A 55444-nucleotide genomic window follows, 5' to 3' on the forward strand; every position below is an offset into this window, starting at 1 on the left:
CGTCCTGTTCGCCATGCTCAAGAACCGGGAGCCCTACCGAGCACCCGCCCCGACGCCAGAACCCTCACCCATACCCCTCGCCGCTTGACGAGCAACATAGGGACACCCCCCCGGGCACTCAAGAGCCCGGGACGACTTCCTGGATCACTTGCCCTGCTTGAACTCCCGAACGGCCTCGACAGCCACGTCGGGCTGGTCGGAGAAGACGTGGTCCATGCCGGCAGCCAGGAAGGTCTTGATCTCGGCCTTCATGTCACCGATCTCGGCGGGATTGCTCGAGCTCTGGAAGTCCTTCGGCAGGAAGGAGTTCTCGGCGCGGAAGGTCCAACCGGTCACCTCGAGGCCCGCGGCGTGGGCGTTCTTGATGGCGTCCGACGGCTTGTCCAGCGATCCGTCCTTCTTCTTCGGGATCATCAGGTTCTTGCACAGTCCGACGCTGTCCGCGTACTTGGCCACCTTCTTCATGCCCGACGGGGTCAGCATGTCCTTGTAGGTGGTGGTGTTGCCCGAGGCGACGAAGTCTGCCGGAGCACCCGAGCAGTCCATCAGCTGCACCAGCTGCACCTTGGTCATCTGGTTGAGCTGCTGGAGGTTGCCCACCTCGAAGCTCTGGATGACCACCGGCGAGTTCTTCTTGCCGTAGCCATTGGCCTCCAGCACCTTGACGGTGCCCTCCTCCTGGCTCAGGCCGATCGAGTCGAAGTAGCTGCCGTGCTTGATCTCCGGGATCACGCCGACGGGCTTGCCGTCGCAGGTCTTCGAGCGACGAGCCAGGTCCACCACCTCGTCGAAGGTGGGCACCTGGTACAGACCGTCGAACTCGGCGCTGCCAGGACGCAGCTCACCCAGACGCTCCTTGGCGCGCAGGGTGCGCAGCTCGGCCAGCGTGAAGTCCTCGGTGAACCAGCCGGTGATCTCGCTGCCGTCGATGGTCTTGGTGGCCTTGCGGTCGGCGAACTCGGGGCGGTCGGCCACATCGGTCGTGCCGCTGATCTCGTTCTCGTGACGGTCCACCAGGACGCCGTCCTTGGTGCTCACCAGATCGGGCTCGATGTAGTCGGCGCACTGGTTGATGGCCACCTCATAGGCCGCCAGCGTGTGCTCGGGACGGTAGCCCGAGGCGCCACGGTGGGCGAAGACGATGTGGTTGGGATCCGAGGCCTCGACCTTCTTCTTGGCCAGGTCCAGGATCACCATCTCGGTGTCGTCGGGGGTGCCGGGCTTGCGCGCGTCATTGCCCGGGTAGTTGTTGTCATTGGCGATCAGCAGACGCCCATCCTTCAGACGAACGACGGTCTCGACGCTCTGGAAGGGGAAGGTGAAGGTTTTGACGACGCCGTGGCCGGGGAAGGTCTCCATGCCGATGCCATCGGGGTTGTCGATCTTCAGCAGGTCGACGACCAGCTCCTTGCGCAGGAAGCCGTCCTTCTCCACCTTGTTCAGGTTGATCTCGTAGACACGCTTGGTGACACTCTCGGCGCCCCAGAAGTCGTCGCGCTCGACGATGAGCATCTTCTTACCGTCGGTCATGAAGGCGTCGCCCACCAGGTTGTCATCGGTGTCGGCCTGGTACTTCCAGGTGCGGCCGGTGTAGCGGTTCGTGCGGGTGTCGAACTGGCTGATGATGCGAGTGCGCTTGTCATCGCCGTTCAGGTAGCCCTCGAGGATCGGGTAGAGGAAGCGACCGTTCTGGCTGGCGGCCAGGGCCTCGAAACCCTTCGAGTTGCGCAGGTTGGCCTCCTCACCCTTGGCCAGGTGCGGGTTGCTGGCGCTCTTGACCAGCTCGACGCCAGCAGCCGAAGCCTTGCCGGGAACCGGCATCGGGACGGGCTTGCGCAGCAGCACGCCGTCGGCGCTGAAGTGCAGCAGGAAGGGGCCGAACTCCTCGCCGATCCAGAAGCTGCCGTCCTTGTTCACCACCAGCGACTCGACGTCGAAGTCGGCACCCGTCAGCAGACGCTTCTTGGTGTGCTCATTCACGATCGGGAAGCCAGCCAGGTGGTTCGGGTCGCGCAGCTGCACGAACTTCTGCACCTTGATCTCGCCCTTGCCGCCGTCGGCGGTCTCCCACTGCGGCTTCACCTTGTAGACGCGCAGCAGGAAGTCATCGGAATTGGCCTTGGAGCCGAAGCCGTTGTCCGGCAGGCCCCAGAAGGAACCGTCGCCGATCTCGGCCATGGCAGAGAATCCGGGGATGACCTGGCCGGGGAAGGGGCCCTTGCGGCCATTCTTCTCGGTGACCTTGGCGCCCGACTCCGGGCCCTTGGCGATGTAGTCGGCGCTCAGCTGGGCGCGGGCCTCCAGGGTGGGGACGACGGTCTTCGTCGTCTTGGCCTTGGCCGCCTTCGGTGCGGGCTGGTCGGCCGGCGCGGCGTGGACGGGGGCAACAGCGGTCAGGGGCAGCACCAGGGCGGCCGAGCCAAGGGCGACGGCGGCGAGGCGCGAGATGTGTGGGGTACGCATGGGTACAGCCAACCGCGTTCAGCTGATGCTCAGGTTTCCCATGGATGTGACTTGGGTGAACACCCCGGGACGAGATCATGCCCGCCGTGCGACCAGCTGGTGGATGCCCCTGCACGTCGCATGAGTTTGGTTGCCCGGCGTGGGTTTGGTTGCCCACCCGGCCAGCCCCTCCCGCACCGCGTGGGTTTGATCGCCCACCCGGCCGGCTCACCCCGCGCCGCGTGGGTTTGATCGCCCCGCGACGGGTACAACGCACGCGACACGATGCAACCCACGCGAGCCATGGGTGCACTGCCCGGGGCACCGCACGTCGCGTGGGTTTGATTGCCCACCCGGAGTCGAGGGCAGATTCTGACGCTGCCCGGCTCAGAGCTCGCGGACCACCTTGGCCGGCTGCCCCAGCGCCAGAACATTGGCGGGAAGGTCCTTGCTGACAATCGCTCCGGCACCCACCACGGTGTTGTCCCCGATGGTCACACCGGGCAGCACGATCACCCCGCCACCCAGCCAGACATTGTCACCAATCGTGATGGGCTCGGCGGCCTCGAGCTTGTCGCGACGCATCTGCGCGTCGAGGGGATGCGTCGGGGTGAGCAGTTGAACATTGGGGCCGATCTGGCAGTCCTCGCCGATCGTGATCCTCGCCACGTCCAGCGCCGTGAAGTTGTAGTTGATGAAGGTGCGGGCCCCAATACTGATCTGGCCCCCGTAGTCCACGTGCAGCGGCGGCTTGACGAAGGCCCCCTCGCCCAGATCACCGATCAGCTCCTCCAGCAGGGCTCGGGCATTCTCGGGATCCTCGACGCAGGCCTGGAGATAGCGTTCCTGCAGCTCGACGGCGCGCTGGGCCAGGCGGCCGCTCTCGGGATCATCGGCGATGTAGAGGTCACCCGCAAGCATTCGCTCGCGATTCGTCCTGGGGTCTCCGGCAAAGTAGTCGGTCATGCCTCGACGCTACCGGCGCCCCGAAGCGTCGAGGCTGACAGGAGGGGCAATCTGGCTGGGTACCCCAGCCCGGGCGTGGCGTGGGTACCCCTGGACCCGGCGTGGCGCGGGCACCCCTGGACCCGGCGTGGCGCGGGCACCCGTGGACCGGGCGTCGCATGAGTCCCCAGGACCCGGCGTCGCGTGGGTTTGGTCGTCCCGCGCGGGATTGGACATCCCTGACTCCACGCCGCGTGGTTTCCATACATCTGCGACGGGTATTGCACACGCGAGAAGACCAAACCCACGCGTCCTGCAGGTTCCCACGCGAGAGGGTGGAACCCACGCGACGTGCGAGGGGCGGGGGCGACGCCCAAGGATCCGCGGCGCGACACCCCCCGGATTCAGGGCGCGACACCCCCCGGACCCAGGGCACGACGTGCGAGGCGGCTTCCTGCAGACGCCGACGGGTGCACCGCGGCCCAGATGATGGCCGGGGTGCACCCGTCGAACACAGAGCGCAGGTCAGCGGATGAAGATGGCGTCACCCACCGGGCGCTCGCCCGCGGCGTCGGAAGGGCTGGTCACAAGGGCACCGTCGAGCACCATGGCGGTGGAGCCACCACCGTCGAGGTTGATCGCGTCGACCATGCCAAGATCCTTGGCCACCTGCGCGGTCTCGGGGATGCTCAGGCCCAGGTCGGTCAGCTGGCGGCCGTCGACGGTCACCAGAAGCGTACGACCCTTGGCGTCGATGCCGGCGAAGGTGCGGGGATTGCGCTGCAGCACCCAGCCGTAGTCGAAGGACGGGTTGAGCGGCTGGTTCATGCCGTCGCGCTTCTGGGTGACGTGCAGGTCGCCGTGGCGCACCAGCTCGGGGCCTCCGTTGACGACGGTGGTGCGCGGCTTGTCGAGCCGGGCGCGGCCATCGGTCATGCCCTGGCTCCACGCGCCGCGCTCGCCGGTCTGCACGACGTCGAGCAGGCGTGCGGCGTGCTCGCCGGTGGCCTGGATCGAGGTCTGGCCGGCCTCCAGGGCAGTGCCGCGCTCCGTCTTCACGGCCACGACGCGAGTGCCCTCGAGCACCACCTCGGCACCCTCACCGGCAGGGGTGGTGGCAGCGAAATCGGGGGTGTAGGCGATGGTCTCGGCGTCGTCGGTGCAGGTGACGTCGTGCAGCGGCAGATGGGTGACCTTGTCGGTCAGGTCGCCACCACAGTCGCGGATGAGGCCGATGACCCGGTTCACACCGTCGAGCTCGAAGCGCTGCTTGTCGAGGATCGCGACGCCCTTCCACACGGGGGTGACGATGCGAGTGTGGCGGGCCTTCGGGTCGAGCACCAGGGCGGGGCGGCCGGTGATGGTCTCGCTGACCAGCTTGCCGTCGTAGATGCCCGCACCGGCGGGATCACCCTCGGCGCCGGCCTTCGGGTCCATCACGAAGAAGCCGGCATTGATGGTGGCGCTGGCGCGCGTGAAGGCGGCCAGTTCGGTGGTCTTCTCGCGGGTGGCGAGGTCGGGGCCGTAGGTGGCCCCGAGGGTTCCCGTGAAGGTCTTGGGGTCGATGGTGAGCACATTGATGCGCCACGGGCCCTTGGCGTCAGTGCCGCCGTCCCAGCCGGTGAACCAGGAGCGGGAGCTGAAGCCCTTGGCCTTCAGCTCGGACACCAGCGCGTCGGCCTCGGCCTTGGTGGCGGAAGTCTGGTCGAGGCGCAGGCGGTGGCCCAGGGTGCTGGCGGGCAGGTCGGCGACGGCGGGCTGCTCGACGGCGCTGATGGTGGCGGCGAAGCCGGCCTCGGCCAGCTTCGCGCGAGTGTCCTCGGCGGCCGCCTTGTCCTGGACGGAGCGGGCGGGGCCGCTCCGGTCGGGGCTCGTGGCCAGCGACGGCATGTTCACCTCGACCACCCAGCCGAGCGACGCGTCGGTGGCGCCGCGGGTGACCAGGGTGTGGGTGACGCCACGCTGCACCGTGGTGGTGGTGCGGGTCTCGTGCAGGTCGGGGGCGCCGAGGGTGAGCTGCCCGGCGACGGGGGCGGGCGCGGGGCCGGCTTCGCGACGGCGGTGGTGACCAAGGGCATGGTCAGGGCTGCGGCGCCGAGAGCGGCGACGGCGGCACGGGTGGGGTTGTGGGTATGCATGGAACGATCAAACTGACCCGGGCGGTCACCCGACAAGGGCTGCCGGATGACCGCTGGATGAATGCTTGACGACGCCCCCGTCGTCACCCCTCCAACGGGTCGGTGGGGTGACTGTCGGTGACGTAGACCAGGGCGTCCCAACTGGTGGCCGGAACCACCCCGATCTGGTGCATCGGCGGCAGCCACGCCTGCCAGGCGGCGAAGGGGCTTCCTGCCGAGGCCATCGGATGCTGCTCCTGCAGCACCGCCCGGTTGGCGGGCGCAACCTCGGCGAAGTCGACGAAGCCGATGCGCGTCCCGGCGAAGATCCCCCGCACCGGGGAACCGACGGTGAAGGAGTGCACGCTGCCGTCGTCCTGCAGACGGACCCGGTGCGCGTCGGCGCCAACCACGCTGTAGTCGTCGCCCCAGTGCTGGTGGTTGAGGACGCCGAGCTTGCTCCCGGGCGCCATCGTCGCAGCCCCCGACCTGTCCACGTGCCCGTTGTGGGCCAGCAGCAGCGTGTGCCTGCCACCGGCACCGGCACGCTGCTCCACCAGGAAACGCAGGTTCTGGTGCAGGGCCGCATCCCGGTCCCACGAGTCGATGCCCTCGCTGCCCCGCTCCATCCCCTGCACCAGGGTGCGGGCCGACAGACGGGCCCGCAGGCTCGCATCGTCGCCGGCACCCTGGGCGGCACGCTCGACGGCCGCGGCCAGCTGCCGGGCGGGCTCCAGCATGGCCCGGGCCTGGTCCTGTTCCCAGGCGGTGTCGCGCGTGATCGCGTCGAGCCTCGGAGCCAGTCTCGCAGCAGCCTTGGGATCCTTGCCCCGCAACCATTCCAGGGCGACCTCACGGTCGGGGACGGCGCGCTGCACGTCCAGCCCGTGCAGCCGCACCGGGTCCTCGGGATGGGCGGCATTCCACTTCCGCAGAGCGGTCAGGAAGTCGGCCATCTGGCGGGTGCGGTTGAGGGCGAAGCCAAAGCGTCCGGCCGCCTCCTCGGCACTGCCCGGGCCACCCTGCACCCAAGCGTCCACCTGGCTCACCGGGCCGGCACTCTCCTCCAACGCGATCGTCGTGAAGCCCTCCTCGGCCGCCTTCAGGGCGATGGTCGTCCAGGCCTCCCGGAACTCGGCGGTGCCATGGGTGGCCTCCCCCACGGCCAGCACGGTGGCCTCGGTGAGACGGCTGGGCAGCTGCACATCGGCCAGTTCGACCGCCTCCGCAACACCGGCCGGAGCCGTGACGTGGCGCCACAGACCGATTCCGGCACCACCCACCATGAGGGCGACGACGAGCACCACCACCGCAGTCCTCCTCATCACAGGTCACCCCTCACCAGTCGCACCAGGCCTGCCACCAGCGGCAGCACGGCCCACGCCAGCATCGACGTGCCCAGTCGGGCCCAGGAACCCGGCGACGGATCCGCCAACGCCCAGACGGCGTCGAGGCTGACCCAGGACAGCAGCCGCTCGGCCACCGCGGATGCCGACGCCAGCAGCAGCGCGATCGTCGGCCACAGCAGCAGCACCATGATGGGGGCGGGTGCGCTGCGGGTGAGCAGCGCCCAGCCCAGGGCGGCCACGCCGGTGAAGGCCAGGTGTCCGGCGGCCAGGGCGAGCCGGCCGACATCCCCGCGAAGGGGGATCGCGTCGCCGGTGATCCACGGGCCGATGACCGCGGCACCAACACCCATCACCACGGCCACCAGCAGCAGCACGAGTGCCGCCACCAGCACCGCCAGCAGCTTAGCCGTCACCAGCCGGCCGCGGCGCGGGTCCTGCAGCAGGCTCGGCTCGATGGTGCCCCGGGTGAACTCGCCGCTGGCCAGCAGCACCGCCAGGACGAGCAGCATCCAGCCCGCCGGCCCGCAGGCCATCGTCGCCAGCTGCCACATGTCGGTGCCGGTGGTGGGCCACAGGGCCCGACCGCCGGCGAAGGCCGCCATGCCCAGCAGTCCGCCGGCAATCACCGCACGCTGCCCGCGGGTGTCGACGAGCTTGTGCAGCTCCACGGCCACGGCGCGGGCCAGGGTCGTGCGGGCCAACGTGGTGCGGGCCAGACCCGCGCGGGTCGTCGTGTGCACGGCGGTCATCGCACACCCCCGAGCTGCACGCGCCCACGGTCGATGCCCTCGGTGAGCCCGAAGTAGAGCTCCTCCAGGTCGGCCACCTCGGCGACGGCCACGTCCTGGAGCACCCGGCCCCCGCCGATCATCACCACCCGATGCGCCAGGCGCGCCACGTCATGCAACTGGTGACTGCTCAACAGCACGGCACAGCCCCGCTCGGCACGCTCGTGCAGCAGCTGTGAGAGCCACCGCTGCCCCTGCGGGTCCAGCCCATTGGTCGGCTCGTCGAGCACCAGCGCCGACGGGTCGCCCAGCAAGGCCTGGGCCACCCCCAGTCGCTGCCTCATGCCGAGCGAGTACTCGCCCACCCGGCGACTCGCCTCTGCCCGTCCCAGGCCCACCTCGTCGAGCACCTCGTCGACGCGAGCGGCCGGAAGGCCCTGGGTGAGGGCCGCCAGCCGCAGGCACTCCCGCCCGGTGCGTCCCGGATGGAAGGACTCGGTGCCCAGCAGCACTCCCACGCTGCGGCCGGGCACCTCCAGCTCCCCATAGGGGCGGCCGTCGATGGTAGCGCTGCCGGCATCGGCCCGGACCAGTCCGGTGAGGATGCGCAGGCAGGTGGACTTCCCGGCGCCATTGGGGCCGAGGAAGCCGACGATGCGGCCGGCGGAGACGCCGACGGACACCCCCTGCAGGGCCTGTACCGCGCCGAAGCGCTTGGTGAGGTTCTCGATCTCGATCATGGTCACAGCCCACGCCAGCCGGCCGGGTGGCCGCCTCGGGCAGCAGGCCGCCGTCGCGGAATCCTTCGGGGACCAGCCGATGGCCCATCGGCTGGGCCGACTGGCCCATCGGCCATCTGGGCCGCCGCGCCCGCGGCTGTGAGACTGGACGGGTGCCCGAACTCCTTTCCTCCACCACAGCACCCCGGCGTCGACGACCGACCGGCCTGCAATGGCTGGTGGCACTGCTGGGCACTGGCTACTACCTGACTCCGCTGGTGGCCTACTGGCTGGCCCCGTGGCTGAACCCCAGGGGCCGGGGGCACCTGCCCGTGGCGGAGGTGTGGCTCCTGCTGGGCGGGGCCGTCGTCGCGCTGGCCCTCATCGCCCTGCTGCCACGACGTCGCATTGCTGCCCTGGCAGGAATCGCCCTGCTGTGGCCGTTGACTCCCCCACTCTTCGGCGCGGCGCTGGTGACCCAGGAGGAGGTGGCCCGATCCAGCCGTCGCACCTGGGGCCTGGCCAGCGCCGTGCTGCTCTGCGCCGCCAAGGCCGTGAACGTGCCACTGTGGGCGGCGCTGGGCCAGCCGACCACCCAGACGTCCTGGGTGGAGGTGACCATCTCGTGCATCGGGATTGCCCTGGCGACGATGGTCGGATGGCTGCGACAGGCCACCAGCCAGGCCGAGACCGCCCGCGCCGTCGCCAGCACCGCACGGCAGGAGAGCTTCGAGGCACGCCTGGAGCAGGCCCGTCTGGCCGAGCGCGAACGCATCGCTCGCGAGATGCACGACGTGGTCGCCCACCGCATCTCGCTCGTCGCCCTGCACTCCGGCGCGCTCTCCCACCGGCTGCGCGAGTCTGACGCCGAGAGCGCCGAACTGGCCGGCCTGATCCAGGCCAATGCCAAGGCCTCGCTGGTGGAGCTGCGCAGCATGCTCGCCACCCTGCGAGGCAGCCAGGACTCCCCCGAGCCACCCCAGCCCACCCTCACCGGGCTCTCGACCCTGGTCGCCGAGGCCACCGAGGCCGGGCAGCAGGTGCGCCTCGAGCTTGACGCCAGCCTCGAGACCATTCCCGAACCCGTCTCCCGCAACGCCTTTCGCATCGTCCAGGAGGGCGTCACCAATGCCTGCCGGCATGCTCCCGGTGCTCCCACCGTCGTGCAGGTGCAGCAGCGCGACGGCTGGTTGCGGCTGCGTGTGGCCAACCCGCTGGCCGACCTCGCAGCCCCCGACCGCTCCGGCTCCGGCCTGGGCCTAGTGGGGGTGGCCGAGCGCGTCGAACAGCTGGGTGGTGAGCTCGTCCACGGCAGCGACGGGGCACAATTCGTCCTGGACGCCACGCTGCCGCTGGCCCCGACACCCCGCCAGGAGGGCATTGCATGAGGATCGCGCTGGTCGACGACGACCCGATGGTCCGCACCGGGCTCGGCTACATCCTGCGCGGCGAGGCCGACATGGAGGTGGCCTGGCAGGCAGGAGACGGCGGCGAGGCACTACGGCTGCTGGCCGACGACCCCGTCGACGTCATCCTGCTCGACATCCGGATGGCCGGCACTGACGGTCTCGCGACGATGGAGGCGCTGGCCGCGCTCCCCGAGCGTCCCCGCGTGCTGATGCTCACCACCTTCAACACCGACGACTACGTGGTGCGCGCCCTGCGGCTGGGGGCCGACGGCTTCCTGCTCAAGGACGCCGACCCCACGGAGCTGCTGGAGGCAATCCGTCGCGTCCAGCAGGGCCAGACGGTGCTCTCGCCCGAGGTCACCCGCACTTTGGTGAGCGTGGCCACTGAGTCCAGCGGTCCGGGTGCCGCGACGGTGGCCGCCCAGCAGGCGATGGCCCGGCTCACCAGCCGTGAGCGCGAGGTGGCGGCGCTGGTGGCCCAGGGCCTGACCAACAGCCAGATCTCCACCCGAATGAACCTCAGCCTGGCCTCGGTGAAGTCGCACCTGACCAGCACCTTCACCAAGCTGGGCGTCGACAACCGGGTCTCGGTGGCGATGATCGTGCGCGACGCCGGGAGCTCCCGCTCGGGTTCCTGAGCCTCGCTCGGGTTGCAACCCGAGCGAGGCCAGGCAAGCCACGCGAGGCTGGTCGCGCCGTGGGCTCCGCCTCAGCGCAGCGGCTGGCAGCGCGGGCACCACCAGCTCAGTCGCTCCTGCGTGAGCGGGCCAAACTCCTCGCACTCGATGCGGGTGTGGCAGCGCGGGCAGGGCTTCCCGGCACGGTCGTAGACCCAGCGGCCGTCCCGGTTCGAGGCAGTGGGGACGCGGGTGACCTTGCTGGCCTCCAACAGGCGCTGGGCCGTGCGCACCACGCCCAGCAGGTCGGGCACCCGACCCACCGGGGTGCGCGGGTTCACCCGCTGGTGGAAGAGGCTCTCGGCCCGGTAGATGGTGCCGATGCCGGCCAGGTTGCGCTGGTCTAGCAGTGCCTCGCCGATGGTGCGGCCGGGCTCGCGCAGCAGGTTGGCGACGGCCACCTCCTCGTCCCAGTCGGGTCCGAGCAGGTCGGGGCCGAGGTGGCCCACCACCTCGTGCTCGTGGTCGCTGCGCACCAGCTCCACCAGCCCGAGCCGCAGGCCTACCGCTTGGTGGGTCTCGGTGACCAGCAGGGCACGCACCTGGTGGGCGGGGCCGGGGGTGCGCTCGTCGGCTCCCACGATGCGCCAGGTGCCGTCCATCTTGAGGTGGGTGTGGATGGTCCAGCCGCCCTCGATGCGAGTGAGCTGGTGCTTGCCGCGCGGCACCACCTCGAGCACGCTCCGGCCGGCGAGGTCGGCGGTGGCTGCGGCGGGCACGCGCAGCTCGGCGCGGGTCAGGACCTGGCCGGCCAGGGCTGCGTGCAGCTTGGCGCAGGAGCGGGCGACGGAATCACCTTCGGGCATGGGCCCATCCTGCCCGGCGCCGCGCTCCTGCTGCTGAAAATGCGGCCGTCACGGCGCACGACACGTTCAAATGTCATCCGTGGCCGTATGTGCTGCATTTTCAGTGCGCAGCGCCGAAGAAGGCCAGCATCCGATCCCGCGCCGCCTTCAGCGCCGGGTCCTCCGGCACCCCCTCGGCGAGCGTGAACTCCACCGCCACATGACGGTTGCCGGCACGGGACACCACCCGCCGGCGGAAGCTGCCGATGTCCAGCCCGTCACGGATCACCAGGCCCCAGCCGGCCTCTGCCGCACTCAGGTGCAGCTCGCCCAGCCGGTGCCCGGCCAGCCGGGGGAAGCGCGGGTGGTCATGGCAGAGCCAGGCCTCGTCGAAGGTGGGCAGCAGGTGCACCCCGTCCAGCCCTGCCACCGGGGCATCCGGCCGCCACCACAGCTCCACGCCGTCCACGGTGCCGGTCTCGAAGCCGCCGCTGGCCAGGCCCGCTCGGGCCTCGGTACGGGTGATGTTGCTCCAGCGCTGCAGGTCGCGGAGGCTCGTGGGTCCGTGGCCGGCGACGAAGCGGTGCACCAGGCGGGTGGCGGCCTCCTGGCGGGGCAGGGGTTCCGAGGGCGGAACCACGTCGTCGAGCAGGACATAGGTGTGCTCGTCCGCGGCCAGCGGGCCGGAGCAGACCAGCGCCGTGGCCTCGGCCATCATCAGCTGGTGGGCGACGGTCTGGTTCGGCTGCGGCGACGAGGCGGGCACCGGCAGCAGTGGTTAGAGCTGGCGTCTGGTCAGGGGTCCGTCGGCCAGCGCCCGGCGCAGCACCTGTTGCGTCTGGGCCCAGAGCTCCTCGTCGATGCCCAGCTGGCGCTGCCGTGCGCGGTTGCCGCTGATGATCCTGGGGCCGGTGAGTTCGAGCAGCCAGCGGATGTCGTTGCGGTGCACGTAGTGCCAGGTGGGGCGCAGCACGTGGGTGCGCAACACCTCGCCCGCATCGACGGCAGCGCAGACCGAGGCGTCGTCGGCACCGCTGCGCAGCCCCAGTGACCAACGGGCCAGCGGCGGGTCCTGGGCCTGCACCGCCAGGGAGTTGCGCACCGCCTCGGCCACCGACGGCGCCCGTGGACCCGTCAACTGCTGGGCAGCGAGCCGCAGCCCGACCACCTGCAGGACCGCCGCTGTCTCCACGGGTGGCCGCCTTCCGCTGGTCAGTCGCCGGTGCGTCCGGCGGCCCTGCGGTAACGGGCCGGGGAGAGCCGACGCCGACGCACCACCGCGAGCAGGCAGGCGATGGCCGCCAGCAGCCACAGTCCAATCAAGGTTCCGACCGGGCCGACGCCCAGGGACTCGCCGATCACGGCGCGACGCACCCCGTCGAGGGCAGGGGCCAGCGGACTGACCCCATGGATCGCGGTGAAGACGCCGGGCACGGCCGAGACGATGCCCACCGCCGCGGCGACGGCCCCCAGCAACACCGCCACGGCACGGCCGAGGCCGCCGAACCAGGCAGCCAGCGCGTGGTTGATCGCGGTGAAGCTCAGCGTGGTGAGCATCAGGAAGGCGGTGAGCACCACGCCGTTCGACAGGCCGAGGTCGAGCACCGTACTGCCCAGGATGCCCAGCAGCACGGCCTGCCCCACCGCGACGGTGGCGCCGGGCACCATGGTCGCCGCGGCCAGCTGCCAGCTGGGACGCGACGAGGTGAGCGTGCGGGAGGCGATCGGACGCATCAGCAGCCAGGTGGCCAGGGCACCCAACCAGGCACCCAGCACCAGCAGCAGCGAGGTGAGCTGGCTGAGCGGAGTGGCGAAGCGCTCGGCATCACCGGAGACGGGCGTGGCCACCACACCCGAGAGCTTCTCGCGTTCCTGCTTGCTGTAGCTGGGCACCTCCTTGGCCCCGTCGGAGACCTTCTCGGCAAAGGTGCGGGTGCCCTCGGACAGCTTGGTGCTGCCGGCGGCCAGGTCGGTCATGCCGGTGGCCAGCTCCTGCACGCCCTGGTTGGCCTGGTGCACCCCGTCGGTGTACTGGCCGACGCCCTTGGTGTACTCGTCCAGGCCGGTGCTGAGCTTGTTGGCCCCGTCGGTCAGTTGGGTGCCGCCGCTCTTGAGTTGCTGTGACTTGCTGGCCAGGGTGTCGGCGCCGTCGCTGAGCTCCTTGACGCCAGACTTCAGCTGCCCCAGTTGGGCCTCGATCTGCTTGGGCAGTTCATCGACGAGCTGGGTGACGCCGCCCGAGAGCTGGTTGGCGCCGGTGGCAAGACTCTTGGTTCCCGAGCGCAGGCTCTGCCCGGTCTGGGGATCCTTGTGGTCCAGGGCGGCCGCGGCGGTCCCGGCGCCGGCCCGGAAGCCGCCGGTGAAGGCGGGCTCGGCGAGCTTCTCCACCTCGGGGCAGACGGCCTCGGCCACCTGGGAGGTGCGCTTCGGATCGGTCAGCACCTCGCTGATCTGCTCCGCGGCGGGCAGCTGGATCCGCTTGAGCACCTCGGCCTTCTGCTCGGGGGTGAGCTCCATCTCTGCGGGCAGCTCGTCGAGCTGCGTCGCGACGGCCTGCTTCAGCTCTGCTTGGTACTGGGCGATCTGTTCTTCCCCCAGCTGGGTGCGCATCGCGTCGGCCACCTGGGTGGCGCAGCCCTCACCGAACTGTTCGGTGTAGGCCTCCATCACCTGCGGCGGGACGGGTGCCTTGCCGTCGCGCCAGGCCACCAGCTGCTGCTGGTAGGCGTCCACGCCCTGCGACACGCCCGAGGCACCGTCGGAGAGCTGCTGGGCTCCTTGCTTCAGCTGGCCCAGCTGGGCGAACTGGCCCGTGCCACTGGACTGCTCCAGGCCGGACTCCAGCTGGTTGATGCCACCGGCCAGTTGCCCGATGCCGTCGACCACCTGGCCGGTGCCCTTGGTGTACTCGGCCACGCCGGTGCCCAATTCCTGGGCCCCGCTGGCCAGTTGGCTTCCACCCTCGTCGAGCTTGGCGCCGTTGGCGTCCAGCTCGTTCATGCCCTTGCCCAGTTCACCGACGCCCTGGGCGGCCTTGACGGTGCCGTCACCCAGCCGTTCGGCACCGTCGGCCAGCTGGGAGGCCCCGTCGCCGATCGTGGTGATCTGCTTGCCCATGGTGTTGAAGCCCACGTAGATGTTGTCCAGGTAGTTGCCGGTGAGCATCGCGTTGGTGCTCTGGGCGGCCATCTCGGCCACCTCACGGGCAATCTGGGCGTCCTGCACCGCCGACGACGGGGAGGTCTGCACGTCGATGGTGGCCTGCTGGGCGGTCTTGGCGTCGGCGACGCTGGTGGCCGCCGCGGAGAAGTTCTTGGGGATGGTCACCACCACGGCGTACTCGCCGCTGGCCAGCCCGGCGGCGGCGTCGGAGGGGTCGCTGAGCTTCCAGGTGACGTTCTTGCTGGGCTTGGCGACGATCTCAGCGGCCAGCTGGCGGCCCATCGGCACCGTCTGTCCGTCCACCTTGACCGCCTCGTCGGTGTTCACCACGGCGGCGGTGATCTTGCCGAGCCGGTCGTCGCGGCCCCAGGCGGTACCCAGCAGGACGCCGGCCACCAGTAGGGGAACCAGCACCAGCGCCAGCAGGCTCCAGCGTCGCAACGGGACGTGGGAGTTGGCGCGCTCGGCGTGGAAGATGGGGATGTTCATGGTTGTCCTCACAGGCTCTCGACGAGCTGACGTTCGGTGGTGGCCTCGGGCGCCTCGGGGCGAGGCTGCGGCGTGGCGGGGTCGGGTGTGAGCAGCGCGATGGTGCGATCGGCCCGCCAACGGGCGATGGCCTCGCGGTCGTGCAGCCCCAGGACGAAGGCGGGCCCCTCGACAGGCTCGGGGACCGGGAGCCCCTCGACAGGCTCGGGGAGCGGGGGCCCCTCGACAGGCTCGGGGACCGGGGAAGCAAGCTCGGGGGACGGGGAGAGGGCGCGGGCGTCGGCGATGGCCTGGTCCAGGGCGGCCAGCTCGGGGCCGGCGAGGGCGTCGGCCCCGTCGACGAAGACCACGCGGGGAGCGCGGCCCAGGGCCGAGGCGAGGTCTCGCTCCAGACCCGACTTGCTGCCCGCTTCCAGGAAGGCGGTGGCCTGGCGCACCTCGGCGGCCCGTTCGGGCAGCAGCAGACCGGCCACTCGTGCCTTTCCGTCGGTGGCGTCCAGCCGTCCGGCCAGGGTGAGCAGCAGGGCACGGCGCGGGTACGAGTCGCCCTGCACGACGGCCACCTGCCCCGGGTCAAGGTGCAGTGAGGCCTGCTCGAAGATGCCCTCCACCGACAATCCCTCGGCATGCAGCGCCTCGCGATGATCCGGGCTGGGCCACTGCGCCAGCTCCAGTTCGCGGTGCAGGCCCTCGCCCTCGACGTCGAGCACCGGCAGCATCTTGTCGAGCCAGTGCGGCAGGTGCCAGGCGCGAGCGCCGAGCAGTTGCAGCACGGCCGGCACCAGGGTCATCCGGATCACGAAGGCGTCGACGGCCACACCCACGGCCAGGCCGAAGGCGATCTGCTTGATCGGCCCCATGCCCTCCGGCACGAAGAAGGCGAAGACCGCGAACATGATGACGGCGGCCGCGGTCACCACCTGCGCCGAGGCGGTGAAGCCGCTGGCGATCGCAGCGCGGGCCAGCCGGTCACGGTCACCGGCCGGATCCTTGCGCACGGCGTGCACGAAGTCCTCGCGCATCCGGCTGACCAGGAAGACCTCGTAGTCCATGGCCAGGCCGAACAGGATGCCCATGATGACGATGGGCATGAAGCTGATGATCGGCACGGGCTTCTCGAGGTTGATGATCCCGGCCCCGATGCCCTCGTTGAAGACCAGCTGGGTGGCGCCGAAGGCGGCGCCGACGCTCAGCAGGTAACCGACGGTGGCCTTCAGCGGCACCCACACCGAGCGGAAGACCATCATGAGCAGCACGAAGGACAGCCCGACCACGAAGATGCCGAAGGGCAGCAGGGCACCGGCCAGGCGTTGCGAGACGTCGATCTGGATGGCGGTCGATCCCGTCACGGCGGTCTCCACGCCGGGAGTCTCGGCCCACTGGTCATGCTGGTCCACCAGCCGCTGCACCAGGTCTGCGGTGGCGGGGTCGTCGGGGCCCGTGGTGGGCACCACCTGGACGAATCCGGTGTCGGCATTGCGGTTGGGAGTGGCGATGAGCACCTTGGCGACGCCCTCGGTCGACTCGATGTCCTTCTTGAGGGTGTCCATGACGCCCATCGGGTCATTGCTGCCCAGGATGTCTGCGGTGACGATCAACGGGCCGTTGTAGCCGGGGCCGAAGTGTTCGCTGACCAGGTCGTAGGTGACGCGCTGCGGCTTGCTGGCCTCGGCCTGGCCGGCATTGGGCAGGCTCATCTGCAGGTTCGCGGCCGGCACGGAGAGCGCGCCCAGCACGGCGGTGACCAGCACGACGGTGAGCAGCGGCAGCCGGGTGGCCAGGCGCACCCAGTTGCCGAAGAAACCTCGCCCGGGGGCCTTGCGACGACGCCGCTTGCGGGCGCGGGGACGCAGACGCTCACCCATCAAGCCCATCAGCGCGGGCAGCAGGGTGAGGGCGATCACCACGGCCAGGGCGACGGCGATGGCGGCGAAGACACCCATGATGGTGAGGAAGGGAATGTTGGCCAGCCCCAGCCCCACCAGGGCGATGCACACCGTCAGGCCGGCGAAGACCACGGCCGATCCGGCGGTGGCGACCGAGCGGGCGGTCGACTCCTCGGCGTCCATCGGCTCGACGCCCTCGACGGGGCGCAGCTGCTCACGGTGACGCGACAGGATGAACAGCGCGTAGTCGATGCCCACGGCCAGGCCCAGCATCACCGCGAGCATCGGGGTGGTGGAGTTCACCTTGGCCAGACCCGCCGAGATCATCAGCAGGAAGAGGGACAGCACGACGCCAACGATGGCGGTCATCAGGGGAAGCCCCGCGGCCAGCAGCGATCCCAGTGACAGGAAGAGCACCACCAGTGCCACGCCGACGCCGACCACCTCGGTGGCGCTCAGGGTGGGCACCTCGATCGAGAAGGCCTGGCCACCCATGTGCACCTGGGACCCGTCGGGCAGGTCTGCCTCGACGCGGTCGGCCAGCGCGATGAGCCGCTCCCGGTCCTCGTCGGTGATCTCCTCCATGGAGCCCTCCAGCTGCAGCTGCACCAGGGCCGCCTGCTGGTTGTCGCTGATCATGCCGGTGCTCAGGCCACTGAAGGGGCTGGTGACCCTGGTGACGATGGGGTCACCACCGAAGTCCTTGACGACCGCCTCGATGCCCTGCTTGGCCTGCTCGTCGCCCACCCGCTCCCCCTCGGGAAGCACGACGATGGCCTCTGCCGTGGTGGCTGCGGCCTCCGGGAAGGTCAACCGCAACTGGTCGAGCGCCTCCTGCGACGGGGCACCCGGAATGTTGAAGTCGTCGCTGTATTCGGCTCCCGCGAGGCCGGCCAGCCCGCCGAGCACCACGAGGATCGCCAGCCACAGCGCCAGCACGCGCTTGTGATTGCGATGGCAGCTGCGGCCCAGGCGATAGAGGAAGGAAGACATGGAGGCGACCCCGAGATGCGAAGGAGAATCCGATACAGTGTTGTATCCGATACAGGAGTGTACCCTTTGTCGAAGACCTGACAAAGCCGCTCCACAAGCCGACCCAGCGCCCAGAGGACCCATGAGCATGCCCACCACCGCCCGCCGCGCCGCCACCCGTGAACGACTGGTGGGCGCGGCCATCGAGGTCATCGCCCGCAAGGGCGTGCTGGCGGCCAGCGTGGAGGAGATCTGCGAGGCCGCCGACTTCACCCGGGGGGCCTTCTACTCCAACTTCGCCTCCAAGGACGACCTGTGCGTGGCGGTGCTGGAATGGCTCGGCCAGCGCTACCTGGCGGCCGCCCGCAACGCGATCGCGCGCATGGATCCCACCCTCGACGTCGACGAGCGGATCACGCGCGCGGTCCAGCTGTTCATCACCACCTCTGGCACCAAGCCCGAATCGGCACTGGTGATGAGCGAGCTGCGTCTGCACGCCGCTCGGGAACCCGCCCTGCGCGATGCCTTCGCCGCCTACGAGAGCAGCGTCACCCCGATGTTCGGCGAATTGATCGGTGAAGGACTGCGCACCGCCGGGCTGCGGCTGACCATCCCGATGGACCAGGCCCTCTCGCTGTTGCATGCGGTGCACGACCAGACCACCCTGGACCAGTTGGTCCACGGCGCCAGCCCCGATTCGCCACAGGCCACCGAGCTGCTCAGCCTGGTGCTGCGCGCCATGATCACCGCCGACTGACGTTTCGAGACGTTCAACCAGCCGTCACCCTGCGGCTTCGCTCCCGCCATCCATGGTCGCACTCGTTGATCCATGACCCAGCTGCGCGGCTTCGACGGGCACACGCCCGCCACCGTGCAGCCCGCCTTGCGGCCGCCCCGCGCTGGGTCCACCCGTCCCCTGGTGGAGAGCACCGAATGGATGGGCGCCCTCGACCCGTCGCTGCGGCTCGACGCGCTGACCATTCCCGGCACCCACAATTCCGGGGCCACCCGCGGAGGACGCTGGGTGGCCTGCCAACACCACGGCATCCGCGACCAGCTGGACGCCGGGGTGCGCTACCTGGACATCCGGGTGCGGCTGCTGCGCGGCGGCTTCCGCGTGCACCACAACCAATTCTTTCAGCGGCTGACCCTCGACGAGGTGCTGGAGGTCTGCCAGGACTTCCTGCAGCAGCATCCGACGGAGAGCGTGCTGCTGTGCCTCACCCAGGAATTCTCCCGCGCCGATGCCGCGCAGCTGGCCCGCACCTGGGCCCGTCTCCGGACCCGTTTCCCGGGGCTGCTGCACGAGTCACGTCGCACCCCCACCCTGGGGCATGCCCGCGGCCAGGTGGTGGTGGTCACGCGCAGTGCCGGCTTCGCCGGGTTGGACCATCGCAGCTGGCAGGTCAGCGACGACTGGCACATCGGCACCCGCAGCACCTGGCAGGCGCGCAAGTGGCCGGGCATCACCGACCACCTGCGCCGGGCCCGGGCGGCTCGCGGTGACGGGAGGATGTGGAGCTGTCACGCCTCGTCAAATGGCTGGGCACTGACCCCTGCGGCCGCGGCCCGACTGCTGGAACCCCTGCTGCACCAGCACTTCGACGAGCTTCCGGGCCGTCCTGCCGGTGGTCAGGCCGCCCCGGAGCGCAATGGGGTGATCCTGCTGGACTTCGCCACTGACGAGCAGGTGGCGCAGCTCTGGCAGCGCAATCTCTGAGCACCTTGGCCCCCGCTGCTCGGCGGCCCCCTGACACAGTTGAACACGGCGCGACAGAACACGACACGACAGAACAGCGGTGCCCAACCCCGGACGGGCTGGGGACCGCTGTTCTTGCCTGGTTGGCCGCTACTGGCGAATTGGCCGCGGCCGTCAGTAGCCGATCGACTTCAGGTACTCGCGGGAGTCCTTGATGCAGTCGAAGGGGTCACGGCCGTAGGTCATGTCCTGCTCGATGAAGAAGTACTCCGCACCCGCCGCCAGCGAGGCAGGCAGCAGCTCGGGCCAGTTCATGTTGCCCTGCCCCACCTCGGCGAACTCGACGATGTTCACGAACATGTCGTAGCCCTTGGCCACGTCACCCGACGCGAACAGGTCGAGGGCCTCCGGCGGCAGGGCACCCACGCGATAGTCCTTGACATGGATGAGCTTGCACACGCCGCTGTAGGCCTTGAGCATGTCCAGCGGGGCCATGCCGCCACGCTGCACCCAGTGCAGGTCCACCTCGAAGTTGAGGTCGGGGGCAACCCGTCGGACGATGTCGAAGATCCGTTCGCCGTCGAACTGTGCGAGGTCCACATGGTGGTTGTGGTAGCAGAGCGTGATGCCCTCGTCGGCCAGCTTCTTCGCCCACGGCTGCACCTCGGCCGCCCACGCCTCGCAGGCCTCCTTGGAGACCATCGCCGTGAAGGGCATCATGCCGATCCGCAGGAAGCGGCAGTCGAGCCGCTTGCAGTCCTGGACGATCTTGTCGTAGTGCTCCTCCAGGTTGTCGCCGGTGGCGGTGGGGCCGGGCTTGAGGGCGACGGACAGGGCGCCCACCTCGATCCCCAGCTCCTTGATGCCACGCTCCAGGGCGGCGGTGTTCTCCTCGTCCATGGGGATCTGGGAGACCTCGACGGCCGTCAGGTCCATCGACGCGATCTTCTCGAGCACGGGCCACATGCCCAGCTCGGAGACCTTGTCCTTCAACATCATCATCTGCACGCCGAGCGTTGCCATGTCAGTTCCTCTCCTCGAACGTGCCCTCTTCGCGGATGCGCTTGTTGAGCTCGTCCAGGTAGCGGGTCTCGTCGAAGTTCTCCAGGCTGACCTCTTCACCGGTCCAGGCGGACAGGTGGATGCCATTGGCCAGACGGACGCCGTGGATGCCGTCGCCACCGGGGGCGATCAGCTGGGCGCCGTTGAGGACGGCGTCGGCGAAGTTCTTCATCACGTCGCAGTGCTGTTCGCCCCAGACCGATCCGTAGTCCTTGGTCTCGGTGCTGAGCTTGTCGGAGAGGTCCAGCTCGCCCTTGAAGAGCTTGCCGACCTCCTCCATGCTCATGCCCTTGCTGAACTCCTGCTCCGGCTCGCTGAGGCGGGTGATGGTGACGGTCTTGGAATTGTCGACGACGACCTTGCCCTTGTCGCAGAGGATCTCCAGGCGGTCGGTGCCGGCGATGTCATGGGTGCAGGTGATGAAGGTGCCGGTGGCGCCATTGCCGAAGTCCACCAGTGCGGTCACCTCGTCCTCGACGGCGATGTCGCGCTTGAAGCCGAAGCTGGCCTTGGCGAAGACGCTCTTGGGGACGCCGCAGATCCACTGCCACAGGTCGAGCTGGTGGGGTGCCTGGTTCACCAGGACGCCGCCACCCTCGCCGCCCCAGGTGGCGCGCCAGTCGGACTGGTCGTAGTAGCCCTGGGGACGCCACCAGGTGGTGATGATCCACGACGTGTGGCGCAGGGCGCCGAGTTCGCCGGAGGCCAGCAGGTCCTTGAGGTCCTTGTAGAGCTGGTTGGTGCGCTGGTTGAAGAAGACGCCGAAGACCAGCTCGGGCTTGCTGGCGGCGTAGTCGATCAGTTCGCGCGCCTGCTTGGTGTAGACGCCCACGGGCTTCTCGACCAGGGCATGGATGCCCTTCTCGAGCGCCTTGATGCCCATCTCCGGGTGCAGGTAGTGCGGGACCGTGGTGACGACGGCATCCACCTCGCCGGAGTCCAGCATCTCGACGTAGTCGGTGTAGAAGGGCACGCCGAGCTCCTCGGCGCGGGCCTTCTTGGTCTCGTCGATGTCGCAGATGGCGCCGATGCGCATGGTGGGCACACGACCCTCGTCGATGAAGTTGGCGTACATGCCGCCTTCGGCGCCCAGGCCGATGATGCCGAGCCGAACCTGCTGATCAGTCATTCTGTCTCCTCTGGTGGACTTTGCTGGGTGTGAGATGTGGGACCTGCGTCACTGGTGACGCGACGTGTCTGGCCTGCGTCACTGGTGACGCGACGTGTCTGGCCATGTCTGGGCGTAGATCTCCTTGAGCATGCGCAGCGACGGCATTGCCTGTTCGGCACCGATCCAGAAGGGCTCGTCGTCGCCGAGCCGCCCGTGGAAGTCCTCGATCAACGCCTGGTGTGACATGCCCCAGTAGCTGCGCCCGCCACTGGGCACCACACGTTCTGCCAGGTCCTTGGCCCGGCCGTCGTCGAAGCGCAGGTGCAGCCCGTCGGCGATGGTGGCCGTGCCCTTGGTGCCGTAGATCTCGATCTCGACGGGACGGTGGACGGTATTGGTGAGGCTGCCGACGAAGGTGCTGGTGATCCCACCCTCCACCACGGTGGACGGGTGGGTGAACATGGCGGTGGCGCTGTCCTCCACCTCGATCACGTCGCCGTACTTCAGCGTGGCGGCCCGGCCGCTGACGGCCGTCGGTTCGCCCAGGAACCACTGGAGCAGGTCGAGCGTGTGCAGGGCCTGGTTGATCAACAGGCCTCCACCCGCGTTCTGCCAACGACCCCGCCAGGGCTTCGCCTGGTAGTAGTCGGGCGTGCGCGTCCACACGACGCTGGCGTAGGCGCCGAGCACATCGCCCAGCTCGCCGTCCTCCAGCACCTGCTTCAGGGCCTGCGCCGAGTTGTTGTAGCGGTTCTGCAGGCAGATGCCGAGCCTGGCGGAGGTGTGCTGGCTGGCCTCGACGATGCAGTGGGCGGCGGTCAGGGTGTTGGCCAGGGGCTTCTCCTGGATGACATTCACTCCGGCGGCCAGCAGGTCCAGGGTGATCTGTGTGTGCTGGTCGTGCGGGGTGGTGACGTGCACCACGTCGGGCCGGACAGCCGCCAGGAGTTCCTTGTGGCTCTCGAATCCCAGGACGTCCGGGGCCAGCTGCCGGGCTCGTGCGAGTCCTGCGGGGTCGACGTCGGCGACGCCGACCAGCTCGATGCCCAGTGCCCGGATCGCCTCGAAGTGGACCAACGAGACGTCGCCACACCCGACGATGGCTGCCGTCGTCCCCGCAGGTGTGCTCATCGGTACTCGACTCCCTCGGCCTTGAGGAGCTCGACGAGCGCGGTGTGCGCCTTGGTCCACAGATCGGGGCCGCTCATGGCACCGAACTCGGTGTAGTCGCCCAGGTGCGGTTCGATCGACAGGAAGCCGTCGTAGCCCGACTCGTTGAGGGCGTGCAGGATGGCGGGAACCTGCCCGTCACCCTCGCCCACCGGCACGACGTCGGGGGTATTGGCCACCGCATCCTTGAGGTGCATGTAGGCCAGGTGCGGCCGGATCATCGGGTAGGCCTCGTCGAAGGGCTTGACGCCCACCTGCACATAGTTGGCGGGGTCGAGGATGGCCTTGAGGTGGTCCGAGCCGACGGACTCGATGACGTCGACGCAACGGCGCGGGATGTCGCCGTAGATGTCCTTCTCGTTCTCGTGCAGCAGGGTCACGCCGCCGGCCTCGGCGATCTCGGTGATGGCCTTCATGCGGCGGATCACCTCGTCGCGGTGGCTGTCGGGATCGTCGCCCTCGGGGATGAAGAAGCTGAAGATGCGGATGTTGGGGGCCTCGAAGAAGTGCGCCACGTGCACGGCGTGCTTCATGGCCTCCAGGTGGGGCTCGAAGTCATCGGTGATCTGGATCTTGCCGATCGGGGAGCCGATGGAGCTCACCTTGATGCCGGCCTCGTCGAGCATCGCCTTGGCCTTCTCGCGCTGCGCCTGGTCCAGCAGCAGGATGTTCTGTCCCCAGGCGCTGCGGAACTCGATGTACTTGACGTCGAGCTCCTTGAGCAGGGCCAGCTGTTCGCCGAAGTCGTCTGCAATCTCGTCGGCAAATCCGGTGAGGGTCCACATGGGCATTCTCCTGTCGTCGAGGCTGTGCCCAGGCGGCCCGGGCGTCCTTACCCTGATGCCCTCACGCTAGATCGCCCCTCTGACCTTCTCGACCGGTTGCCACGAGTTGCCAAAGTGAACGCCTGCTCAGCACCGTCAACGTGTGCTCGGCACCGGGATGACCTGCTGGCCGGAGGCCGACGAAGCGGCCAAAGGATGTGAGAATCGTCACGATGTCGACTTCTGGGGGATGCGATGCCACGACGTGATGTGGGCCTGGCCATGCTGGTGGTGCTGGTCTGGGGCCTGAACTTCGTCGCGGCCAAGATCGCGATGGAGAGCCTGCCGGCCCTGCTGAGCGCCGCCTTGCGCTTCACGCTGGTGGCGCTGCCGGCGGTCTTCCTGGTGCCACGGCCCGGGATGGGCTTCTGGCCGGTGGTGGGCTCGGGGATGACCATGGGAGCCCTGCAGTTCGGTCTGCTCTACACCGGCATGATGCTGGGGATGCCGGCGGGGCTGACCTCCCTGGTGCTGCAGGTGCAGACGCTGTTCACCGTGGTGATCGCGGCCATGCTGCTGCGCGAGAGACCCACCCGGGCGCAGGTGGCAGGCATCCTGATCGGCCTGCTGGGCATGGCCGTGGTGGGGGCCCAGTACCTGGTGGCTGCGCCGATGTTGCCCTTCCTGCTGACGCTGGCGGCTGCCGCCAGCTGGGCCTTCGGCAATGTGATCACCCGCAGGTATCCCCCGCGCAGCGGATTCTCCCTGGTGGTGTGGTCCGCTCTGGTGCCGCCCATTCCCCTGCTTCTGGCCTCCTTCTGGTTGGAGGGCGGCCCGGCCAGCGCCCTGCACGCAATCCAGCACGTCAGCCTCCGTTCGGCCCTGGGCCTGGCCTTCATCACCTATGGCGCCTCCATGCTGGGCTATGGCATCTGGAATCTGCTGCTGAGTAGGCATTCGGCCGCCACCGTGGCGCCGTGGTCGATGTTCGTCCCCGTGGTGGGCGCGGCGGCGGCCTGGCTCTACGACGGCGAACTGCCCACACCGCTGGGCATCCTGGGCGCCCTGATCACCGTCTCCGGAGTGCTGCTGGCGCTGGGCGTCGGCAACCGCCTGCTGCGGCGGCGCAATGACCGGCCGGACCCGACGCCCCACACCGAACCGCCGGGTCTGTGAGCGGGTGAGGAAACGGACTTGGGACGGCACCCTGGCACTGCGACGGACGCTTCCGGGAAGGCGCCTCGACCCGACAGATCCGGGGCTGAGCGGGCCCGGTACACCCGGTGGGGTGGAATCGCGCCCGGGTGTCGAAGTATGACGGCTCGAGGGATACCGTGACTCCGTGAACATGGAGAAAGTGGTCTTCGGATTCTTCGTCCTGCTCGCCGCTACGCTGAACTTCGGCTTCTTCATCGGCGACATGGGCAATCCGGCGCTGCACAACATCTACGAGCTGTACGCCGCCGTCGTGGTCAACCTGGTGGCCACCGTGCTGAAGTTCGGTGACCGTACCCAGATCGGCGCCATCCACCTGGCCACCTCACTGGTGGCGGTGATCCAACTGCTCTCCGCGTCCGGCTTCTACATCTGGGCGACGCAGGTCTCCTCGCGTGGTCTGGACATGCACGCCATGTCGTCGGTGGTCTCCCTGTCCGGTGGCGCGCTGCTGGCCAACTTCGTCTCGCTGGCCCTGCTGGTGATCGAGACGGCCTCGTACCGCCGCCGCTGACCGCGGCCCCCTCCCATGGCACCGCTGGTCACACGCCCCTGGATGTCCACCCGTCGCCTGCGACGGGTGGAGGTGGACGTGCCCACGGATGTGCCGTCCACCGAGGCGATCTTCCTAGTGCTGCGCCGGATGCGCTTCCCGCTGATCGTCCTGATCTGCATCTTCGCCGTGAGCGTGCTGGGCCTGAGCCTGATTCCCGGCGTCGATGACGAGGGCAAGCCGTGGCGGATGAGCCTGTTCGACTCCTTCTACTTCATCAGCTACACGGCGATGACGATCGGCTTCGGCGAGCTCAACTACACCTTCACCGCGGCGCAGCGCATGTGGGTCACGGCCACCATCTATGCGTCGGTGACCGGCTGGACCTATGTCTTCGGCTCGCTCTTCGCCCTGCTGCAGGAGCCGGCCTTCCGGCGCGCCGTGAACCTGCAGCGCTTCCGCAGCAGGGTCAAGGGAATCCACGAACCATTCCTGCTCCTGGTGGGCTATGGCCAGGCCGGCCGCACCCTGGCCAATGCCCTGGACCATGCCGGACGACGTCTGGTCGTGGTGGACGAGGACGCCGAGCGGATCGACGTGCTGACCACAGACCAGCTGGCCGGCGACGTGCCCGCCATCGCCGGCGACCCGCGCAATCCGGCCCAGCTGGGGCTGGCCGGCATGGGCCACCCCCTGTGCGAGGGCATCATCGCGATGACCGCGGACGACGAGACGAACCTGGCCGTGGCCATGGCCGCAGACCTGCTGCGGCCCGACGTACCGGTCATCGCCCGTTGTTCGGAACGGTCCAACACCGCGCGGATGCTGGACTTCACACCGCAGGCGGTCATCAACCCCTTCGACCGCTACGGCAGCTACCTGGTGATGGCGCTGCACCGTCCGGCCACCTCGCAGCTGAGCTCCTGGCTGATGAGCGAGCCGGGCACGGAGATGCCGCCGCTGCACGAGGAACTGGCCAATGGTCGCTGGATGGTCAGCGCCGACGACCGCTTCGGTCACGAGGTGGCCCTGGACCTGCGCAAGGCTGGCCTGGAGGTGGAGGAGATCTCCCCCGCGGACGGCATGCCCGACTTCACCGGCATCGTGGGATTCGTCGCCGGTGTCGAGTCCGACACCACCAACCTCTCGATGGCGGCCCATGCCCGTCTGGTGAACCCGGACATCTACCTCTCGGTGCGCCAGAAGTCCATCCACACGACGAGCCTGCTGCGCGCCTTCGAGCCGGACAGCGTCTTCATCGCCACTGACCTGGTGGCCCTGGAGACCCTGGCGCGGCTGGAGTCTCCGCTCTACTGGAGTTTCGTCGAGTACGTGCAGAGCTTGGATAATGAGGCAGCCTTGGACCTGCGCACCCGAATCACTGCGCGGCTGGACGAGTGGTGCCCGATCCCCAAGCTGATCCCGATGAATCCGCACGCGGCGCCGGCAGTCTGCCGCTGGCTGGAGCGCGGCCACTCCGTGACGATCGCTGACCTGCTGCGCGACCCGGAGGACAGGGAGCAGATGATCGGCGCCTATCCCTATCTCCACAAGCGTGGCAGCCGGGTGACCTATGACCCGCCCCTGGACACCGTGCTGCGTCGGGGCGACGAGTTGGGGCTGCTCACCCGCACACGCGGCCTTGCCCAGCTCAACGACACCCTCTACTCGGACGCTGCCGTCGAGTACCTCTGCACGGCCCATGAGGTGCCGAGCACCTGGGTGTGGCGCCAGGTTCGCAAGCACCAGGGTTGACCAGCGCCAGGGTTGAGGGGTTGAGGGGTTGGGCTGCCATGATGCGCCCAGTGGCCGCCGCATGGCACAGTGTCACCATCGCTTGGACACAGGAGCAGAAATGACCGGACAGGACACGGATCCGATGAGCACCGCCACCTTCGTCGAAGACTTCGAGGGCCGCGCGCGTCGCATCGGACGGATCCTGCTGGGGTCATGGAGCGCCGGCGACACACTGGCCCGTCAGGTGCGGGTTGACCTGGAACCGGCCGCCCACGAGGACCACACCCCGGTGGAGCTGCTGTCCCTGGGATTCCGGGCCGTGGTGAAGGCCGCCTTCGCGCTCGACAGCCCGCCCGACGAGCTGCTGCCGGCCTGGTCGCTGCAGGACCCGCCGGCCGTCCGGCTGGGCCACGCCCTGAGCGCACTGCCGATCCGCAAGCGCCTGGCGATCGTCCTGGCCCATCAGGAGAACCTCTCCACCCTGCGTCTTGCCGACGCGATGGGGATCACGCCCGACGCCGCGGAACGCCTGCTGTCGGCGGCCGAGGGTCATCTGGAGGCCATTCTCCAGGCGCGCGGCGATGACATCGAGTTCGAGCCGAAGGCGCACCGGGCCCGCTGACCCGGTGAAAGTCTGAACCCAGCCTGAAGCTTCACCCCTGCCTCACCTTGTGGGATGAAGAAGTTGGGCGGGTGAACATGCGCAATCCAGCCATTCGGGCCAGACTGCTGCTCGTTGGTTTCTCGTCGCGTCGTTCTGCGTCGGGCGGGAAGCCTCTTGGGGGAACGACAACTCAGTCCGGGGGGACGAGATGAAAATTGACTTGAACGGCGCCATGAACGAAATGGCCGACGACGGACAGGACCCCGTCGACCAGAGCGCCCTGGATCGTGCGGCCGAGGAAGAGTTCAGCCGCAAGCGGGAGGGCGACCGTCTCGCCGAACAGCAGGCCGCTTCCGACGCAGCCCTGCAGCGGGCGGAGGAGGAGCGTCAGGCCAGGGCCAGAGCCGAGCAGGAGCCCAAGGAGGCCCAGGAGGCAGCAGCCGCGGCAGCGGCGGCAGCCGCCGCCATCGGCGCGCAGCAGGCCGCCGCCAACCAGCAGCCGGCCCAGACCGCCGCAACCGCCCAGAACGCCGCAACCGCCCAGACCACCTCTGAGCCCGAGCAGCTCCCTGCCAACGCGCAGGCCACCGGCGCCACCGCCGCAGCACGAACCACCGGCCCCGCTGGCGGCACCCGCGGCATCGACCTGCTTGAGGTGGAGCCGGAGAAGGGCTCCAACAAGACCGTGAAGCTGGTGGCCGCGGGCGTTGGCCTGGCCCTGCTGGCCGGTGCCGGCATCGCCCTGTTCAACAAGGCCGGCGATGACACCGACGTCTCGGCTTCCCCGTCGCCCGAAGCTTCGGCCAGCAGCCAGAGCTCCCCTGGCAATTCCCAGGACCCGGGGCAGACGCCCAGCACGACGCCGACCCCGCAGGCAACCGCCTGGGCCTGGACCGGCACCGACCCGGCGGCCACGGAGGTTCCGACCGCGCAGCTGACCCAGTGGTGCAATGTGGCCGCCAATGAGCAGGTGGTCAACCCGTCCGGCGGCGGTCTGTACCCGGGTTCCACCGTCCTGGTGGGTCCGCAGAAGACCCGCGTGCCCGACCACAAGCCCTACCCGGCCGGCTGGCGCGACTGCACGCTGGGCTACCAGAAGCAGCCGGTGGCCAAGAACATCGCCCCGAATTCGATCCGGGACAATGCCGATTCGCTGAAGAACCTGTGCACCATCCACTCCGGTTTCGACTTCGGCGCCTGGAAGGTGGCCAACTTCGACACCCGCACGCGTCCGCGCGAGAACTTCAACTACGACGGCTCGGTGGCCCTCGTCTCGCCCGACGGTTGGCTGGCCGACTGCGAGCTGAACGTGCACCAGCCCACCGCGTCACTGGTCTTCATCCCACCGATGGAGAAGGGCGACACGACGTGCCCCAGGGCACAAGCCGTGCAGCGCAAGGACATGGCACCCGGCATGCCCGAGCCGCCGATGGGTCCGGATGGCAAGCCGCTGCCGCCACCCCCGGGCTTCCCGGCCCCGCCGCCCGGCATGTCCCCGGAGCGGATGAAGAACCTGTACTGGATCACGGCCTTTGGTCGCGTGCCGGATGTCGGCAACCTGCGCCAGACCGCCCACCACGCCACCTATGCGCTGGGCAATGGCACCAAGGGTGACTCCGAGATCTTCATCCGCAATGGCGTCGCCATCGCCAACCACACCTGGTTCCTGAAGCCCGGCGACAATGCCAATGTGAAGCCGACGATCACTTTCTTCGACAAGTCCGGCAAGAAGCTGCACAGCTGCACCGCCAGCTGACCTGCAGCACCCGTCCTCACTCCACACGCGGCCCTCGTCTCCAGCCCAGCTGGAGGCGAGGGCCGGGTGCATTGCGTCGGGCCGGGTGCATTGCGTCGGGCGGGGTGCATTGCGTCCGGCCGCGTGCATAGCGTCGGGCAGGGATCCGAGGCGGGGCGACGGATCCCAACCACCACCCCATTGACACGGTTCAAATCGTGCAAAAGATAGGATGGTGGCATGTGCGAGTACTGCGGCTGCCGTTCCATCGAACTCATCGGACGCTTCACCGAGGAGCACTACAGCGTCATCGACCGGCTGGGAGACCTTGGCCGCGCCTGCTCCACCGGTGATCTCGGGGCCGTCGGGCAGGCAGGAGTCAGACTGGCGAACCTGCTGTGGCCCCACACCAAGGCGGAGGAAGTCGGCCTCTTCCACGAGATGCGCAAGGAGGAGGAGTACGCCCCCACCATCGACGCCCTGTGTGCGGAACACTCCAGCCTCGACGAGCAACTGGAGCGCGTCATCGACGGCGACCTGGACGAGTTCCCCGCCTTCGAGAAGGCCCTGCGGGCCCACATCGACCACGAGGAGAACGGCCTCTTCCCGGCTGCCGCAGTGGGCATCGACGGACCCACCTGGGAGCGGATCAACCAACTGACCCATGACTTCGACCATGCCGAGGGCATCGAACACCAGCACGGCGAGGGTGGACAGGGACTGGGTGAGAGCGCGCACGCGCACGAGCACCACTGACGAACATCCCGGCCGGACATGCCGTGGTCACTGCACGGCAACACGATCGAAACAACCGGGGGCTATGCTCCACGAGTTGTTCGAAGTGACAGGGGAATCCATGCACGCAATCGGCTTTGACCGTGATCTCTATCTCCGCCTCCAGTCCCAGCACATCGAGGAGCGGCGCAAGCAGTTCGGCGGCAAGCTCTACCTCGAGTTCGGCGGCAAACTCTTCGACGACATGCACGCCGCGCGTGTGCTGCCGGGATTCACGCCCGACAACAAGATCGAGATGCTCAGCACCATGGCCAGCGAGGCCGAGGTGGTCATGGTGGTCTCCGCGCAGGACCTGGACAAGGTCCGCGCAGACCTTGGAATCACCTACGAGGACGACGTCCTGCGCCTGGTGGATGCCTTCCGCGGGTACGACCTGCTGGTCAGCAGCGTCGTGATCTCCCACTGGAGCGAGGACAACCGGGAGGCCAAGGCCTTCAAGCGCAAGCTGGAGCGGTTGGGCCTCAAGGTCTACCGCCACTACGTCATCAAGGGCTACCCCAATGACGTCTCGCACGTCGTGAGTGACCAGGGCTATGGCAGGAACGAGTACGTGGAGACCGAGCGCGACCTCGTCGTCGTCACGGCCCCCGGGCCGGGCAGCGGCAAGATGGCCACCTGCCTGAGTCAGCTCTACCACGACCACAAGCGCGGAATCCCGTCCGGCTACGCCAAGTACGAGACCTTCCCGATCTGGAACCTGCCCCTGGACCACCCGGTGAATGTCGCCTATGAGGCTGCCACGGCAGACCTGGACGACGTGAACATGATCGATCCCTTCCACCTGGCCGCCTATGGCGAGCAGACGGTGAACTACAACCGTGACGTGGAGGTCTTCCCCGTCCTCAACCGGCTCTTCGAGCAGCTGCTGGGCCAGTCGCCGTACAAGTCGCCCACGGACATGGGCGTGAACATGGCCGGCAAGGCCATCGTCGACGACGAGGTCTGCCGTGAGGCATCACGCCAGGAGGTGATCCGCCGCTGGTACAAGGCGCTCGTCCAGGAGCGCCGCGACGAGCTGGACTCCACCCAGAGTGACCGTGTGGCACTGTTGATGAGCCAGCTGGAGATCAAGAGCACCGACCGTCACGTGGTCAAGCCGGCACTGGACCTGGAGAAGAAGACGAAGGCCCCGGCTGCTGCCATCGAGCTGGCCGACGGCAGCATCGTGCTGGGCAAGACCTCCCCCCTGCTGGGTGCCTGCTCCGCGATGCTGCTCAATGCCCTCAAGCAGCTGGCCGGGATCGATCCCCGGATCAACCTGCTGGCACCGGAGAGCATCGAGCCCATCCAGACCCTCAAGACCGAGCACCTGGGCAGCAAGAATCCGCGCCTGCACACCGACGAGGTGCTGATCGCACTGAGCGTGAGCGCGACCAATGACGAGAATGCCCGCCTGGCACTGGACAAGATCGCCGAACTGCGCGGCTGCGACGTGCACACCACGACGATCCTGGGCAGCGTCGACGAGGGGATCTTCCGCAATCTGGGCGTCCACGTGACCAGCGAGCCCGTCTTCCAGAACAAGGGGCTGTACCGCAAGCGCTGACGCGGTACCCCCTGCTGGCGCGACGGGGGCCGCGCACGCTCGGGAAGGTCGACCTACTCGTCGGGGGCGGACTCCTTGCGGGGGCGCCCGGGACGTCGGGTCTCCGGCAGGTCCTTGGGCAGGCGTCCTGCGCGACGCAGTCCGTCGCGCAGGACCATCTCGATCTGGCCATTGAGGGAGCGCATGTCGTCCGCCGCCCACCTGGCCAGGGCGTCGTGCATCTGGGGACTCATCCGCACGATCACCTGTTTGCGTTGCTCAGCCATGATTCGAGTGCCCGGTCAGGCTCCTCAGTAGAGGCTTCCGGTATTGAGGACGGGCTGGGTGTTCTGTTCGGAACAGAGCACGACCAGCAGGTTGGTGATCATGGCCGCCTTGCGTTCGGGATCGAGCTCCAGGTCGCTGCTGGCGTCCAGTTCCTGCACGGCCTGCTTGGCCATCTCGGTGGCGCCCTGCACGATCACCTGGCGGGCGCTGAGGACGGCATTGGCCTGCTGGCGACGCAGCATCGCCGACGCGATCTCCTGGGCATAGGCCAGGTGGGCCAGACGAACCTCGATGATCTCGACACCGCTCACCGCCACGCGCTCGGCCACCTCGTGGGCCAGCTCCGCGCTGACCTCGTCGGTGGACTCGCGCAGCGTGATGACCGGGCTGTGCGCCTCATTGCCGAAGCCCATCGAATGGTCGTCGTAGGGGTGGCTCATGGCGACGTGGCGCAGCGCGGACTCGGCCTGCTTGCGCACGAAGTCGTCATGGTCCTCCACGGCGAAGGCCGCCTTGGCGGTGTCGGCCACCTGGTAGACGACGATGGCGCCGATCTCGATCGGATTGCCATTCGAGTCGTTGACCTTCATGGGCTCCACCTCGAAGTTCACTGCCTTCACCGAAACCTTGCGGCCGGAGGTGAGCGGGGCGGTGAGGTTCAGGCCGGTGGTGCGCACCGTGCCCAGGTAGTGTCCCAGGAACTGCACGACGGCCGCCTCACCAGGGTTGACGATCCGCAGACCGGTGGTGAGCACCAGCGCGGCCAGCATCAGTAGGACACCGAGCACGCCCTGCCACACGACGCCATTGATGATGGCGAGGACCGTCAGGGCCGCCCCACCCAGGATGGCGAGCAGGCCGACCACCAGGAAGGCGATTCCGGAGACATGCCAGGCCTGGCGTTCGGCGATGTCGATGCGGATGCCGTCGTGCCCGACGGGGCGCGACGAGAGCGGCTGGTCCTCGGGTGCGGGGGTCAGGTCGGGGTCGTCACTGGACATGGCGTGCCTCTCGGTTCCAGGGCGTCCCTCTGACACCCACAATTAAAGTGATATCACATTAATCGTGGGTGGCGCGAGCCCCCGTCGAAAGCATCAGGATCCGCCCAGCGCAGGTCACGGAGCCATGGGGACCCCAGCCCCCTGGGCCCGCTGCCCCAACTTCCAGTCCAGCACCAGCGTTCCGGTACGTCCCTGCACCTCGATGACCGAGGGCCTGCGGCCAACGCTCGCCCAGTCACAGCGCAACCGCTGGTAGTCGGTGTCCACCACGGCACCGTCCACCCGGAAGTCGCCTTCCCACTCCAGCTGGTACTTGTGCTCGGGAGTGCTCCAGCACAGCGTGTTGCGGACATGCTCCAACCGCGTCTGCTTGAGGTAGTCGACGAAGTGGTGCAGGGAGCTGAAGTCCGATCGGTCGGCCAGCATGACGGCCCAACCGGTCACCACACCACGCTGCACCAGCTCGCTCTCGTTCGGCATCTCCAGGGTGTCGAGGGCCACGGCGCCAAAGTAGGAGTCATCCCGCCGGCCGGCCACAACCGTGTCCAACAGCTTGGTCTCGTCAAAGCTGGCGGCGGGGAAGAAGAGGTGGCTCAGCTCGTGTCGCCGGCCCTCCAGGTATCCGCGGCGGCCGCGCACGTCGTAGAGGGCCAGCAACACATTGCGCATCTGGGCCACATCCGGCCGCACGCCATTGCCAATCCAGCCCGACGGCGTCGCGGGGCGCGCCTGTTCGTCCAGCAGGGTGGAGCCGGGGTGCGTCGAGAAGAGGTGGATGCCACCCGGCAGCGCCGCCTCCCAGATGCACTCCTGGTCACCAAAGGTGCCGGGCAGGTGGTGCTGCGCGCTGCTGAGCAGATAGTGCGGTGTCCGGTAGGTCTGCACGTCTGCCCTCACCAGGGCGGCTCCCTGGGTGATCGGGTTCAGCGAACGCACCAAGGCGGCCATCACACGTCGCGACGGCACCTTGCGGAAGGGGGCCAGCGGGGCGAGGTAGCGATTGCCGTCCAGGTGGTACTGGTCCAGCGCATCCATCGTCGGGCCGATCCCCTCGGGCGTGGTGAAGGCCTCCATCCCCCAGTACAGGCCGAGCTCCAGACCACGTCGCCCGGGCGCGTCCAGGTGGCGGTGTCGGGCGGCCTCGCTCGGCACCTCCCGCAGGCACAGTCCGTGTGACGAGGTGATGAGGTGGTCGGCCTGGGCAAAGGCAATTTCCCTGATCACCTGAGGGATGCGATACCTGCGCCTGGCCACGAAGATCGACGTGAACAGCGTCGGGTCGAAGACCGCCCGGCGCGGATGGAAGGCGCTGGTCACCACCGGGTCCAGCTCGGAGCGGTCCGGAAAGGCCTTGTGCAGCGCCTGGGCGCGCCCGGACGAGGCGACGAAGTGCCCGTCGAAGCGATGCAGCGCCATGTCCAGGAGAAGCAGGTCGAGAACCATCGATGCGCGATTGGCGAGGCCGGCATCCTCACAGTGCTCCACCAGGAGCGTCAGCGCCGAGACATTGACCGCGTAGAAGCTTGCCGAGAGCCATTCGCTGAAACCGTAACGGAAGCGGAGGGTGAGCCAGTTCTCCAGACGACGCCGCGCCCGACGGGCCTTCTCCTCACCCGTGCGGCCGTCATTGGCGAAGGTGCGGTCGGCAAAGTGGAGCCCGGCCAGGTACTCGCAGACCCCGAAAGCCGCCTGGTGGCTCTCGCTCCAGAAACACATCGAGTCATTGCCCGGCTCATCCATCCAGTACCGGAAGCCCAGCACGGTGTGCTCCAGGGCCTCGCGGAGCTGGTCCGGCAGGGCCTCGCCCCCGTCCAGCAACAGGGCCAGGACCACCATCATCTGATGATCGGCCAGATCCGCCCGATCATCAATGTGGGTGATCACATCCTCCAGCCAGGAGGGATCGTGCGTGCCGTCCGCGATCGCCCGTGCGACGGCGGCGTAGCCCATGGGCATCGAGAGTCCATCGCCGGTGATGGGCGGCTGACTCATCGCACTCCTCGACGGGCGGTGGCGGACGGGGGGATCCTCGAGGGCCGCGAGGGCCAATCGGGGGCCAAGCATGTGCAGGGTGAAATCAATTCTGCCCCACCGGCAGACCATCCGGCATCCGCCTCAGGTCGGATTTCGCCCCTCCATTGGGACGGGCCCCGGACGCCCGGGGCCCACCGGGGCCACGTCGCACCGCAGTCAGACCGCCACGACGGATCAAGGACCATGGTCGGATCCGCCGGCCCCCACCCGGTGCCTAGGCTGTGACCGATGAGCAGACCCACGGGCCCCCCGGACCGCTCGGCCACGTCACCTGGTCCCTGGACCTGGCCGTCGCCGGGCTGCTCGTCGTGCTCACGGTGCTCGCGCCCCTGCTCTACGGCTACCCGCCCCAGATCGCCGGCCACGGGGACCATGCCCTGGACGCCGCCCTGATCGGGACCTTCCTGTGCGCCGTGACGGTGCTGCGCCGCAGGCGCCCTCTGGTGACACTGGGGCTGGCGACGGCAGGCTGCTTGGCACACTTGGCACTGCTGCCGATGCCCACACCGTCCGTGTTGGCGGTGCTCCTGGTGGCCTACTCGGTGGCGCGCTGGGTGTCCGGACGCCGGGCGCGCATCGTGCTGGGGCTGGCCCTGGCCGGCGCCATCGCCGGCCCGCTGCGCTGGAGCGACTACCTCGCCGGCTACTCCGCCACAGACGGCTTCCCCACCGCGATGTTCCTGTTGGCGGCCAGCGGTTGCGGCGGTCTGGCCATCACCTGCTATGCCATCGGCCGGCGCGTTCGGGAGTCCGCCCAGGCGGATCTGGCTCGCGCCCGGGCCGAGGCCGAGCGGCGCCATCTGGCCCTGGCGGAGCACGAACAACGCACCCGCAGCACGGAGGCGGCAGTGCGAACCCAGATCGCGCGGGAACTACACGACATCGTCGCCCACTCGCTCAGCGTGATGATCGTCCAGGCCGAGGGCGGCCGCGCGCTGGCGACGAAGAGGCCGGAAAGGGCACCGGAGGTGCTGGACACGATCGCCGAGACCGGGCGGGAGGCACTGGGAGAGATGCGTCGGATCGTGGGCGTGCTGCGAGGTTCTCCCGGCGACCTTGCCGACTATGCGCCCACGCCCGGCCTGGTGGACATCCCGGAGATGGTGGCCCGCACCGATCCCCGAGTGCATCTCTACATCGACGGCGAACCGCCGCACGTGCCGTCCACACTGGGACTCACCGTCTTCCGGGTGGTCCAGGAGGCCATCACCAATTTCCTCAAGCACGCCGGGTCCGGTGCCTCCGCCCAGGTGACCCTGACCTACACCCCCACCCTGGTGATCGCCGAGATCTCCGACGACGGCGTGGGCTCGACCGCCTCGTCGAGCGCCACCGGCCATGGCCTGCAGGGCTTGCGGGAACGCGTCACCTCGATGAATGGCCAGCTGCTCGCCCAGCCGAAACCGACGGGAGGTTTCCTGGTCCGCGCCATCCTGCCCGTTCCCCTGCGCACGTCCGAGCGGGAGCAGTACGCCGTCCCCGGCGACAGGCGCCCTCCCCAGGACACCCCCAGAACCCACCAAGGACAGGATTTCCGATGACCCAAGCCGTTCTGCGAGTGTTGTTGGCCGACGACCAGGCGCTGGTCCGCAGCGGATTCCGCATGCTGATCGAGGCCGAGGACGACATGGAGGTGGTGGCCGAGGCCAGCGACGGCCAGGAGGTGCTCGACCTGCTCCAGCGGCACCAGGTGGACGTGGTGCTGATGGACATCCGCATGCCGGTGATGGACGGCGTGGAGGCCACCCGATGCCTGGTGGGCGCAGGCCACCCCGCCAGGGTGCTGGTGCTGACCACCTTCGACCTGGACGAGTACGTCTTCGCCGCGCTGAAGGCCGGCGCCTCGGGCTTCATGCTGAAGGATGCCCGCCCGACGGAGCTGCTGACCGCGATCCGGACGGTGGCCGCGGGCGACGGGGTGCTCGCCCCGTCTGCCACCCGCCGCCTGCTGGAACATGTGGTCCCGATCCTGCCGTCGAGCCCGGGCACCAGCGATCCGCGGTTGGGCCAGCTCACCGACCGGGAACGGGAGGTGCTGGTGGAAATCGCGAGAGGCGCCACGAATGGCGAGATCGCCGCCACGCTGTACATGGCCGAGGGAACCGTGAAGACCCACATCGGGCGGCTGCTGTCCAAGCTGCACTGCCGTGACCGCGTCGGGCTGGTGCTCTTCGCCCATGAGGTGGGACTGCTGCGCTGAACCGCTCCTTCGTGCCTGACGGCCCGGTCGCAGCTTGGCCACAGTGGCGGACAGTAGTCTGGCGGGGTACTCAACGAAAGGTGCACCATGCGCGTCCTCGTCACCGGCGGAGCCGGTTACATCGGTTCCCACACCACGCTGGCACTGCTCGAGCAAGGGCACGACGTCCTGGTGGTCGATGACCTGTCCAATTCCTCGCGCGAATCCCTCGCCCGAGTGGCCGAGCTGACCGGGCGCACCGCCGACTTCGTCGAAGCCAATGTGCGCGATGCCAACGCTCTCGAGTCCGCCTTTGCGAGCTTCCGCCCAGACGCCGTCATCCACTTCGCCGGCTGGAAGGCCGTCGGTGAGTCCACCCAGGTGCCGCTGACCTACTACCGCGAGAATGTCGGCTCCACGCTCACCCTGCTGGAGACCATGGCCCGCCATGACTGCCACACGATCGTGTTCAGCTCGTCGGCCACCGTCTACGGCGAGCTGTCAGAACCGCCCTTCACCGAGGACGCCCCCACCGGTGCGACGAATCCGTATGGCCGCACCAAGCACATGGTGGAGCAGATCCTGGCCGACGTGGCCGCTGCCGACGACCAGCTGCGAGTGGGCGTGCTGCGCTACTTCAACCCGATCGGCGCGCACGAGTCGGGCCGGATCGGCGAGGACCCCAAGGGCATCCCGAACAACCTGCTGCCCTTCGTCGCACAGGTGGCTGCCGGGCGCCGCGAGAAGCTGATGGTCTTCGGCGACGACTACCCGACGCCCGATGGCACGGGAACCCGCGACTACATCCACGTGGTGGACCTGGCCGCCGGCCATCTGGCCGCCCTGGACTTCCTCACCGAGCACGACGGCTACCACGTGTGGAATCTGGGCACCGGGCGGCCGAACTCGGTGCTGGAGGTGGTGAACGCCTTCGGCGAGGCCGCCGGGATGGAGATTCCCTACCAGATCGTCGCCCGTCGCCCCGGTGACGTCGCGTCGTCCTATGCGGACGTCAGCCGGGCCCACGCCGAGCTGGGCTGGCAGGCCCACAAGTCGGTGGCCGATGCCTGCGCCGACACCTTCCGCTGGCAGTCGGCCAATCCGAATGGATATGCCCAGGACTGACCCGGACTGTCCAGGCTGGTCTGTACCTGACTCCCCGGCTCAGATGCCGGAGACCGAGAGTGTCCGGATCTGCAGCTGGGCAGGCAGCAGGACGGGTTGGCGAGCTTCTGCCTCCGGGCACTCCACCTGCTCCACCAGGGCGCTGACCAGCAGTTCCACCGCTTCATCGGTGGGCTGGGTGATCGAGGACATGCCCAGCGCACGGGCCACCGGGGTGTCGTCGTAGCCAATCACGGCCACATCGCCCTCTTGCGTGCGGGGCAGATCCCTGGCCGCCAGCAGCGCCCCAAAGGCCAATGAGTCCGAGGCACAGACGAAGGCGGTGGCGCCCTGCCCCACCAGCCGGGTGGTCGCGGCCCTGCCGCTCTCCACCTGGTCCCTGCCCGCGGTGTCCAAGCTCGTGATCGTGGCCTCGTCCACGACTGTGGCCATGGCCCGTCGCCAGCCCGCACGACGGTCGTCACCGGGACCTGACCCGGCGACCATGCCGACGAAGCCAATCCGCTGGTGCCCGGCGGCCAGGAAGTGGCGGGTGGCCTCCTCTGTGGCCGCGGCACCGTCCACGTCCACCCAGAAGTGGTTGGCGTCGTCCTGCCCCCAAGGACGGCCGAAGCTGACCATCGGGACCCGACGCTTGCGCAGGCCGGCGGGTCGCAGGTCTCCCAGGTCCGTGCCGGAGAGCAGGCAACCGTCGATCGAGCCGCGTTCGTGGAGGCTGATCAGCTGGGCGAGCTCGTCGGCATCATCGTTGGCCGTGATGGGCATGATGTTGTAGCCCACCTGGTGGGCGCAGGAGACGAGCCGGTGGTGGAAACGGTCCATCGCGGCGCCGTAGATGCCGTCGGACGAGGGATAGATGCGCATGGCCAAGGTGTTGGAGCGCTGGTAGCGCAGTGACTGGGCGGCGCGATTCGGCTGGTAGCCGCTGTCCTCGATCGCCTTCTGCACCCGCTCCCGGGTCTCCGCCTTCACCAGGTGCGGCGCATTGATCACGTTCGAGACCGTCTGCCTCGAAACGCCCAGCTCCTTGGCCAGGCTCACCAGTGTCGGACGCCCCATGGAGTCCACCTTCTCCCAACTCCGTTTCGAACCGGGGGCTTCATTGCCCCGCCTTTTGAACGATCTAGAGTGTTGATAGCCTCGCTCGCGAAAGCCCTCCCGTCAAGTGCACGAGTCCCTTGCGGGGCGATCTTCCGCCGCCGATCAACCAGTGGATCGACCAATACGAATGGCCAACATGCAGCAGCCCTATCTGAACGACCTCTCCGCAGTCCTCTCCGCCCCGGTGCAGGTCTGGTCAGCGCTCGATGGCCAGGCCGACGGACTGGCCAGCGAACGTGCGGTCGAGGGGATCTACTGCGGGGACTGCCGGGTGGTCTCGGGACTGCAGGTGGCCAGCACGAGCCACCACCTGGAGCACATCGCCACCGACGAACGAGGTGGTCGTCGGGTCACGTTCCAGTACGTCGTTCGCACCCCCGATCTCGGCGTCGACCCGGCCGTGCTGCTCGAACGCGTCCGTGAGGTGGACGGCGCCGGTTTCCAGGAACGCTACCTGCTCAGTACCGCGTCCCTGCGGGACCTCACCGTCGAGCTGCAGCTGCGGCTGCGCCCCGACTCCACACCGATGCAGTCCATCAAGTCGGGCGTGCCGGGCACAGCCGTCGTGGCCGAGCTCACCGACCGTGGTGCCATCTTCTCCTGGCGGGACCAGAACACCGCTGCAACGCTGACCAGCCAGGCTTCGATGGGGCTGGACGGTGACGGCGTGCTGCTGAACTGGTCAGTGTCCCTGCCCGCCCGTGGCACCGCTGAGGTGGGCTTCCGTCTGGACCTGGCAGATGCGGCGGCCCCCTTCGTCGGCTGCGCCGCGCCTGCCCTGGTTCCCCCCGCCACGGATGGCAGCAACCCGGCGCTCGACCAACTCCTGCAGACCAGCTTCGCTGACCTCAACGGCCTGCGAATGGCCCACCCGAGCACCCCCCAGGAGGGCTTCCTTGCCGCGGGCGCCCCGTGGTACTTCACCCTCTTCGGCCGCGACTCACTGATCAGCGCCCACAACCTCGTGCCACACGATGTCACCACCGCCGCTGCCACCCTGCGCGTGCTGGCCCAGTTGCAGGGCACCGAGCACGACGTGGCCTCGGCCCAGCAGCCCGGCAAGATCCTGCACGAGGTACGTCAGGAACCCCTGGAGCTGGCCCTGAGCCACCAGGGTCAGGCTGCCCACCAGATGAGCCTGCCACCGCTCTACTACGGCACCGTCGACGCCACCCCGCTGTGGATCATGCTCCTCTCGGAGGCGGACGAGGCGGGCATGCCGCCGGGCGAGGTGCGTGCCCTGCTGCCGAATCTGCGCGCGGCACTGGCCTGGATCCGCGACCACGGCGATGCCGACGGCGACGGCTTCCTGGAATACCGCGACGAGTCGGGGCACGGCCTGGCCAATCAGGGATGGAAGGACTCCGGCGACTCCATCCGCTTCGCCGACGGGAGCCTGGCCGCCGGTTCGGTCGCGCTGGCCGAGGTGCAGGGCTATGCCCATGCCGCCGCGCTGGGTGGCGCACGACTGCTGGAGAAGTACGACGACGACCGGGCCGCGGCCGCCGAGTGGCGCGCCTGGGCCGCAGATCTGGCCGACCGCTTCCGGCAGAAGTTCTGGGCCACCGACGAGCTGGGCGCCTACCCGGTGCTGGCCCTGGACGGTGCTCTGGACGCCGACGGGAACAAGCCCCAGGTGACCGGTGTGGCCTCCAACATGGGGCACCTCCTGGGCACCGGCATCCTGTCCGACGAGGAGGCCCGCACGGTGGTGGAGCGCCTGGTGCATCCGACGATGGCCTCCGGCTACGGCATTCGCACCATGAGCACCACCAATGGCGGCTACTGGCCGCTGAGCTACCACGTCGGTTCGGTCTGGACCCATGACACTGCCTTCATCATCGGCCAGATGCTGCGCGAGGGCTTCACCGACGAGGCCCGCCTCTTGGCCACCCAGCTGCTGAAGGCCGCAGCGGGCTTCGACTTCCGCCTGCCGGAACTGTTCGGCGGCATGGGAGCCGACGAGGTCTTCCCACCCCAGCCCTACCCCGCCTCCTGCCGGCCGCAGGCGTGGGCGGCGACCAGCTCGGTGGTGATCGCCCGGACCCTGGCCTGATCCGCTCTCTGGTCCCGTCGTTCCCCGAGCCTGTGGAGGAGCCGAGCCCGTCGAGGGACAGCGCCCGCCCAAGGTAGGTGGTGCGGGTCATCCCGAGGGTGGAGACCCGCTGGGCAGTTCCAGACCCGAGAGGGACGCCCGCTCGCCCCTTGCTTTCCTAGGCTTGCTCCATCGGGACCCACCGGTCCCAGTTCCCGAGCAGGAAAGGCCAGCCATGTCAGCAAGCGTCCCCACCGGCGACCAGGAGAGGGCCAGCGGAGGTGCTCGTCGCGCCGTCCCGGAGCCCCAGGCCGAGCCCGTGGCGCAGACCTTCGACCTGGTGAAGGTCTACGGCTCCGGCAAGACCCAGGTCACGGCCCTGGACCACGTCAATGTCAGCTTCACCCGTGGCTCCTTCACGGCCATCATGGGCCCGTCAGGTTCCGGAAAGTCGACGTTGATGCACTGCCTGGCCGGACTGGACAAGTTCACCTCCGGTCGCGTGGTGATGGGCGACCAGGAACTCAACCGGCTCAATGACAAGCAGCTCACCCTGGTGCGCCGCGATCGGGTCGGCTTCGTCTTCCAGAGCTTCAACCTGCTGCCGACGCTGACCGCCAAGCAGAACATCCTGCTTCCCCTGGAGCTGGCTGGCCGCAAGCCTGACAAGGCCTTCTTCGAGCAGCTCACCAGCTCGCTGGGTCTTCAGGAGCGCCTGGAGCACCGCCCCAGTGAGCTCTCGGGCGGTCAGCAGCAGCGCGTCGCCGTGGCCCGCGCCATGATCACCCGCCCCGACGTGATCTTCGCCGACGAGCCCACCGGCGCGCTGGACTCCAAGACCGGCACCGCCCTGCTGCAGTACCTGCGTACCTGCGTCGACGAGCTGGGCCAGACGATCATCATGGTCACCCACGACGCCAAGGCCGCCGCCTTCGCCGACCGGGCCCTGATCCTGCTCGACGGCCAGATCGTCGACGACCTCGCCTACCCAACCGTCGAGAGCGTCAACGAGGCGCTCGTGCGCGTGGGGGCCTGATGTTCGCCGACGCAGCACGAGAAGTCCGCCACCACCCGGGGCGGATCGTCGCCACCCTGGTGGCGATCGCAATCAGCGTCGCCTTCATGGCCGGCGTCAGCATCTTCATGGCCACCCAGACCAAGGCGCTGGGCCGGTCGATGGCTCTGGTCACCTCGCAGTCCGACGCGGTGGCCAGTATCAACACCGCCAAGACGGGGGTCGACGACGCGAAGGTGCTGGCCGCCCTCAAGGCTGTCCCCGGTGTCAAGGCCGTCGAGCCGGCGGCCAGCGGCATGGGATCGCTGAGCACCGACGAGAAGCAGGTCTATGCCTCCCTCTACGCCGTCCCCGGCGAGGACTTCCGCTGGGCCAATCTGACCGAGGGCGCGTGGGCCAGCAAGCCCAGTGAGATCACCCTCTCGGGTCAGCTGGCGGACAAGCTCCAGGTGGGCGTCGGCGATTCCGTGACCAATGGCAACGAGCAGCTCACCGTCGTCGGCATCACCGATGACCCGTCGACGCTCTTCTTCCAGACGGCCTACCAGACGCCCAGCGCCCTGAAGGGCGAGGGTCCAGCTCCACTCTGGTTGATGGATCTGGCCGACGGGGCTGACCAGGCGGCCGTCATCGCGCAGGCGCGCCAGGCCCTGGTCCCGATGGTGGACCAGCCCGACGCCAGGGGTCCGTACACCGACGAGCGCAACCTGGAGGTCAGCTCCAGCGAGGACTCCCAGGCGACGGCCGTCTCCGAGATCACCGGCGACTTCGACGTGATGAAGTACGCGCTGCTCATCTTCAGCGGGGTGGCCGCCCTGGTGGGGCTGATCACCATCTCGAACACCTTCACCATCCTGCTGGCCCAGCGACGCCGCCAGATCGGCCTTCTGCGCGCGGTGGGCGCCACCGGAGCACAGGTGCGCCGACGCTTCCTGGCCGAGGCCGTGCTGCTGGGCATGATCGGTTCCGCCCTGGGTCTGCTGCTGGGCACGCTGCTGGCGTGGGTGGGCGCCCGCTACACCAGGGCCGACTACTGGGGCATGAGCTTCCCGCTGGGCGAGCTGGCCCTCGAGTTCGGTCTGGGCGTGCTGCTGACGGTGCTGGCGGCGATGCTGCCAGCGCTGAAGGCCACCCGAGTGGCGCCCCTGGAGGCTCTGCAGCCCGTGGCCACCAGCGAGGAGGTCAAGCGGACCTCGATCGTGCGTGCCGTCCTGTGTGGTCTGCTGGTGCTGGCCGGTGCCTTCCTGGCCTGGCGTGCCGTGACCATGCCGGTGGGCGACGAGCCGCAGGTCAATGGCCCGGTCTTGAATGCCGTGGCCGGGGCGCTGCTGCTGACCATCGGCGTACTCTTCGCGGCGCCGCTGTACATCCCGTGGGTCCTGCGGGCACTGGGAGCGGTCTTCGGCCTGGCCGGCCCCTCGGCGCGACTGGCCGGCACCAATGCCGCGCGCAATCCTCGTCGGGCGGCGGCCACGGCCACGGCGCTGATGCTGGCCTGCGGCCTGATCGTCACGCTCCAGGTGGGCACTGCGACGGCAGAACGGACCGTGCTGCAGGAGGTGAACAGCCGCTACCCGGTGGACCTCCAGGTGAGCAGCATGGGCAACTTCACGGCCCAGGATCCCCAGGAGGCGCAGGACACCAGCCTCTCGCCCAAGGTGGTGGACAGCCTCAAGGACCTGCCGAACATCGCCAGGAGCACCTTCATGGTGGGTGGCCGGGCGCAGGACTCTCGGGGCCTGCCCGTGACGGTCGTCGCGCTCACGTCGCAGGCCAGCACGGTCTCACGTGACACGCTGCCCGCCCTCACCGATGGCCAGGTGGTGGCCGATGCCAAGCCCGGCACGACGATGGTGCTCACCGGCAGCAGTGGCCAGAAGCTGACACTGACCGTGGTGGAGGGAGCCAAGAAGCTGGGGGGCAACCAGGCCTTCGTGACCGACGCCACCATGCGCAAGCTGGTGGACAAGCCCACCACGCAGCTCTACTGGGGCCAGCTGGCCGACCGGGATGAGATGGGCTCCTCGATGGCGCCCTTGGAGCGGCTCGCCAGTGCCAATCCCGGTGTGATGCCCTCCGGCTCCGTGACGGAGGCCTACATGGTCACCAAGGTGCTGGACATGCTGCTGTTGGTCACCTCGGCCCTGTTGGGCGTGGCGGTGCTGATCGCGTTGGTGGGCGTGAGCAACACGCTGGGCCTGTCGGTCATCGAGCGCACTCGTGAGTCCGCCCTGCTGCGGGCCCTCGGCATGCAGAAGCAGGGGCTGCGCACCATGTTGCTGGTGGAGGCCCTGATGCTGGGGCTGGCGGGTGTCCTGGTGGGCGTTGCCGCGGGCGCCTTCTTCGGCTGGCTGGGGATGAAGTCCCTGCTCCGCCAGGCCGGACTGGACGCCGGGATCCTCTTCGCCGTGGACTGGAAGTGGACGCTTGGTCTGATCGCCATCGCCGTGGCGTCCGCGGCCCTGGCGTCGATCCTGCCCGGACGCAGGGCTGCCAGCGCCACCCCGACGGAGGCCCTGGCCCAGGACTGACCACGAGTCCGCACCGGAGAGAGCACAGGTCACGCCCGTGAGCCGCTGGAGCGGTTCACGGGCGTGACCTGTGTCACACTGCCGGGCGCACAACCACGACCCCCGGGGGTTCACGAACTATGTGTGCCGTACAGTGGAACTTCCTCGTTTGGACAGCGCCCCCAACGGCCCACAAAATCCGTAGTCAACGGGTGGATTCAAGATTCACTCAGGCAAAGTGAAGAGTCTGTTGAGAAAGTCTCACCCAAAGGGCTGGGCAAGGGCACTTGAAGGTGCAAGAATATCCACATCGCAGCGATCGAGAACGAACTCTCGCAGGCGATCCACAAACGCCCTGGGGGTTGCTGGGGGTGACCAGCAGCCCCCAGGTGCCTCTTTTTTGAACGAACAAAGATTCGTCACCGCGAGGCTGCCACCTACAGTGGGCCCATGCCCACCGAGCGCCCACTGCCCAGCCAACGTCAGCAGGATGCCCGTCGTCGGGTCGAGCTCGCCGAACAGGCAGCCCGGGCCGAGGCGCAGATCGCCCAACCGCTGATCGACGAGTTCGTCGCGGAGGCCACCCGGCGTGGCATCGCCCCGGAACCGCTGCGCGCCACCCTGATCTCCGGCGCCACGGCCAGGACGGACAAGCAGGGCTGGTACCTGCGCAAGAACCGCTCACTCGCAATCGGCACCGACGGGGGCTACTACGTGCTCACGGTCCCCGGTGGAACCATGGCCCGGCTCAGGGGCGTCACCCTGGAGCCCACCCCGCCGCCGATGGTGATCGGCCGGGGCGGACGCGACGGCGAGACCGGAGATCTCAAGGAATTCCTGGACTGGCGGCTGGCCGCCGGCTGAGGGCGCAAGGTCTGGCGGATCGCCGCCGGCTGATCGCGGAACGGCCACCGAACCACCCCAGGCTGGGGCCGAACCCGCTGCTGGCGCTCAGCGCCAGTAGCCGCGCCAGCGCTGCTTGGGCCACGGGGCATCGGCATTCGCCACGCCCAGCTCGTGCGCGGCGCGCAGGGGCCAGTTGACGTCACGCAGTGCCTCCCGGCCCAACATCACCGCATCGGCCTGGCCGGTGACCAGGATCGTCTCGGCCTGCGCTGGAGTCTCGATGATGCCCACTGCACTGGTGGCGATGCCCGCCTCGCGCCGCACCTGTGCCGCAAAGGGCACCTGATAGCCCGGGCCGACGGGGATCTGGGCCAGCACATTGCCACCGCTGGAGGTGTCCACCAGGTCGACACCGTGCTCCTTGAGCAGGCCCGCCAGACGCACCGTGTCGGCAATGTCCCAGCCGCCGTCCGTCCAGTCGGTGGCGGACAGCCGAACGAAGAGCACCCCCTGGTAGCGCTCGCGAATGGCGTCCACCACGGCGAGCGTCAGCCGCACCCGATTCTCGAAGCTGCCACCCCACTGGTCGGTGCGGGTATTGGTGAGCGGCGAGTAGAACTGGTGCAGCAGGTAGCCGTGGGCGGCGTGCACCTCCACCACGTCGAAGCCCGCCCGCTGGGCGCGCACGGCCGCGTCGGCAAAGGCGTCAATGACGTGCTGGATGCCCGCTTCGTCCAGCACCTTGACCTCAGCGGTGTACTCACCGCTGTCCGCGCGCTGGGTGGTGGGCCCGACGGGCTGCCAGCCACCCTCCTCCGGGGGCACGGTGCCCGGGCCGACACCCGGCCACCAGCGGTTCGTGCTCGCCTTGCGACCGGCATGGGCCAGCTGGACGCCCGTCGCCGCCCCGTGCTGGTGGACGAAGTCGTTGACCCGCCGCCAGGCATTGGCCTGCTCGTCATTCCACAGACCGGCATCCCAAGGGCTGATCCGCCCCTCCGGCAGCACGGCTGCCGCCTCGCTCATCACCAGTCCCCAGCCACCTGCGGCGAACCCGCCGTAGTGCACCAGGTGCCAGTCGGTCACGACGCCGTCCATCGTCTCGACGCTGTACTGGCACATGGGCGAGACCCAGGCTCGGTTGCGGATGGAGAGGCTGCGGAGATCGAGGGGTGTGAACAGTGCTGGTGTGGTGCTCATGCTGCCATTCAACCCGATCCCCCAGAAGGCTCGGACCGGTAGCATCGCGGTGGCCAGAAATCGCGGTGGTCATCGATCGTGGTGGCCGGTGAGGAGTGAGCGGTGCGTTTCCTGCGCAACCTGCGTCGTCTGCTGCGCCACGAACGATTCCAGAAGCTCTTCTTCATCCGGGCCCTCACCCAGTCAGCCGATGGGACGCTGCAGGTGGGCATGGCCAGCCACATCCTGTTCAACCCGGCCGAGCAGCCCACGGCGTGGGCCATCGCGTCCATGTTCGCCATCACCCTGATGCCCTTCAGCATCGTCGGCCCCTTCGTCAGCGGCTACCTGGACCGGTGGTCGCGCCGCAACACGGCGATCGCGGTGGACGGGATCCGGGCCGTCCTCGCCCTGGTGATCGCGACCATCGTCGTCACCGGCACCAGTTCGCCGCTGGTGACCGGCGTGCTCTTCACGTCGCTGATGGTGGCCCTGGCGTTGAACCGTTTCGTGCTGGCCGGGCTGGCGGCCGGGCTGCAGCACACCATCGACGACGACGAATTCCTCACCGCTTCGGCCCTGATGCCGATGATCGGCCCCATCGGTGTGCTCTTCGGCGGTGGGGTCGCCGCGGCGATCCGGCTGGGCGCCCCGTGGCCCGCCCACATCGCCGACGGCGTGATCTTCTGCTGCGCCGCTGCCATGTGGGCCGTGGCCGCCTTCGTCGCTGCCCAGCTGGGTCCGCGTGATCTGGGCCCGCTGGTGCCGGTGCCGCGCACCCGCTTCCGGGAAACCCTGGCCGCCATCCAGGACGCAGGACGGCACCTGGTGGGCCGCCGCACTGCCTTCCTGGGGCTGGTGACCATCACCTGTCAGCGGGTGCTCTACGGCCTGACCCTGGTCTCGGTGATGCTGCTCTTCCGCACCCACCTGCACGCCGCGGACCAGACGGAGGCGGCCATGGCCGACATCGGACTGTGGATGGCGGCCAGCGGAGTAGGCTTCGCCGCGTCGGTTCTGCTCGTCCCCGTGCTGGCGCACCGGCTGGGCATGCAGCACACCATCGTCGTGCTGCTGCTGGCCAGCGCCGCGGCCCAGCTGGGGCCCGGGCAGGTGATCAACCGCTGGTGGCTGCTGCTGGCCAGCGTGCTGATCGGCTGGTTCGCCCAGTCGCTCAAGATCTGCATCGACACCGTGGTCCAGTCCCACGTGGACGACGCGGTGAAGGGGCGCGTCTTCGTGATCTACGACGTGGTCTTCAATGCCGCGATCGTGCTGGCCTCCGTGATCGCCGCGCTCACCATCCCCGCCAGCGGCTTCTCCCGCCCGGTCTTCGTCGGCATCGGTCTGGGCTATCTGGCGCTGGCCGCGGGGTTCTGGCTGACCAGCCGCCCGATCGGCGCCGCCGCCTTCGACCGGGGCACGGACCTGCGAATGGGCCCCGCCCAGGGCTGAGCCCTGCGAATTCCGCCGGTTCGAGCCCGCCAGCTGGGAACGTCAGGTCGAGCTCGGCACCGCCAACCGCGGCCTCTCGCCCCGCCGCAGCTCGGCCAAGGTCTGGACCACGTCGTCGGCCACGTCACCGGGCAGCGTGATCGCCGCGCAGTGCGGGGTGATGGTGACCTTCGGGTGCCGCCAGAGCCAGTGCTCGGCGGGCAGCGGTTCGGGGCTCATCACGTCCAGATGGGCAGCTTGCACCTGACCTGCGTCCAGGGCTCGGCGCAGTGAGTCCTGGCAGGTGGTATCGCCACGGCCGACATTGACGTACAGCGCACCCCGCAGCCGCCCCAGCACGGCCTCGTCGACACTGAGCCGGGTCTGCTGGGTCAGGGGCAACAGGTTGACCAGGACCTGCGCATCCTCCAGCGGAACGCTCGCGAGCGCGGTGACCTCGTCGAATCCCGGGGCTGACCGGCCGGAACGGTTCACCCCGACCGTTCGGAAACCGAGCGTCTGCAGGGCCCTGGCAACCACCTGGGCAATCTCGCCCGTGCCCAGTAGCACGCAGGTGCCTGGCGGCCAGTGGTGCGGGATCCGGTCCCATCGAGCATCGGCCTGGGCACGTCGGTAGTGCGCTCCGTTGAGCCGGTGGTCCAGCACTGCCCAGGCCACGGACTGCGCCATCTGCTGCGGCAGTGAACCCAGGGTGCGGGTCAGCACACCGATCCGGTGGCGGGCCTGCTCCAACTGGTCATAGCCGGCCGCCAAGGAATGCACCCACGGGTACCCCATCCCGTCGGGCAGGGAGCGGCAGACCACGGCGGTGGCCCAGGCGAAGTCCTCGTCACTGGGCTCAACCACTGCCCGTAAGGGGTCGTCGAAGCCGCGGGCCACCAAGGCATCCCGCACGTCCAGCGCGTGGGACCCGGTGACCAGCAGGTTGACCATGTCAGCGGATCAGCCGCGGGCCTCGATCGCCTGACGGTAGAGACGTCCGGCGCGGTAGGACGAGCGCACCATCGGGCCGCTCATCACGCCGCTGAAGCCGATCTCGGTGGCCTCCTCGGCCAGCTCGTCGAATTCCTGCGGGGTGACCCAGCGGTCGATCGGCAGCAGCGTCACGTTCGGGCGCAGGTACTGCGTGATGGTGAGCAGCTCGGTGCCGGCGTCGTGCAGGTCCTGCATCGCCTGGCTGATCTCCTCACGGGTCTCGCCCATGCCCAGGATCAGATTGCTCTTGGTGACCAGACCGGCCTCGCGGGCCATCGTCAGCACCTCGAGCGAGCGCTCGTAGCGGAAGCCGGGGCGGATGCGCTTGAAGATCCGCGGCACCGTCTCCACGTTGTGGCCGAAGACCTCCGGTCGCGCCTCGAAGAGCTGGTCCAGGAATTCCTTCCGGCCGCTGAAGTCGGGCGCCAGCATCTCCACGCCCACGCCGGGGTTCAGCTCGTGGATCTTGCGGATCGTCTCGGCGTACAGCCAGGCACCCTCGTCCTCCAGGTCGTCGCGGCAGACGCCGGTGACCGTGGCGTACTTCAGACCCATGGTGCGCACGCTCTCGGCGACGCGCAGGGGCTCGGCCGTGTCATAGCCCTGCGGCTTGGCGGACTCGATCTGGCAGAAGTCGCAGCGACGAGTGCACTGGTCGCCGCCGATGAGGAAGGTGGCCTCACGGTCTTCCCAGCACTCGAAGATGTTGGGGCAGCCCGCCTCCTGGCAGACGGTGTGCAGGTCCTCACCCTTCACCAGTTGCTGGAGGTCCCGATACTCGGGGCCCATCGTCGCCGTCGTCTTGATCCACGACGGTTTGCGTTCGATGGGCGTCTGCGAGTTCTTGACCTCGACGCGGAGGAGCTTGCGGCCTTCAGGAGCGATCGTCACGGCTTCAGGTTACCTTCCCGGGAAAGATGGCTTGCCAGCAGCGGTTCGAGGCGCTCGGCCACCTCCAGCAGGCTGGGCACGGGGCCCTCCGTCTCCTCCGCCAGGGAGGTGACCCCGGCGTCGGGGATGCCGCAAGGAACGATGTTGTCGAAACCGTCGGAGGCATTGCTGACGTTGAGCGAGAAGCCGTGCAGGGTGGTGCGGCGGGTCACCCGGATGCCGATGGCGCAGATCTTGCGCTCCGGCCGGCCCCGGTTCGCTCGCGCTCCGCCCCCCGAGCCCGCCGTCGACACGGCTCCCGAACCCATCGAGGGGGCCGGGCTGACCAGCGGGGTCACTGAGCCGGCGCCGCCCAGGGTGAAGTTGCCGGTGCGGTCGGTGTCGCCTGCCTTGTGGTGGTGCTCCCCGGGCCCGACGAGGGGCACGGTGGCGGGATCGTCGGCCGGCAGCCACACGCCGGTGCGGCCCGGCACCCGTCCGGCCACCACGCCATAGCCGGCGAGCAGGTCGATGACCGCCTGTTCGACGCGTCGGACATGGTCCACCACCCCCACCCGGTCTGGCAGCCGGATGATCGGGTAACCCACCAACTGGCCCGGGCCGTGCCACGTGATCTTGCCGCCGCGGTCCACGTCCACCACCGGAGTCCCGTCGAAGGGGCGTTCCTCGGGCAGGGTCTGCTTGCCGGCGGTGTAGACGGCCTGGTGCTCCAGCAGGATCACCTGCCCGGGAATCTCCTCGTCGGCCACGCGGGCGTGCACCGCACGCTGTCGGTCCCAGCCCTGGTGGTACTCGATCAGTTCGCCCTCGCACAGGCCCATGTACTCGAACTCGACGCTCACCCGGGCGAGCTTACGCCGGGCTCCGGATGGGGCGCCCGGAGCGTGCGCCGCCCGGCCCAGCTCATGGCTCCGTGCAGCCACACCCCACACGATGCCCGTTTCCGCACAAGCGTCTAGTCTGATGTCATTCCACCCTCATTCGCCAGGAGTTCACGTGCAGACCTACCGCATCCGCGAAGCTGCCGACCTGCTCGGGGTCAGCAACGACACCCTGCGTCGGTGGATCGACGCCGGCCGGATCACTGCCAGCCAGGACGCCCAGGGGCGCGCCTGCCTGGAAGGGCCAGAACTGGCCCGCTTCGCCGTCGCGCTGGCCGATGCCCCGGACGGCGACGGGCGGGTCTCCGCACGCAATTGCTTCCCCGGCCTGGTGACCCGCGTCGTTCGTGACACGGTGATGGCGCAGGTGGAGATCCAGGCGGGGCCACACAAGGTGGTCTCCCTGATCAGCCGCGAGGCAGCCGACGAGCTGCGGCTGGAGCCCGGCATGCGCGCCACCGCGCGGATCAAGGCGACCAGCGTGGTGGTGGAGACGCCGTGAGGCGACCTCTCGCCGTGGTGCTTGCCCTGGTGATGGCACTGGCCACGGCTCAGGGGTGCGCCAGCCGCAAGGCCCAGGAGGAGACCATCACCGTCCTGGCCGCAGCCTCCCTCACCGAGACCTTCACGTCGCTGGCCCGCGAGCACGAACGGGCCCATCCCGGAACGCGGGTACAGCTCTCCTTCGGCGGCTCCTCCACCCTGACCGCACAGATCCGCACCGGGGCACCCGTCGACGTCTTCGCCTCCGCGAGCGGCACGGACATGGAGGCCCTGGCCGGTGAGGGACTCGTGGACGATCCCGTCGTCTTCGCCCGGAACCGGATCACGGCGGTGGTCCCCGCCGACAACCCGGCGCGGATCACGTCCGTCGGCAGCCTGCCTCGCGGCCGGGTTGCGCTCTGCCAGCCAGCCGTTCCCTGTGGCGTGGCGGGCCGGACACTGCTCCGCAGGATGGGCGTCGAGCTGACGCCCATCACCGAGGAGCCCGACGTGCGGGCGGTGCTCACCAAGGTGAAACTCGGCGAGGTGGACGCCGGGCTGGTCTACGCCACGGACGCGATCCAGGCGGGCGACGCGGTCCGGGAGCTACCAGTGCCGGAGGGCAAGGCCGTCACCTCCGACTATCCGATCGCCGTCGTGCAGGCCACCGATCACTCCGAGGCGGCGCAGCGCTTCGTCGATCTGGTCACCTCCCAGCGCGGACGCGATGTGCTGCGCACGGCGGGCTTCTCCACGCCATGAGCCGTTTGGTGACTCCCCCGATGACCACCCACGTCGGCCGGCGCAGTCCACGCAGCCCACGGGACTCACGGGGTGGCAGCCCGGCAATCCCTGCCGCCGCCCTGCTCGGCTGTCTGCTGTTGGGACTGCCTTTGGCCAGCCTCCTGCTGGGAGCGCCGTGGCTCGAGCTGCCGACGATCATCTCCGACCCGGCCGTGCAGTCCACCCTGCGCCTGTCCCTGCTCAGCGCGACAGCGGCGATGCTGCTCTCCTTCGTGCTGGGCACCCCACTGGCCTGGCTGCTCGCCTCGGGGCACGGCCGCTGGGTGGGTCCGCTGCGGGTCCTGGTGACCCTGCCAATGGTCCTGCCGCCGGTGGTGGGTGGTGTGGCGCTGATGCTGGCCTTCGGGCGGACGGGAGCCATCGGCCGATGGCTGTGGGAGGGCGCCGGTATCCAGCTGCCGTTCACGATGGCGGCCGTGGTGCTGGCGGAGACCTTCGTCGCCATGCCCTTCCTGGTCACCTCGGTGGAAGGAGCCCTGCGCCAGCGTGACATCGCACTGGAGGAAGCCGCGATGACGATGGGCGCGAGCGAGTGGCGGATCCTGCGCCACGTCACGCTCCCCCTGGTGTGGCCGTCACTGGCCGCCGGTCTGGTCCTGGCCTGGGCACGGGCACTGGGCGAGTTCGGCGCGACGATCACCTTCGCGGGCAATCTCCCCGGCCGCACCCAGACCATGCCGATGGCGATCTACCTGGCGATGCAGACCGATCCGGAGCGGGCCGTGGGACTGTCCGCGCTGCTCCTGCTGGTCTCCGCCACGGTGCTCTTCCTGCTGCGCGGCCAGTGGCTGGTGCGGCCCCGGGAGATGACGACGCCGAGTCACCCCGGCAGCCGATGAGAGCTGGGCATTCACCCACCTGTCGCAGGCCGGTCACAGCCATTTCCCTTGACCGCTGAGAGAGAGCCTGAAAGGCTGGAATCCCTTAGTAGCAAGGATTTCAGATGAACAGCCGCAGCCTGTGGGTGGACTACGCCAAAGCCATCGGCATCGTCCTGGTGGTCTACGGCCACGTCGTTCGTGGACTCCTCAACGCTGGCCTCCTGAAGAATGCCGAACTCCACTGGCTGGTGGACAGCATCATCTACAGCTTCCACATGCCGCTGTTCTTCTTCCTGTCCGGACTCTTCTTCCATGGCTCCTTCCGCAAGCGGGGAACAGTGGGCCTGCTGGCCACCAAGGTGGACACGATCGTCTATCCCTATCTGGTCTGGTCCCTGCTCCAGGGCTCGATCGAGGCAGTTCTGGCCGGCCAGACCAATGCTGGCGCGAGCTTCACTGACGTGCTGAAGCTGTGGATTCCACGCCAGCAGTTCTGGTTCCTGTATGCCCTCTTCCTGGTCTTCTGTGCGGCCATGCTGGTCTACCGCCGGGTGAAGCCGAAGGCCTTCCTGGCCGTGGTGGCGCTCGGCGCCCTGATCTTCTTGGTGAAGTCTGCATTTCCCGAGCACTTCCTCGTGGGCTTCATCACCCACAACTTCGTCTTCTTCGCCTTTGGCGTCTGGTTCAACGAGGTCAAAGGCTTCATCGAGGCACGCGCCGTTGGGATGATGATCGGCTCGGGCGTGCTCTTCGTTGCGGCCGAGTACTGGTTCCACCGCCCGACCCAGAACAACTCCGCCGACGGCGGTCTCGCCAGCCTGTGCATGGCCGTGCTCGGCATCGTCTTCACGGTGAGCACCTGCATGGTCCTCGCGCGACGGCCTGTGCAGTGGATGCTGACCATCGGCACACTGTCCATGCCGATCTTCCTGATGCACATCCTGTGCAGCAGTGGTTCCCGGATCATCTTGAGCAAGGCACTGGGCATCGACGACGGCCTGCTGCACATCATCACGGGCTGCGCCCTGGGCATCCTGGTGCCGATCATCGTCACCACATTCCTCCAGGCACGCGGCATCACCGGCCTGTTCGAGGCACCGCCGGCCCTCTCCCTGGCGCGCAGGCTGCAGCCCAGGGTTGGTGCGCCCGGCGCCGGAGTCCATCCACCCACCCCGCCGGTCCCGGCCTGCTAGGCCTGCCAGCAGATCGGGGTCTGCCCGCTCGGTGGATGCCCCGGGAGCCCGGCACCACACGCGGTATCGTTCGGCGACCCCTCGTCGCACGAAAGGCACACCGTGAGCGACACCGCCTTCCAAGTCATCGCCATGGTCATCTACATGGCCGCCATGCTCTTCATCGGTTGGTACTCCTACCGACGCACCAGCAGTCTCAACGACTACATGCTGGGCGGCCGAGACCTGCACCCCGCGGTCGCCGCCCTGTCAGCCGGTGCCGCCGACATGTCCGGCTGGCTGCTGATGGGTCTGCCCGGCGCCATCTACGCCAAGGGTCTGGTGGAGGCATGGATCGCGGTGGGTCTCACCGCTGGCGCCTGGCTGAACTGGAAGTTCGTGGCGCCGCGCCTGCGTGCCTACACCCAGGTGGCCAACGACTCCATCACGGTGCCCAGCTTCCTGGAGAACCGGCTGCGCGACCGCACACGGCTGCTGCGCATCGCGTCGGGCCTGATCATCCTGGTCTTCTTCACCTTCTACGTGAGCTCCGGCATGGTCGCCGGTGGCGTCTTCATGGAGTCCAGCTTTGGCATGGAGTACCGCGCGGGCATGATGCTGGTGGCTGCCGTGACCATCTGTTACACGCTCTTCGGCGGCTTCCTGGCCGTGAGCTACACAGATTTCGTGCAGGGTCTGATGATGGCGTTGGCCCTGCTGGCGGTGCCGATCGTCGGCGTGGTGGCACTGGGTGGCTTCGGCGAGGTCTCCAGCCTGGTGAAGGCCTCCGACGCCGCCGCCGGACTTGACCGGATGGCCTGGCTGCCGTCGCCGATGACGCAGGTGGCTGCCATCGGCATCATCTCCTCCCTCGCCTGGGGTCTGGGCTACTTCGGCCAGCCCCACATCATCGTGCGCTTCATGGCGCTGCGCTCCACCGCCGAGGCCCGCGCCGGGCGACGCATCGGTATCGGCTGGATGCTCTTCGCCGTCGGTGGTGGGGGGGGGGGGGGCGGGGTGGGGGGGGGGGGGGGGGGGGGTGGGCGGCGGCGCGCGGGC

The 55444-nt window shown here is 68.8% G+C and carries 45 protein-coding genes and 1 pseudogene; 24 read left to right on the forward strand and 22 right to left on the reverse strand.

Translation table 11 applies throughout. The features are described from left to right. Positions 1-144 precede the first annotated feature (144 nt). The 6 genes from ACTQ49_RS11300 to ACTQ49_RS11325 all read right to left on the reverse strand — a co-directional run bounded on the left by ACTQ49_RS11300 (position 145) and on the right by ACTQ49_RS11325 (position 8321). Entirely contained in the window at positions 145-2463 is a 2319-nt protein-coding gene (locus ACTQ49_RS11300; protein ID WP_441827943.1) for an esterase-like activity of phytase family protein, read from the reverse strand. A 366-nt stretch (positions 2464-2829) separates the two neighbouring features. Then, positions 2830-3408 (reverse strand): sugar O-acetyltransferase, encoded by a 579-nt coding sequence (locus tag ACTQ49_RS11305; RefSeq protein ID WP_441827944.1) that lies wholly within the window; start codon positions 3406-3408, stop codon positions 2830-2832. Positions 3409-3912: 504 nt separating this feature from the next. Further along, positions 3913-5355 (reverse strand): phosphodiester glycosidase family protein, encoded by a 1443-nt coding sequence (locus ACTQ49_RS11310; protein ID WP_441827945.1) that lies wholly within the window; start codon positions 5353-5355, stop codon positions 3913-3915. Positions 5356-5608: 253 nt separating this feature from the next. After that, positions 5609-6829, reverse strand: coding sequence for an erythromycin esterase family protein (locus tag ACTQ49_RS11315; protein ID WP_441827946.1), 1221 nt, complete (start codon positions 6827-6829; stop codon positions 5609-5611). Then, on the reverse strand, positions 6829-7602 hold the full coding sequence (locus ACTQ49_RS11320; protein WP_394275232.1) for a hypothetical protein: 774 nt from the start codon (positions 7600-7602) through the stop codon (positions 6829-6831). Before ACTQ49_RS11320 ends, ACTQ49_RS11315 begins: the two co-directional genes overlap by 1 nt. Then, complete coding sequence (locus ACTQ49_RS11325) at positions 7599-8321, reverse strand: ABC transporter ATP-binding protein (RefSeq protein WP_441827947.1); 723 nt, start codon at positions 8319-8321, stop codon at positions 7599-7601. The genes ACTQ49_RS11320 and ACTQ49_RS11325 overlap by 4 nt, the downstream gene beginning before the upstream one ends. 152 nt (positions 8322-8473) lie before the next feature. Here ACTQ49_RS11325 and ACTQ49_RS11330 point away from each other — a divergent pair, with 152 nt between their 5' ends. Further along, entirely contained in the window at positions 8474-9688 is a 1215-nt protein-coding gene (locus ACTQ49_RS11330; RefSeq protein WP_441827948.1) for a sensor histidine kinase, read from the forward strand. Then, a complete protein-coding gene (locus tag ACTQ49_RS11335; RefSeq protein ID WP_441827949.1) occupies positions 9685-10347 on the forward strand; it encodes a response regulator in 663 nt (220 codons plus the stop codon). Before ACTQ49_RS11330 ends, ACTQ49_RS11335 begins: the two co-directional genes overlap by 4 nt. A 71-nt stretch (positions 10348-10418) precedes the next feature. Here ACTQ49_RS11335 and ACTQ49_RS11340 read toward each other — a convergent pair whose 3' ends face one another. The 4 genes and pseudogenes from ACTQ49_RS11340 to ACTQ49_RS11355 all read right to left on the reverse strand — a co-directional run bounded on the left by ACTQ49_RS11340 (position 10419) and on the right by ACTQ49_RS11355 (position 17701). After that, positions 10419-11192 carry an Fpg/Nei family DNA glycosylase gene (locus tag ACTQ49_RS11340; protein WP_441827950.1) on the reverse strand — a complete coding sequence of 258 codons (774 nt, stop codon included), beginning with the start codon at positions 11190-11192 and terminating at the stop codon, positions 10419-10421. A gap of 100 nt (positions 11193-11292) precedes the next feature. Then, a pseudogene (locus ACTQ49_RS11345) lies at positions 11293-12483 on the reverse strand (winged helix DNA-binding domain-containing protein). Beyond that, positions 12384-14822 (reverse strand): YhgE/Pip family protein, encoded by a 2439-nt coding sequence (locus ACTQ49_RS11350; RefSeq protein WP_441827951.1) that lies wholly within the window; start codon positions 14820-14822, stop codon positions 12384-12386. Before ACTQ49_RS11350 ends, ACTQ49_RS11345 begins: the two are co-directional and overlap by 100 nt. Positions 14823-14830: 8 nt before the next feature. After that, the gene (locus tag ACTQ49_RS11355; protein ID WP_441827952.1) at positions 14831-17701 is read right to left on the reverse strand and encodes an MMPL family transporter; all 2871 of its coding nucleotides are present in this window, start codon (positions 17699-17701) and stop codon (positions 14831-14833) included. A 121-nt stretch (positions 17702-17822) separates the two neighbouring features. Here ACTQ49_RS11355 and ACTQ49_RS11360 point away from each other — a divergent pair, with 121 nt between their 5' ends. Together ACTQ49_RS11360 and ACTQ49_RS11365 are read left to right on the forward strand one after the other, a co-directional pair. Beyond that, positions 17823-18437, forward strand: coding sequence for a TetR/AcrR family transcriptional regulator (locus ACTQ49_RS11360; RefSeq protein ID WP_441827953.1), 615 nt, complete (start codon positions 17823-17825; stop codon positions 18435-18437). 72 nt (positions 18438-18509) lie between these two features. Then, entirely contained in the window at positions 18510-19400 is an 891-nt protein-coding gene (locus ACTQ49_RS11365; RefSeq protein WP_441827954.1) for a phosphatidylinositol-specific phospholipase C domain-containing protein, read from the forward strand. A 153-nt stretch (positions 19401-19553) separates the two neighbouring features. Here ACTQ49_RS11365 and ACTQ49_RS11370 read toward each other — a convergent pair whose 3' ends face one another. The 4 genes from ACTQ49_RS11370 to ACTQ49_RS11385 form a co-directional block, all read right to left on the reverse strand. Then, positions 19554-20402, reverse strand: a complete 849-nt coding sequence (locus ACTQ49_RS11370; RefSeq protein ID WP_441827955.1) for a sugar phosphate isomerase/epimerase family protein — start codon at positions 20400-20402, stop codon at positions 19554-19556. 1 nt (position 20403) lies between these two features. Next, complete coding sequence (locus ACTQ49_RS11375) at positions 20404-21570, reverse strand: Gfo/Idh/MocA family protein (protein ID WP_441827956.1); 1167 nt, start codon at positions 21568-21570, stop codon at positions 20404-20406. A gap of 78 nt (positions 21571-21648) precedes the next feature. Then, positions 21649-22683, reverse strand: coding sequence for a Gfo/Idh/MocA family protein (locus tag ACTQ49_RS11380; RefSeq protein ID WP_441827957.1), 1035 nt, complete (start codon positions 22681-22683; stop codon positions 21649-21651). Further along, positions 22680-23507: a sugar phosphate isomerase/epimerase family protein gene (locus ACTQ49_RS11385; protein WP_441827958.1), complete on the reverse strand. Its 828-nt coding sequence runs from the start codon at positions 23505-23507 to the stop codon at positions 22680-22682. The genes ACTQ49_RS11380 and ACTQ49_RS11385 overlap by 4 nt, the downstream gene beginning before the upstream one ends. Positions 23508-23741: 234 nt before the next feature. On the opposite strand from ACTQ49_RS11385, the gene ACTQ49_RS11390 reads away from it, so the two are divergent. The 7 genes from ACTQ49_RS11390 (at position 23742) to ACTQ49_RS11420 (ending at position 31611) form a co-directional block, all read left to right on the forward strand. Next, a complete protein-coding gene (locus ACTQ49_RS11390) occupies positions 23742-24662 on the forward strand; it encodes an EamA family transporter (protein ID WP_441827959.1) in 921 nt (306 codons plus the stop codon). 172 nt (positions 24663-24834) lie between these two features. Further along, positions 24835-25215 (forward strand): DUF6394 family protein, encoded by a 381-nt coding sequence (locus ACTQ49_RS11395; protein ID WP_441827986.1) that lies wholly within the window; start codon positions 24835-24837, stop codon positions 25213-25215. Between the two features lie 42 nt (positions 25216-25257). Further along, complete coding sequence (locus ACTQ49_RS11400) at positions 25258-26949, forward strand: NAD-binding protein (protein WP_441827960.1); 1692 nt, start codon at positions 25258-25260, stop codon at positions 26947-26949. A 100-nt stretch (positions 26950-27049) separates the two neighbouring features. After that, the gene (locus ACTQ49_RS11405) at positions 27050-27553 is read left to right on the forward strand and encodes a hypothetical protein (RefSeq protein WP_441827961.1); all 504 of its coding nucleotides are present in this window, start codon (positions 27050-27052) and stop codon (positions 27551-27553) included. A gap of 214 nt (positions 27554-27767) precedes the next feature. Next, on the forward strand, positions 27768-29291 hold the full coding sequence (locus tag ACTQ49_RS11410; protein ID WP_441827962.1) for a hypothetical protein: 1524 nt from the start codon (positions 27768-27770) through the stop codon (positions 29289-29291). A 219-nt stretch (positions 29292-29510) separates the two neighbouring features. Next, positions 29511-30026 (forward strand): hemerythrin domain-containing protein, encoded by a 516-nt coding sequence (locus ACTQ49_RS11415; protein WP_441827963.1) that lies wholly within the window; start codon positions 29511-29513, stop codon positions 30024-30026. A gap of 100 nt (positions 30027-30126) precedes the next feature. Further along, a complete protein-coding gene (locus ACTQ49_RS11420; RefSeq protein WP_441827964.1) occupies positions 30127-31611 on the forward strand; it encodes a DUF1846 domain-containing protein in 1485 nt (494 codons plus the stop codon). A gap of 53 nt (positions 31612-31664) precedes the next feature. Here the strand turns inward: ACTQ49_RS11420 and ACTQ49_RS11425 are convergent, their stop codons facing one another. The 3 genes from ACTQ49_RS11425 to ACTQ49_RS11435 form a co-directional block, all read right to left on the reverse strand. Continuing rightward, on the reverse strand, positions 31665-31877 hold the full coding sequence (locus ACTQ49_RS11425) for a hypothetical protein (RefSeq protein ID WP_441827965.1): 213 nt from the start codon (positions 31875-31877) through the stop codon (positions 31665-31667). A 24-nt stretch (positions 31878-31901) separates the two neighbouring features. Then, complete coding sequence (locus ACTQ49_RS11430) at positions 31902-32879, reverse strand: SPFH domain-containing protein (RefSeq protein WP_441827966.1); 978 nt, start codon at positions 32877-32879, stop codon at positions 31902-31904. A 114-nt stretch (positions 32880-32993) separates the two neighbouring features. Beyond that, positions 32994-34871, reverse strand: coding sequence for a hypothetical protein (locus tag ACTQ49_RS11435; RefSeq protein WP_441827967.1), 1878 nt, complete (start codon positions 34869-34871; stop codon positions 32994-32996). Between the two features lie 263 nt (positions 34872-35134). On the opposite strand from ACTQ49_RS11435, the gene ACTQ49_RS11440 reads away from it, so the two are divergent. From ACTQ49_RS11440 to galE, 3 genes are all read left to right on the forward strand, one after another. Then, on the forward strand, positions 35135-36454 hold the full coding sequence (locus tag ACTQ49_RS11440) for a histidine kinase (RefSeq protein ID WP_441827968.1): 1320 nt from the start codon (positions 35135-35137) through the stop codon (positions 36452-36454). Continuing rightward, entirely contained in the window at positions 36451-37113 is a 663-nt protein-coding gene (locus ACTQ49_RS11445) for a response regulator transcription factor (RefSeq protein WP_441827969.1), read from the forward strand. The genes ACTQ49_RS11440 and ACTQ49_RS11445 overlap by 4 nt, the downstream gene beginning before the upstream one ends. A gap of 87 nt (positions 37114-37200) precedes the next feature. After that, entirely contained in the window at positions 37201-38217 is a 1017-nt protein-coding gene (gene galE, locus ACTQ49_RS11450) for a UDP-glucose 4-epimerase GalE (protein WP_441827970.1), read from the forward strand. A gap of 39 nt (positions 38218-38256) precedes the next feature. On the opposite strand, the gene ACTQ49_RS11455 is transcribed toward galE, so the two are convergent. Beyond that, positions 38257-39276, reverse strand: a complete 1020-nt coding sequence (locus tag ACTQ49_RS11455) for a LacI family DNA-binding transcriptional regulator (protein ID WP_441827971.1) — start codon at positions 39274-39276, stop codon at positions 38257-38259. Positions 39277-39445: 169 nt separating this feature from the next. Here ACTQ49_RS11455 and ACTQ49_RS11460 point away from each other — a divergent pair, with 169 nt between their 5' ends. From ACTQ49_RS11460 to ACTQ49_RS11475, 4 genes are all read left to right on the forward strand, one after another. Beyond that, positions 39446-41374 carry a glycogen debranching N-terminal domain-containing protein gene (locus tag ACTQ49_RS11460; RefSeq protein WP_441827972.1) on the forward strand — a complete coding sequence of 643 codons (1929 nt, stop codon included), beginning with the start codon at positions 39446-39448 and terminating at the stop codon, positions 41372-41374. A 214-nt stretch (positions 41375-41588) separates the two neighbouring features. Next, positions 41589-42389 (forward strand): ABC transporter ATP-binding protein, encoded by an 801-nt coding sequence (locus ACTQ49_RS11465; RefSeq protein ID WP_441827973.1) that lies wholly within the window; start codon positions 41589-41591, stop codon positions 42387-42389. Beyond that, positions 42389-44899, forward strand: coding sequence for an FtsX-like permease family protein (locus ACTQ49_RS11470; protein ID WP_441827974.1), 2511 nt, complete (start codon positions 42389-42391; stop codon positions 44897-44899). Before ACTQ49_RS11465 ends, ACTQ49_RS11470 begins: the two co-directional genes overlap by 1 nt. A gap of 429 nt (positions 44900-45328) precedes the next feature. Further along, complete coding sequence (locus tag ACTQ49_RS11475) at positions 45329-45742, forward strand: hypothetical protein (protein WP_441827975.1); 414 nt, start codon at positions 45329-45331, stop codon at positions 45740-45742. An 87-nt stretch (positions 45743-45829) separates the two neighbouring features. Here ACTQ49_RS11475 and ACTQ49_RS11480 read toward each other — a convergent pair whose 3' ends face one another. Then, the gene (locus ACTQ49_RS11480; RefSeq protein ID WP_441827976.1) at positions 45830-46924 is read right to left on the reverse strand and encodes an NADH:flavin oxidoreductase/NADH oxidase; all 1095 of its coding nucleotides are present in this window, start codon (positions 46922-46924) and stop codon (positions 45830-45832) included. Between the two features lie 102 nt (positions 46925-47026). Between ACTQ49_RS11480 and ACTQ49_RS11485 the strand changes: the two genes are divergently transcribed. Continuing rightward, a complete protein-coding gene (locus ACTQ49_RS11485; protein ID WP_441827977.1) occupies positions 47027-48358 on the forward strand; it encodes an MFS transporter in 1332 nt (443 codons plus the stop codon). Positions 48359-48400: 42 nt separating this feature from the next. Here the strand turns inward: ACTQ49_RS11485 and ACTQ49_RS11490 are convergent, their stop codons facing one another. Genes ACTQ49_RS11490 through lipB form a run of 3 tightly spaced genes read right to left on the reverse strand, consistent with a single transcriptional unit; the run spans position 48401 to position 51066 of the window. Further along, the gene (locus tag ACTQ49_RS11490) at positions 48401-49291 is read right to left on the reverse strand and encodes an NAD(P)-dependent oxidoreductase (RefSeq protein WP_441827978.1); all 891 of its coding nucleotides are present in this window, start codon (positions 49289-49291) and stop codon (positions 48401-48403) included. Between the two features lie 9 nt (positions 49292-49300). After that, positions 49301-50224, reverse strand: coding sequence for a lipoyl synthase (gene lipA, locus ACTQ49_RS11495; protein ID WP_441827979.1), 924 nt, complete (start codon positions 50222-50224; stop codon positions 49301-49303). Next, positions 50221-51066 carry a lipoyl(octanoyl) transferase LipB gene (gene lipB / locus ACTQ49_RS11500; protein WP_441827980.1) on the reverse strand — a complete coding sequence of 282 codons (846 nt, stop codon included), beginning with the start codon at positions 51064-51066 and terminating at the stop codon, positions 50221-50223. The genes lipA and lipB overlap by 4 nt, the downstream gene beginning before the upstream one ends. Before the next feature lie 154 nt (positions 51067-51220). Here lipB and ACTQ49_RS11505 point away from each other — a divergent pair, with 154 nt between their 5' ends. The 5 genes from ACTQ49_RS11505 to ACTQ49_RS11525 all read left to right on the forward strand — a co-directional run. After that, on the forward strand, positions 51221-51607 hold the full coding sequence (locus ACTQ49_RS11505; protein ID WP_441827981.1) for a TOBE domain-containing protein: 387 nt from the start codon (positions 51221-51223) through the stop codon (positions 51605-51607). Then, positions 51604-52350: a molybdate ABC transporter substrate-binding protein gene (modA, locus tag ACTQ49_RS11510; RefSeq protein WP_441827982.1), complete on the forward strand. Its 747-nt coding sequence runs from the start codon at positions 51604-51606 to the stop codon at positions 52348-52350. Before ACTQ49_RS11505 ends, modA begins: the two co-directional genes overlap by 4 nt. Before the next feature lie 20 nt (positions 52351-52370). Next, positions 52371-53231: an ABC transporter permease gene (locus ACTQ49_RS11515; RefSeq protein WP_441827983.1), complete on the forward strand. Its 861-nt coding sequence runs from the start codon at positions 52371-52373 to the stop codon at positions 53229-53231. 104 nt (positions 53232-53335) lie between these two features. Beyond that, a complete protein-coding gene (locus ACTQ49_RS11520) occupies positions 53336-54406 on the forward strand; it encodes an acyltransferase family protein (RefSeq protein WP_441827984.1) in 1071 nt (356 codons plus the stop codon). Between the two features lie 102 nt (positions 54407-54508). After that, on the forward strand, positions 54509-55444 hold a 936-nt coding region (locus ACTQ49_RS11525), incomplete at its 3' end, for a sodium:solute symporter family transporter (protein WP_441827985.1).

Origin of the sequence: Luteococcus sp. Sow4_B9, assembly GCF_052116585.1 — a bacterium.
Classification (GTDB): Bacteria; Actinomycetota; Actinomycetes; order Propionibacteriales; family Propionibacteriaceae; genus Luteococcus.

Excerpts from the sequence above, each read along its gene's own strand:
- ACTQ49_RS11455 (WP_441827971.1), bottom strand. The coding sequence starts at position 39,276 with ATGGGGCGTCCGACACTGGTGAGCCTGGCCAAGGAGCTGGGCGTTTCG.
- ACTQ49_RS11420 (WP_441827964.1), top strand. The coding sequence starts at position 30,127 with ATGCACGCAATCGGCTTTGACCGTGATCTCTATCTCCGCCTCCAGTCC.
- ACTQ49_RS11385 (WP_441827958.1), bottom strand. The coding sequence starts at position 23,507 with ATGTGGACCCTCACCGGATTTGCCGACGAGATTGCAGACGACTTCGGC.
- ACTQ49_RS11410 (WP_441827962.1), top strand. The coding sequence starts at position 27,768 with ATGAACGAAATGGCCGACGACGGACAGGACCCCGTCGACCAGAGCGCC.
- ACTQ49_RS11415 (WP_441827963.1), top strand. The coding sequence starts at position 29,511 with ATGTGCGAGTACTGCGGCTGCCGTTCCATCGAACTCATCGGACGCTTC.
- ACTQ49_RS11365 (WP_441827954.1), top strand. The coding sequence starts at position 18,510 with ATGACCCAGCTGCGCGGCTTCGACGGGCACACGCCCGCCACCGTGCAG.
- ACTQ49_RS11520 (WP_441827984.1), top strand. The coding sequence starts at position 53,336 with ATGAACAGCCGCAGCCTGTGGGTGGACTACGCCAAAGCCATCGGCATC.
- galE (WP_441827970.1), top strand. The coding sequence starts at position 37,201 with ATGCGCGTCCTCGTCACCGGCGGAGCCGGTTACATCGGTTCCCACACC.
- ACTQ49_RS11360 (WP_441827953.1), top strand. The coding sequence starts at position 17,823 with ATGAGCATGCCCACCACCGCCCGCCGCGCCGCCACCCGTGAACGACTG.
- ACTQ49_RS11340 (WP_441827950.1), bottom strand. The coding sequence starts at position 11,192 with ATGCCCGAAGGTGATTCCGTCGCCCGCTCCTGCGCCAAGCTGCACGCA.
- ACTQ49_RS11375 (WP_441827956.1), bottom strand. The coding sequence starts at position 21,570 with ATGACTGATCAGCAGGTTCGGCTCGGCATCATCGGCCTGGGCGCCGAA.
- ACTQ49_RS11390 (WP_441827959.1), top strand. The coding sequence starts at position 23,742 with ATGCCACGACGTGATGTGGGCCTGGCCATGCTGGTGGTGCTGGTCTGG.
- ACTQ49_RS11355 (WP_441827952.1), bottom strand. The coding sequence starts at position 17,701 with ATGTCTTCCTTCCTCTATCGCCTGGGCCGCAGCTGCCATCGCAATCAC.
- ACTQ49_RS11515 (WP_441827983.1), top strand. The coding sequence starts at position 52,371 with ATGACCACCCACGTCGGCCGGCGCAGTCCACGCAGCCCACGGGACTCA.
- ACTQ49_RS11490 (WP_441827978.1), bottom strand. The coding sequence starts at position 49,291 with ATGGTCAACCTGCTGGTCACCGGGTCCCACGCGCTGGACGTGCGGGAT.
- ACTQ49_RS11470 (WP_441827974.1), top strand. The coding sequence starts at position 42,389 with ATGTTCGCCGACGCAGCACGAGAAGTCCGCCACCACCCGGGGCGGATC.
- ACTQ49_RS11300 (WP_441827943.1), bottom strand. The coding sequence starts at position 2,463 with ATGCGTACCCCACACATCTCGCGCCTCGCCGCCGTCGCCCTTGGCTCG.
- ACTQ49_RS11350 (WP_441827951.1), bottom strand. The coding sequence starts at position 14,822 with ATGAACATCCCCATCTTCCACGCCGAGCGCGCCAACTCCCACGTCCCG.
- ACTQ49_RS11475 (WP_441827975.1), top strand. The coding sequence starts at position 45,329 with ATGCCCACCGAGCGCCCACTGCCCAGCCAACGTCAGCAGGATGCCCGT.
- ACTQ49_RS11325 (WP_441827947.1), bottom strand. The coding sequence starts at position 8,321 with ATGATCGAGATCGAGAACCTCACCAAGCGCTTCGGCGCGGTACAGGCC.
- ACTQ49_RS11320 (WP_394275232.1), bottom strand. The coding sequence starts at position 7,602 with ATGACCGCCGTGCACACGACGACCCGCGCGGGTCTGGCCCGCACCACG.
- ACTQ49_RS11425 (WP_441827965.1), bottom strand. The coding sequence starts at position 31,877 with ATGGCTGAGCAACGCAAACAGGTGATCGTGCGGATGAGTCCCCAGATG.
- ACTQ49_RS11435 (WP_441827967.1), bottom strand. The coding sequence starts at position 34,871 with ATGAGTCAGCCGCCCATCACCGGCGATGGACTCTCGATGCCCATGGGC.
- ACTQ49_RS11405 (WP_441827961.1), top strand. The coding sequence starts at position 27,050 with ATGACCGGACAGGACACGGATCCGATGAGCACCGCCACCTTCGTCGAA.
- ACTQ49_RS11380 (WP_441827957.1), bottom strand. The coding sequence starts at position 22,683 with ATGAGCACACCTGCGGGGACGACGGCAGCCATCGTCGGGTGTGGCGAC.
- ACTQ49_RS11430 (WP_441827966.1), bottom strand. The coding sequence starts at position 32,879 with ATGTCCAGTGACGACCCCGACCTGACCCCCGCACCCGAGGACCAGCCG.
- ACTQ49_RS11400 (WP_441827960.1), top strand. The coding sequence starts at position 25,258 with ATGTCCACCCGTCGCCTGCGACGGGTGGAGGTGGACGTGCCCACGGAT.
- ACTQ49_RS11315 (WP_441827946.1), bottom strand. The coding sequence starts at position 6,829 with ATGAGGAGGACTGCGGTGGTGGTGCTCGTCGTCGCCCTCATGGTGGGT.
- ACTQ49_RS11370 (WP_441827955.1), bottom strand. The coding sequence starts at position 20,402 with ATGGCAACGCTCGGCGTGCAGATGATGATGTTGAAGGACAAGGTCTCC.
- ACTQ49_RS11465 (WP_441827973.1), top strand. The coding sequence starts at position 41,589 with ATGTCAGCAAGCGTCCCCACCGGCGACCAGGAGAGGGCCAGCGGAGGT.
- ACTQ49_RS11335 (WP_441827949.1), top strand. The coding sequence starts at position 9,685 with ATGAGGATCGCGCTGGTCGACGACGACCCGATGGTCCGCACCGGGCTC.
- ACTQ49_RS11460 (WP_441827972.1), top strand. The coding sequence starts at position 39,446 with ATGGCCAACATGCAGCAGCCCTATCTGAACGACCTCTCCGCAGTCCTC.
- ACTQ49_RS11395 (WP_441827986.1), top strand. The coding sequence starts at position 24,835 with ATGGAGAAAGTGGTCTTCGGATTCTTCGTCCTGCTCGCCGCTACGCTG.
- ACTQ49_RS11305 (WP_441827944.1), bottom strand. The coding sequence starts at position 3,408 with ATGACCGACTACTTTGCCGGAGACCCCAGGACGAATCGCGAGCGAATG.
- ACTQ49_RS11480 (WP_441827976.1), bottom strand. The coding sequence starts at position 46,924 with ATGAGCACCACACCAGCACTGTTCACACCCCTCGATCTCCGCAGCCTC.
- ACTQ49_RS11445 (WP_441827969.1), top strand. The coding sequence starts at position 36,451 with ATGACCCAAGCCGTTCTGCGAGTGTTGTTGGCCGACGACCAGGCGCTG.